Annotated in this window: 57 protein-coding genes (2 of these 57 running past the window's edge); 30 read left to right on the top strand and 27 right to left on the bottom strand. The window is 67.3% G+C overall.

Going from position 1 to position 53,713, the window contains the following annotated elements:
• From ACN9MV_RS00540 to ACN9MV_RS00500, 9 genes are all read left to right on the top strand, one after another.
• On the top strand, positions 1-266 hold the 3' portion of the coding sequence (locus tag ACN9MV_RS00540) for a DUF4863 family protein (RefSeq protein WP_093057059.1). Its footprint begins 226 nt before the window's first position; only the last 266 of its 492 coding nucleotides appear in the window; the start codon falls outside the window, past its left edge; it ends in the stop codon at positions 264-266.
• 123 nt (positions 267-389) lie between these two features.
• Positions 390-1,940, top strand: a complete 1,551-nt coding sequence (locus ACN9MV_RS00535) for a 3,4-dehydroadipyl-CoA semialdehyde dehydrogenase (protein WP_426390997.1) — start codon at positions 390-392, stop codon at positions 1,938-1,940.
• 30 nt (positions 1,941-1,970) lie between these two features.
• On the top strand, positions 1,971-3,518 hold the full coding sequence (locus ACN9MV_RS00530; protein WP_426390996.1) for a benzoate-CoA ligase family protein: 1,548 nt from the start codon (positions 1,971-1,973) through the stop codon (positions 3,516-3,518).
• Positions 3,515-4,321, top strand: a complete 807-nt coding sequence (locus ACN9MV_RS00525) for an alpha/beta fold hydrolase (RefSeq protein ID WP_426390995.1) — start codon at positions 3,515-3,517, stop codon at positions 4,319-4,321. Before ACN9MV_RS00530 ends, ACN9MV_RS00525 begins: the two co-directional genes overlap by 4 nt.
• Positions 4,318-5,502 (top strand): ABC transporter substrate-binding protein, encoded by a 1,185-nt coding sequence (locus tag ACN9MV_RS00520; protein WP_093057063.1) that lies wholly within the window; start codon positions 4,318-4,320, stop codon positions 5,500-5,502. The genes ACN9MV_RS00525 and ACN9MV_RS00520 overlap by 4 nt, the downstream gene beginning before the upstream one ends.
• Before the next feature lie 149 nt (positions 5,503-5,651).
• Positions 5,652-6,524: a branched-chain amino acid ABC transporter permease gene (locus ACN9MV_RS00515; protein ID WP_093057064.1), complete on the top strand. Its 873-nt coding sequence runs from the start codon at positions 5,652-5,654 to the stop codon at positions 6,522-6,524.
• Complete coding sequence (locus ACN9MV_RS00510) at positions 6,521-7,480, top strand: branched-chain amino acid ABC transporter permease (protein ID WP_093076544.1); 960 nt, start codon at positions 6,521-6,523, stop codon at positions 7,478-7,480. Before ACN9MV_RS00515 ends, ACN9MV_RS00510 begins: the two co-directional genes overlap by 4 nt.
• Entirely contained in the window at positions 7,477-8,226 is a 750-nt protein-coding gene (locus ACN9MV_RS00505) for an ABC transporter ATP-binding protein (protein ID WP_426390994.1), read from the top strand. Before ACN9MV_RS00510 ends, ACN9MV_RS00505 begins: the two co-directional genes overlap by 4 nt.
• Positions 8,226-8,927 (top strand): ABC transporter ATP-binding protein, encoded by a 702-nt coding sequence (locus ACN9MV_RS00500; protein WP_426390993.1) that lies wholly within the window; start codon positions 8,226-8,228, stop codon positions 8,925-8,927. Before ACN9MV_RS00505 ends, ACN9MV_RS00500 begins: the two co-directional genes overlap by 1 nt.
• 43 nt (positions 8,928-8,970) lie before the next feature.
• Here the strand turns inward: ACN9MV_RS00500 and ACN9MV_RS00495 are convergent, their stop codons facing one another.
• Genes ACN9MV_RS00495 through ACN9MV_RS00485 form a run of 3 tightly spaced genes read right to left on the bottom strand, consistent with a single transcriptional unit; the run spans position 8,971 to position 10,549 of the window.
• Positions 8,971-9,429, bottom strand: coding sequence for a hypothetical protein (locus ACN9MV_RS00495; protein ID WP_097197503.1), 459 nt, complete (start codon positions 9,427-9,429; stop codon positions 8,971-8,973).
• A 24-nt stretch (positions 9,430-9,453) separates the two neighbouring features.
• Positions 9,454-10,161, bottom strand: a complete 708-nt coding sequence (locus ACN9MV_RS00490) for a Crp/Fnr family transcriptional regulator (protein WP_093076540.1) — start codon at positions 10,159-10,161, stop codon at positions 9,454-9,456.
• A 7-nt stretch (positions 10,162-10,168) separates the two neighbouring features.
• Complete coding sequence (locus tag ACN9MV_RS00485; RefSeq protein ID WP_097197504.1) at positions 10,169-10,549, bottom strand: DUF1090 domain-containing protein; 381 nt, start codon at positions 10,547-10,549, stop codon at positions 10,169-10,171.
• Positions 10,550-10,702: 153 nt separating this feature from the next.
• Here ACN9MV_RS00485 and ACN9MV_RS00480 point away from each other — a divergent pair, with 153 nt between their 5' ends.
• The 4 genes from ACN9MV_RS00480 to ACN9MV_RS00465 all read left to right on the top strand — a co-directional run bounded on the left by ACN9MV_RS00480 (position 10,703) and on the right by ACN9MV_RS00465 (position 15,947).
• Positions 10,703-11,623, top strand: coding sequence for a 3-keto-5-aminohexanoate cleavage protein (locus ACN9MV_RS00480; protein ID WP_093057071.1), 921 nt, complete (start codon positions 10,703-10,705; stop codon positions 11,621-11,623).
• Between the two features lie 43 nt (positions 11,624-11,666).
• A complete protein-coding gene (locus ACN9MV_RS00475) occupies positions 11,667-12,875 on the top strand; it encodes an ABC transporter substrate-binding protein (protein ID WP_426390992.1) in 1,209 nt (402 codons plus the stop codon).
• Entirely contained in the window at positions 12,872-13,825 is a 954-nt protein-coding gene (locus ACN9MV_RS00470; protein ID WP_426390991.1) for a 3-hydroxyacyl-CoA dehydrogenase NAD-binding domain-containing protein, read from the top strand. Before ACN9MV_RS00475 ends, ACN9MV_RS00470 begins: the two co-directional genes overlap by 4 nt.
• A gap of 310 nt (positions 13,826-14,135) precedes the next feature.
• On the top strand, positions 14,136-15,947 hold the full coding sequence (locus ACN9MV_RS00465) for a feruloyl-CoA synthase (RefSeq protein WP_426390990.1): 1,812 nt from the start codon (positions 14,136-14,138) through the stop codon (positions 15,945-15,947).
• Between the two features lie 3 nt (positions 15,948-15,950).
• Here ACN9MV_RS00465 and ACN9MV_RS00460 read toward each other — a convergent pair whose 3' ends face one another.
• Positions 15,951-16,868: a LysR family transcriptional regulator gene (locus tag ACN9MV_RS00460; protein ID WP_093057074.1), complete on the bottom strand. Its 918-nt coding sequence runs from the start codon at positions 16,866-16,868 to the stop codon at positions 15,951-15,953.
• Positions 16,869-16,986: 118 nt separating this feature from the next.
• Between ACN9MV_RS00460 and ACN9MV_RS00455 the strand changes: the two genes are divergently transcribed.
• The 3 genes from ACN9MV_RS00455 to ACN9MV_RS00445 are packed head-to-tail and all read left to right on the top strand — an operon-like array spanning position 16,987 to position 20,132.
• A complete protein-coding gene (locus ACN9MV_RS00455) occupies positions 16,987-18,354 on the top strand; it encodes an MFS transporter (RefSeq protein ID WP_093076532.1) in 1,368 nt (455 codons plus the stop codon).
• A 12-nt stretch (positions 18,355-18,366) separates the two neighbouring features.
• The gene (locus tag ACN9MV_RS00450) at positions 18,367-18,876 is read left to right on the top strand and encodes a GAF domain-containing protein (protein WP_093076531.1); all 510 of its coding nucleotides are present in this window, start codon (positions 18,367-18,369) and stop codon (positions 18,874-18,876) included.
• Entirely contained in the window at positions 18,873-20,132 is a 1,260-nt protein-coding gene (locus tag ACN9MV_RS00445) for an amidohydrolase family protein (RefSeq protein WP_426390989.1), read from the top strand. The genes ACN9MV_RS00450 and ACN9MV_RS00445 overlap by 4 nt, the downstream gene beginning before the upstream one ends.
• Before the next feature lie 4 nt (positions 20,133-20,136).
• On the opposite strand, the gene ACN9MV_RS00440 is transcribed toward ACN9MV_RS00445, so the two are convergent.
• Positions 20,137-20,943, bottom strand: a complete 807-nt coding sequence (locus ACN9MV_RS00440) for a PaaX family transcriptional regulator (RefSeq protein ID WP_426390988.1) — start codon at positions 20,941-20,943, stop codon at positions 20,137-20,139.
• 77 nt (positions 20,944-21,020) lie between these two features.
• On the opposite strand from ACN9MV_RS00440, the gene ACN9MV_RS00435 reads away from it, so the two are divergent.
• Positions 21,021-21,803 (top strand): crotonase/enoyl-CoA hydratase family protein, encoded by a 783-nt coding sequence (locus ACN9MV_RS00435; RefSeq protein ID WP_426390987.1) that lies wholly within the window; start codon positions 21,021-21,023, stop codon positions 21,801-21,803.
• Here ACN9MV_RS00435 and ACN9MV_RS00430 read toward each other — a convergent pair.
• Positions 21,793-23,178, bottom strand: a complete 1,386-nt coding sequence (locus ACN9MV_RS00430) for a PLP-dependent aminotransferase family protein (protein ID WP_093057080.1) — start codon at positions 23,176-23,178, stop codon at positions 21,793-21,795. The genes ACN9MV_RS00435 and ACN9MV_RS00430 overlap by 11 nt on opposite strands.
• 137 nt (positions 23,179-23,315) lie before the next feature.
• Here ACN9MV_RS00430 and ACN9MV_RS00425 point away from each other — a divergent pair, with 137 nt between their 5' ends.
• From ACN9MV_RS00425 to ACN9MV_RS00415, 3 genes are all read left to right on the top strand, one after another.
• Positions 23,316-24,602: a hydroxymethylglutaryl-CoA reductase, degradative gene (locus ACN9MV_RS00425; protein ID WP_426390986.1), complete on the top strand. Its 1,287-nt coding sequence runs from the start codon at positions 23,316-23,318 to the stop codon at positions 24,600-24,602.
• A 66-nt stretch (positions 24,603-24,668) separates the two neighbouring features.
• Complete coding sequence (locus tag ACN9MV_RS00420) at positions 24,669-25,121, top strand: hypothetical protein (RefSeq protein WP_426390985.1); 453 nt, start codon at positions 24,669-24,671, stop codon at positions 25,119-25,121.
• A complete protein-coding gene (locus tag ACN9MV_RS00415; RefSeq protein ID WP_426390984.1) occupies positions 25,118-26,506 on the top strand; it encodes a tripartite tricarboxylate transporter permease in 1,389 nt (462 codons plus the stop codon). Before ACN9MV_RS00420 ends, ACN9MV_RS00415 begins: the two co-directional genes overlap by 4 nt.
• Here the strand turns inward: ACN9MV_RS00415 and ACN9MV_RS00410 are convergent.
• Positions 26,490-27,842, bottom strand: a complete 1,353-nt coding sequence (locus ACN9MV_RS00410; RefSeq protein WP_426390983.1) for a hypothetical protein — start codon at positions 27,840-27,842, stop codon at positions 26,490-26,492. The two genes, ACN9MV_RS00415 and ACN9MV_RS00410, sit on opposite strands and share 17 nt — an antisense overlap.
• A 93-nt stretch (positions 27,843-27,935) precedes the next feature.
• Here ACN9MV_RS00410 and ACN9MV_RS00405 point away from each other — a divergent pair, with 93 nt between their 5' ends.
• The 5 genes from ACN9MV_RS00405 (at position 27,936) to minE (ending at position 31,828) form a co-directional block, all read left to right on the top strand.
• Positions 27,936-28,358: a hotdog fold thioesterase gene (locus tag ACN9MV_RS00405; protein ID WP_093057085.1), complete on the top strand. Its 423-nt coding sequence runs from the start codon at positions 27,936-27,938 to the stop codon at positions 28,356-28,358.
• A gap of 112 nt (positions 28,359-28,470) precedes the next feature.
• Positions 28,471-29,754, top strand: a complete 1,284-nt coding sequence (locus tag ACN9MV_RS00400) for a solute carrier family 23 protein (RefSeq protein WP_093057086.1) — start codon at positions 28,471-28,473, stop codon at positions 29,752-29,754.
• Positions 29,755-29,884: 130 nt separating this feature from the next.
• The gene (gene minC, locus ACN9MV_RS00395; protein ID WP_097197515.1) at positions 29,885-30,658 is read left to right on the top strand and encodes a septum site-determining protein MinC; all 774 of its coding nucleotides are present in this window, start codon (positions 29,885-29,887) and stop codon (positions 30,656-30,658) included.
• 72 nt (positions 30,659-30,730) lie between these two features.
• On the top strand, positions 30,731-31,546 hold the full coding sequence (gene minD / locus ACN9MV_RS00390; protein WP_426390982.1) for a septum site-determining protein MinD: 816 nt from the start codon (positions 30,731-30,733) through the stop codon (positions 31,544-31,546).
• A 3-nt stretch (positions 31,547-31,549) separates the two neighbouring features.
• Positions 31,550-31,828, top strand: a complete 279-nt coding sequence (minE, locus tag ACN9MV_RS00385) for a cell division topological specificity factor MinE (RefSeq protein WP_093057088.1) — start codon at positions 31,550-31,552, stop codon at positions 31,826-31,828.
• On the opposite strand, the gene ACN9MV_RS00380 is transcribed toward minE, so the two are convergent.
• Positions 31,785-33,449 (bottom strand): rhodanese-like domain-containing protein, encoded by a 1,665-nt coding sequence (locus tag ACN9MV_RS00380; RefSeq protein ID WP_426390981.1) that lies wholly within the window; start codon positions 33,447-33,449, stop codon positions 31,785-31,787. The two genes, minE and ACN9MV_RS00380, sit on opposite strands and share 44 nt — an antisense overlap.
• A 211-nt stretch (positions 33,450-33,660) precedes the next feature.
• Here ACN9MV_RS00380 and ACN9MV_RS00375 point away from each other — a divergent pair, with 211 nt between their 5' ends.
• Positions 33,661-34,596: a fatty acid desaturase gene (locus ACN9MV_RS00375; RefSeq protein ID WP_097197517.1), complete on the top strand. Its 936-nt coding sequence runs from the start codon at positions 33,661-33,663 to the stop codon at positions 34,594-34,596.
• A 7-nt stretch (positions 34,597-34,603) separates the two neighbouring features.
• Here ACN9MV_RS00375 and ACN9MV_RS00370 read toward each other — a convergent pair whose 3' ends face one another.
• Together ACN9MV_RS00370 and ACN9MV_RS00365 are read right to left on the bottom strand one after the other, a co-directional pair.
• Positions 34,604-35,521, bottom strand: coding sequence for an alpha/beta fold hydrolase (locus ACN9MV_RS00370; RefSeq protein WP_426390980.1), 918 nt, complete (start codon positions 35,519-35,521; stop codon positions 34,604-34,606).
• 218 nt (positions 35,522-35,739) lie between these two features.
• Positions 35,740-36,342, bottom strand: coding sequence for a TetR/AcrR family transcriptional regulator (locus ACN9MV_RS00365; RefSeq protein WP_093057092.1), 603 nt, complete (start codon positions 36,340-36,342; stop codon positions 35,740-35,742).
• A 169-nt stretch (positions 36,343-36,511) separates the two neighbouring features.
• On the opposite strand from ACN9MV_RS00365, the gene ACN9MV_RS00360 reads away from it, so the two are divergent.
• Positions 36,512-37,456 carry a CysB family HTH-type transcriptional regulator gene (locus tag ACN9MV_RS00360; RefSeq protein ID WP_093076511.1) on the top strand — a complete coding sequence of 315 codons (945 nt, stop codon included), beginning with the start codon at positions 36,512-36,514 and terminating at the stop codon, positions 37,454-37,456.
• 125 nt (positions 37,457-37,581) lie between these two features.
• On the top strand, positions 37,582-37,845 hold the full coding sequence (locus ACN9MV_RS00355) for a hypothetical protein (RefSeq protein ID WP_093057093.1): 264 nt from the start codon (positions 37,582-37,584) through the stop codon (positions 37,843-37,845).
• Between the two features lie 86 nt (positions 37,846-37,931).
• On the opposite strand, the gene ACN9MV_RS00350 is transcribed toward ACN9MV_RS00355, so the two are convergent.
• The 8 genes from ACN9MV_RS00350 to ACN9MV_RS00315 all read right to left on the bottom strand — a co-directional run bounded on the left by ACN9MV_RS00350 (position 37,932) and on the right by ACN9MV_RS00315 (position 45,433).
• Positions 37,932-38,369, bottom strand: coding sequence for an RcnB family protein (locus ACN9MV_RS00350; protein ID WP_093076666.1), 438 nt, complete (start codon positions 38,367-38,369; stop codon positions 37,932-37,934).
• A gap of 133 nt (positions 38,370-38,502) precedes the next feature.
• Positions 38,503-39,093: a dihydrofolate reductase family protein gene (locus ACN9MV_RS00345; RefSeq protein WP_426390979.1), complete on the bottom strand. Its 591-nt coding sequence runs from the start codon at positions 39,091-39,093 to the stop codon at positions 38,503-38,505.
• Positions 39,094-39,244: 151 nt separating this feature from the next.
• Positions 39,245-40,147 (bottom strand): VOC family protein, encoded by a 903-nt coding sequence (locus tag ACN9MV_RS00340; protein ID WP_426390978.1) that lies wholly within the window; start codon positions 40,145-40,147, stop codon positions 39,245-39,247.
• A gap of 25 nt (positions 40,148-40,172) precedes the next feature.
• A complete protein-coding gene (locus ACN9MV_RS00335) occupies positions 40,173-41,018 on the bottom strand; it encodes an ABC transporter ATP-binding protein (protein ID WP_256216735.1) in 846 nt (281 codons plus the stop codon).
• Entirely contained in the window at positions 41,015-41,851 is an 837-nt protein-coding gene (locus ACN9MV_RS00330; RefSeq protein WP_426390977.1) for an ABC transporter ATP-binding protein, read from the bottom strand. The genes ACN9MV_RS00335 and ACN9MV_RS00330 overlap by 4 nt, the downstream gene beginning before the upstream one ends.
• On the bottom strand, positions 41,835-42,404 hold the full coding sequence (locus ACN9MV_RS00325; RefSeq protein WP_426390976.1) for an OsmC family protein: 570 nt from the start codon (positions 42,402-42,404) through the stop codon (positions 41,835-41,837). Before ACN9MV_RS00325 ends, ACN9MV_RS00330 begins: the two co-directional genes overlap by 17 nt.
• A gap of 14 nt (positions 42,405-42,418) precedes the next feature.
• Positions 42,419-44,248 (bottom strand): ABC transporter permease, encoded by a 1,830-nt coding sequence (locus tag ACN9MV_RS00320; protein WP_426390975.1) that lies wholly within the window; start codon positions 44,246-44,248, stop codon positions 42,419-42,421.
• 3 nt (positions 44,249-44,251) lie between these two features.
• A complete protein-coding gene (locus tag ACN9MV_RS00315) occupies positions 44,252-45,433 on the bottom strand; it encodes an ABC transporter substrate-binding protein (protein WP_093057099.1) in 1,182 nt (393 codons plus the stop codon).
• 156 nt (positions 45,434-45,589) lie between these two features.
• Between ACN9MV_RS00315 and ACN9MV_RS00310 the strand changes: the two genes are divergently transcribed.
• The gene (locus ACN9MV_RS00310) at positions 45,590-46,228 is read left to right on the top strand and encodes a GDSL-type esterase/lipase family protein (protein ID WP_097197523.1); all 639 of its coding nucleotides are present in this window, start codon (positions 45,590-45,592) and stop codon (positions 46,226-46,228) included.
• Here the strand turns inward: ACN9MV_RS00310 and ACN9MV_RS00305 are convergent, their stop codons facing one another.
• The 4 genes from ACN9MV_RS00305 to ACN9MV_RS00290 form a co-directional block, all read right to left on the bottom strand.
• A complete protein-coding gene (locus tag ACN9MV_RS00305; RefSeq protein WP_097197524.1) occupies positions 46,229-46,744 on the bottom strand; it encodes a class IV adenylate cyclase in 516 nt (171 codons plus the stop codon).
• 105 nt (positions 46,745-46,849) lie between these two features.
• The gene (locus ACN9MV_RS00300; RefSeq protein ID WP_097197525.1) at positions 46,850-47,212 is read right to left on the bottom strand and encodes a hypothetical protein; all 363 of its coding nucleotides are present in this window, start codon (positions 47,210-47,212) and stop codon (positions 46,850-46,852) included.
• Positions 47,209-47,814: a cob(I)yrinic acid a,c-diamide adenosyltransferase gene (locus tag ACN9MV_RS00295; protein WP_426390974.1), complete on the bottom strand. Its 606-nt coding sequence runs from the start codon at positions 47,812-47,814 to the stop codon at positions 47,209-47,211. The genes ACN9MV_RS00300 and ACN9MV_RS00295 overlap by 4 nt, the downstream gene beginning before the upstream one ends.
• Positions 47,815-47,828: 14 nt before the next feature.
• Entirely contained in the window at positions 47,829-48,329 is a 501-nt protein-coding gene (locus ACN9MV_RS00290; protein WP_426390973.1) for a DinB family protein, read from the bottom strand.
• 72 nt (positions 48,330-48,401) lie between these two features.
• On the opposite strand from ACN9MV_RS00290, the gene ACN9MV_RS00285 reads away from it, so the two are divergent.
• Positions 48,402-49,826: an FAD-binding oxidoreductase gene (locus ACN9MV_RS00285; RefSeq protein ID WP_426390972.1), complete on the top strand. Its 1,425-nt coding sequence runs from the start codon at positions 48,402-48,404 to the stop codon at positions 49,824-49,826.
• A gap of 88 nt (positions 49,827-49,914) precedes the next feature.
• Here ACN9MV_RS00285 and ACN9MV_RS00280 read toward each other — a convergent pair whose 3' ends face one another.
• The 5 genes from ACN9MV_RS00280 to ACN9MV_RS00260 form a co-directional block, all read right to left on the bottom strand.
• Entirely contained in the window at positions 49,915-50,820 is a 906-nt protein-coding gene (locus ACN9MV_RS00280) for a CsgG/HfaB family protein (protein ID WP_093057105.1), read from the bottom strand.
• Between the two features lie 115 nt (positions 50,821-50,935).
• Complete coding sequence (locus ACN9MV_RS00275; protein WP_093057106.1) at positions 50,936-51,898, bottom strand: ParB/RepB/Spo0J family partition protein; 963 nt, start codon at positions 51,896-51,898, stop codon at positions 50,936-50,938.
• Positions 51,898-52,443 (bottom strand): RBBP9/YdeN family alpha/beta hydrolase, encoded by a 546-nt coding sequence (locus tag ACN9MV_RS00270; RefSeq protein ID WP_426390971.1) that lies wholly within the window; start codon positions 52,441-52,443, stop codon positions 51,898-51,900. The genes ACN9MV_RS00275 and ACN9MV_RS00270 overlap by 1 nt, the downstream gene beginning before the upstream one ends.
• Positions 52,444-52,485: 42 nt before the next feature.
• The gene (locus ACN9MV_RS00265) at positions 52,486-53,400 is read right to left on the bottom strand and encodes a ParA family protein (protein ID WP_093057108.1); all 915 of its coding nucleotides are present in this window, start codon (positions 53,398-53,400) and stop codon (positions 52,486-52,488) included.
• A gap of 19 nt (positions 53,401-53,419) precedes the next feature.
• Positions 53,420-53,713: the 3' portion of a LysE family transporter gene (locus tag ACN9MV_RS00260; protein WP_426390970.1), read on the bottom strand. Its footprint extends 321 nt past the window's final position; the window shows 294 of its 615 coding nt (coding positions 322-615); its start codon lies beyond the right edge, outside the window — the gene reads right to left on this strand; the stop codon is at positions 53,420-53,422.

Raw genomic sequence — 53,713 nt, 5'->3', positions numbered from 1 at the left:
GCCGCGTCTTCAAGGCCGAAGACGCGCTGCACCGCTTCTCGGTCGACGTGGTCGACATGAAGGACATCGCCGGCCCGCACCACACGCATCCGAACGGCGAGATCGACCTGATCATGCCGCTCGACGACAGCGCCGCCACCTTCGACGGACGGCCCGCGGGCTGGTGCGTCTACGGGCCCGGCACCGCGCACCGCCCGACCGTGGCCAGTGGCCGCGCGCTCGTCCTGTATCTGCTGCCCGAAGGGCAGATCAAGTTCACCGTATGAAGCACTCCCCCAGGCTTGCCCACTTCGTGTGGCCGCCAACCCCCTCGCCGGGGGCAACACCAGCGGCCCGGCAAAGCCGGTTCCGCGGTGTTCCCCGAACCTGCCCACGTTGAGACCCATCGAATGACCGAGCTCCTTTCCAACTACGTCGCCGGCCGCTGGCAAAGCGGATCGGGCGCCGGCACGCCCCTGTTCGACCCGGTGCTGGGCACCGAACTCGCGCGCGTCGATGCCACAGGGCTCGACCTGCCCGCCGCCTTTGCCTTTGCGCGCGAACAGGGCGGCCAGGCGCTGCGCGCCCTCACCTACCGCCAGCGCGCCGCCTTGCTCGCAGCCGTCGTGAAGGTGCTGCAAGCCAACCGCGACGCGTACTACGAGATCGCCACCGCCAATTCCGGCACGGTGAAGAACGACTCGGCCGTCGACATCGACGGCGCGATCTTCACGATCGGCCAATACGCGAAATGGGGCGACGCGCTCGGCGACGTTCGCGCGTTGCGCGACGGCGAAGCCGTGAAGCTCGGCAAGGAACCGGTGTTCCAGTCGCAGCACCTGCAGGTGCCAACGCACGGCGTGGCGCTGTTCATCAACGCCTTCAACTTCCCCTCGTGGGGCTTGTGGGAAAAGGCTGCGCCCGCGCTGCTGTCGGGCGTGCCCGTGATCGTGAAGCCCGCCACGGCCACCGCCTGGCTCACGCAGCGCATGGTGCAGGACGTGGTCGATGCAGGCGTGTTGCCCGCTGGCGCGCTCTCCATCGTCTGCGGCAGCTCGGCCGGCTTGATGGATGCGCTGCAGCCCTTCGACGTGGCCTCGTTCACCGGTTCGGCCGAGACGGCCGCAGTGATCCGCTCGCACCCCGCCGTGGCCGAACGCTCGGTGCGCGTGAACATCGAGGCCGACAGCCTCAACAGCGCCCTGCTGCTGCCCGGCGCCGCACCCGGTAGCGAGGCCTTCAACCTGCTCGTGCGTGAAGTGGTGCGCGAGATGACGGTGAAGTCGGGCCAGAAATGCACGGCCATCCGCCGCATCCTGGTGCCAGCCGAGGTGTACGACGCGGCGGCCGAAGCCATCGGCGCCAAGCTCGCGGGCATCACGGTCGGCAATCCGCGCAACGAGAGCGTGCGCATGGGTTCGCTCGTGAGCCGCGCGCAGTTGAACGCAGTGCGCGAAGGCCTCGACGCACTGGCCGCGCAAACGTCCGTTCTGCACGATGGCCGCAACAAGCCGCTGATCGACGCCGACCCGAACATCGCCGCCTGCATCGGCCCCGTGCTGCTTGGCGCGCGTGACGCCGATGCGGCGCAGCGCGTGCACGACGTGGAAGTGTTCGGCCCCGTGGCCACGCTGCTGCCCTACCGCGACCTCGCGCACGGCATCGCGCTGGCGCACCGCGGCCAGGGCTCGCTCGTCACCTCTCTATATGGCAGCGACGACGCAGCTCTGGCGCAAGTCGCGCTGTCGGTCGCGCCCAGTCACGGCCGCGTGCACGTCATCACCCCCGAAGTGGCACAGGCCCATACCGGCCACGGCAACGTGATGCCGATGTCGCTGCATGGCGGCCCCGGCCGCGCGGGGGGCGGTGCAGAGCTTGGCGGGCTGCGAGCGCTCGATTTCTATCACCGCCGCAGCGCGGTGCAGGCAAGCCCCGGCGTCATCGCCGCGCTCGGCCTCTAGAACAAGAACACGGCCGAAGGAGACAAGACCATGACCCTGCCCACACGATTCAACTTCGCCGAGCATCTGTTCGCCCTCAACCGTAGCCGCGCCGAACGCACCGCCTACATCGACGACCGAGGCACGCTGAGCTACGGCCAGCTCGAAGACCGCGCGCGCCGGCTGGCCGCCGCGCTGAAGGCAGCCGGCATCCGGCGCGAAGAGCGCGTGCTGCTGCTGATGCTCGATGGCAACGACTGGCCCGTGAGCTTTCTCGGCAGCCTCTATGCCGGCGTCGTGCCGGTGGCCGTCAACACGCTGCTCACGCCCGACGACTACGCCTACATGCTCGACCACAGCCGCGCGCAGGCGGTGCTGGTGTCGGGCGCGCTGCTGCCCACGCTGCAGGAGGCGATGGCACGCGGCGGCCATGAAGTGCACACGCTGTTCGTGTCGCAGCCCACGGGCGCCCTGCCCGATGGCGCGAAGGAATTCAATGCCGCGCTCGCCGCCGTCGAGCCCCTGGCGTCGCCCGTGACAACCGCTTCCGATGACCCGGGTTTCTGGCTGTACTCCTCCGGCTCCACCGGCAAGCCCAAGGGCACGGTCCACACGCATGCCAACCTGTGGTGGACGGCCGAGCTCTACGGCAAGCCCGTGCTCGACCTCACCGAGAACGACGTGTGCTTCTCGGCCGCCAAGATGTATTTCGCGTACGGCCTGGGCAATGCGCTGACCTTCCCGCTCACCGTCGGCGCCACCGTGGTGCTGATGGCCGAGCGGCCCACGCCCGACGCCACCTTCCGCCGCTGGGTGGAGCACAAGCCCACCGTGTTCTTCGGTGCGCCCACGGGCTTCGCGGGCATGCTCGCATCGCCCAAGCTGCCTGCGCGCGAAGCGGTGGCGCTGCGCATGTGCTCATCGGCCGGTGAAGCCTTGCCGGGCGAGATTGCTCAGCGCTTCAAGGCGCACTTCGGCTGCGAGATCATCGACGGCATCGGCTCGACCGAGATGCTGCACATCTTCATCTCCAACCGCCCCGGCGACATCCGCTACGGCACCACCGGCAAGCCGGTGGACGGCTACGAGGTCGAGCTGCGCGGCGAAGACGGCCGCCCGGTGCCCGACGGCGAAGTGGGCGACCTCTACATCCGCGGCCCCAGCTCGGCCCTGATGTACTGGGCCAACCGCGAGAAGTCGCGCGAGACCTTCCAGGGCGGCTGGACCAAGAGCGGCGACAAGTACACGCGCGATGCCGACGGCTACTTCACCTACGCCGGCCGCAGCGACGACATGCTCAAGGTCAGCGGCATCTACGTGTCGCCCTTCGAGGTCGAGGCCACGCTGATGCAGCACCCGGCCGTGCTCGAAGCGGCAGTCATCGGCAAGGAAGACACCGAAGGGCTGACCAAGACCAAGGCCTTCGTGGTGCTGAAAGACGGCAGCGCGGCAACCGAGGAAGAGCTGAAGGCCTTCGTCAAGGAACGCCTCGCGCCATATAAATACCCGCGCTTCCTGGAGTTCGTGAGCGAGCTGCCGAAGACGGCGACCGGCAAGATCCAGCGCTTCAGGCTGCGCGAGCGCGAGAAGCAGGCATGAGCACGCCCGACTTCGCCGCCATCGACTGGCGCGGCCGCAGCGTGCAGATCGAGTGCCAGTGGATCGCCCCCGAGCGTACCGACGCCCCGCTCATCGTGTTCCTGCACGAAGGCCTTGGCTCGGTCGCCATGTGGAAGGATTTCCCCGCGCGAGTCTGCGAAGCCGCCAGCGCGCGAGGCCTGGTCTTCTCGCGTCCCGGCTACGGCCGCTCCACCCCGCGCGCCGACGACGAGATCTGGGACGTCGACTTCATGCACCGCCAGGCGCACGAAGTGCTGCCCGCCCTCTTCACCGCGCTGGGGCTCGGCGATGAAAAGCCCTGGCTCTTCGGCCACAGCGACGGCGGCTCGATCGCGCTGCTGTACGCCTCGCGCTTTCCCGGAAAAGTCGAAGGCCTGGTCGTGCTCGCTCCGCACATCTTCGTGGAAGACAAGACCGTCGCGAACATCGAGATCGCCCGCACCGCGTACCTGGGCACCGACCTGCCGAAGAAGCTCGGCCGCTATCACGACAGCGCCGACTCCGCCTTCTGGGGCTGGAACCGCATCTGGCTGCACCCGCCCTTTCGCGACTGGAACATCGAGACGGAGCTCGACACCATCCGCTGCCCCGTGCTTGCCGTGCAGGGCATCGACGACGAGTACGGCACGCTTGCGCAGATCCGCGGCATCGCCGCGCGCGTCAGTGGTTGCGAGCTGCTCGAAATCCCTGAATGCGGGCATTCCCCGCATCGCGATCAGCCGGATCGTGTCATCGTCGCGGCCACTTCTTTCATCACCAAAAACAGGAGACAGACACCATGACCCTTCCCACCTCCGTGCGTACAGCCCGACTGGCCCTCACGGCCATCGCCTTCGCCGCGCTGGCCTCGGCCGCCGGCGCCCAGGGCACCGGCAAGCTCAAGGTCGGCCTGATGCTGCCCTACAGCGGCACCTACACCGCCCTGGGCGTGGCCATCGAGAACGGCTTCAAGCTCTACGTCGACGAGCAAGGCGGCAAGCTCGCCGGCCGCGAGATCGAATACTTCAAGGTCGACGATGAGTCCGACCCCGCCAAGGCCACCGACAACGTCAACAAGCTCATCAAGCGCGACAACGTCGACGTGATCGTCGGCACCGTGCACTCGGGCGTCGCGATGGCCATGGCCAAGGCCGCCAAGGAAAGCGGCACCGTGCTGATCGTGCCGAATGCCGGCGCCGACGCCGTGACCGGGCCGATGTGCGCGCCCAACATCTTCCGCAGCTCGTTCAGCAACTGGCAGCCGGCCTTCGCCATGGGCGAAGTGGCGGCCAAGCAGCAGGGCAAGAAGAAGGCGATGACCATCACCTGGAAATACGCGGCCGGCGACGAGTCGGTCAACGGCTTCAAGGAAGGCTTCGAGAAGAACGGCGGCAAGGTCGACAAGCAGCTCACGCTGCCCTTCCCCAACGTGGAATTCCAGGCGCTGCTGACCGAGATCGCGGCGGCCAAGCCCGATGCGGTGTACGCCTTCTTCGCGGGCGGCGGCGCGGTGAAGTTCGTGAAGGACTACCAGGCCGCAGGCCTGAACAAGACCATTCCTCTGTACGGCCCCGGCTTCCTGACCGACGGCACGCTCGATGCACAGGGCGAATCGGCCCAAGGCATGCTGACCACGCTGCACTACGCCGACGGCTTGAACACCGCGCGCGACAACGCCTTCCGCGTCGGCTATGCCAAGGCCTTCAAGCTGCAGCCCGACGTGTACGCCGTGCAGGGTTACGACGCGGCGCAGATGCTGGGCGTGGGCCTTGCCGCCACCAAGGGCGACATCGGCAAGAAGGCCGAGTTCACGGCCGCCATCGAGAAGGCCAGGATCGACAGCCCGCGCGGCACGTTCACGATGAGCAAGTCGCACAACCCGGTGCAGGACATCTACCTGCGCAAGGTCGAGGGCAAGGAAAACAAGCTGGTGAGCACGGCCATCAAGGGACTGGCCGACCCAGCCCGCGGCTGCAGGATGTAAATAGGCTCACCCCCAGGCTTCGCTCACTTCGTGTGCTGCGCCAACCCCCTTGCAGGGGGCGACACCTGCGGCCCGGCAAAGCCGGTTCCGCGGTGTCCCGCGCAGTGCATTCCCATTGAACAACGATCCCGCCCAGAGAGAACCTCCTCGTGGATTTCGGCACCTTCCTGGTCCAGTGTCTGAACTCGGTTCAGTACGGACTCCTCCTCTTCCTGGTGGCCTCGGGGCTGACGCTGATCTTCGGGATCATGGGCGTCATCAACCTCGCCCACGGCAGCTTCTACATGATCGGCGCGTACATGGCGTTCGCGCTCGCGCCGCTGTTCGGCGACCAGTTCCTGCTGATGCTGGTGGCCGGCGTGGTGCTGGCCGCCGTGTTCGGCTACCTGCTCGAATGGGCCTTCTTCAGCTACCTCTACCAGCGCGACCATCTGCAGCAGGTGCTGATGACCTACGGCCTGATCCTGGTGTTCGAGGAACTGCGCTCCATCCTGGTGGGCAACGACGTGCACGGCGTGAAGGTGCCCGCATGGCTCGACGGCAGCTTCGCGCTGGGCAACGTCATGAGCTACCCGTGGTATCGCCTCTTCGCCTCGGCCGCCTGCATCGTGCTGGCCGTGGGGCTGTACTGGGTGGTCAACCGCACGCGGCTGGGCATGATGATCCGCGCCGGCGCAAGCAACCGCGACATGGTGCGTGGCCTGGGCATCGACGTGAAGCGGCTCTACCGCATCGTGTTCGCGGCCGGCGTGGCGCTGGCGGCGCTGGCCGGCATGATCGCCGCGCCGATGTCCTCGGTGTACCCGAACATGGGTGCGAGCGTGCTCATCATCTGCTTCGTGCTGGTGGTGATCGGCGGTATCGGCTCGATCACCGGGGCGCTGGTGGCCTCGCTGCTGGTGGGCTTCGTCGACACCTTCGGCAAGGTGTTCTTCGCGGACCTGAGCGGCATCGGCATCTATCTTCTGATGGCCATCGTGCTCATATGGAAGCCCGAGGGGCTGATGGGGAGGCGGCCATGACAGCCATGAAAAAAAACGCCTTCCTCCTGCCCGTAGCCTGCGCGGTGGCCATCGGCATCGCCGGTCCGTTGCTGGGCAACTATGCGTCGGACTTCATCGTGAAGGTGATGATCCTGTCGATCTTCGCGCTGAGCCTGGAGCTGCTGGTGGGCATGACGGGCCTCGTGAGCCTGGGCCACGCGGCGTTCTACGGCATCGGTGCGTACATGACCGTGCTCGCCTCGGGCAGCGAGGGCGGCAACTTCGCGCTGCTGCTGCCGCTGGCCATGGGCGCGGCTGCGCTCTATGCGCTGTTCGTCGGTGCCTTGAGCCTGCGCACGCGCGGCGTGTACTTCATCATGGTGACGCTGGCCTTCGCGCAGATGGCCTTCTTCGTGTTCCACGACACCAAGGTCGGCGGCGGCAGCGACGGCATCTACATGTATGTACGCCCTGCCATCGGCGCGCTCGACATGGAGAACCGCACGGTGCTGTTCTACGTGGTGCTGGCGTCGCTGGTGTTCACCTACGGGCTGCTGGCACTCATTCGCCGCTCGCGCTTCGGCGCAGCGCTGGCCGGCATCCGCGTGAACGAGCAGCGCATGCGCGCGGCAGGGTTCGCAGTGTATGGCTACAAGCTCGCGGCCTTCGTGCTGGCCGGTGCGCTGGCCGGGCTCGCGGGCTTCCTGCTGGCCTCGCGCGACGGCGTGGTCAACCCGGAGCTGATGGCATGGCACAACTCGGGCGAAGTGCTGCTGATGGTGATCCTCGGCGGCCTCGGCCATCTGCGCGGCGCGGTGATCGGCGCCATCGCGTTCACGCTGCTGAAGGAAATCTTCTCGACGCATGCGGTGATGGGCCCGCTGGCGGACCACTGGCAGCTGACGCTGGGGCTGACGATCATCGTGTTCGTGGCGCTGCTGCCCAAGGGGCTGATCGGCCTGGTCCAACGCCTGTCGCCGAAGGGGGCCGCATGACGACCGCACTGCTTTCCGTCGAAGGCCTCACGCGCCGCTTCGGCGGCCTCACGGCCGTCAATGCCGTCACGCTCGACCTGCACGTCGGCGAAGTCCATGCGGTGATCGGCACCAATGGCGCGGGCAAATCGACGTTGATCAACATGCTCTCGGGCGAGATCGAAGCCTCCGAAGGCCGCATCGCGCTCGACGGCGTGGACATCACCAGCCGCGCCCAGTCGAAGCGTGCGCGCGACGGCGTGGGCCGCAGCTACCAGCGCACGACCATCTTCCCGGAGTTCAGCGTGCACGAGAACTGCCGCCTCGCCGCGCAAGCCGCCACGCCCAAGCCCTGGGCGTTCTGGCAATCGTCGAAAGATTGCGCCACCAGCAACGCATCGGCCGACGCGGCACTGGAAGCCGCCGGCCTCGCCCATGAAGCGGGCCGCATCGCCGGCACCATGAGCCACGGCGCGCAACGCCAGCTCGAAGTGGCCATGTGCCTGGCGACCAACCCGCGCGTGCTGCTGCTCGACGAGCCGCTCGCCGGCATGGGCGCGGAGGAAACCGACCGCATGCTCACGCTGCTCGCGCGGCTGAAGGCCACGCATGCCATCCTGCTGGTGGAGCACGACATGGACGCGGTCTTCCGCATTGCCGACCGCATCACGGTGATGGTGAACGGCACCGTCATCGCCACAGGCAACCCCAAAGAGATTCGCGAGAACCCCGAAGTGCGCACCGCCTACCTCGGAGAAGACCACTGATGCTCATCGTCCGCGACCTCAACACCTACTACGGCAACAGCCACATCCTGCGCGGCGTGCACGCCGGCATTCCGGCGGCCACATCGGTCGGCCTGCTCGGGCGCAACGGCATGGGCAAGACCACGCTGATCCGCACGATGATGGGCTACGTGCGCCCCGCCTCGGGCGAAGTGCAGGTCGACGGCTGCACCGTCACCGGCCTGCCGCCCGAGAAGATGGCGCGGCTGGGCATCGGCTACGTGCCCGAGGGCCGCGGCATCTTCCCGAACCTGTCGGTGCGCGAGAACCTCGTGATGAGCGAACGCGCCGGCATCGACGGCCGGCGCGAGTGGACCTTCGACCGCGTGATGGCCACCTTTCCGCGACTTGCCGAGCGGCTGTCGCACGGCGGCCAGCAGCTGTCGGGCGGCGAGCAGCAGATGCTGTCGATCGGCCGCGCACTCATGACCAACCCGCGCCTGCTGATCCTCGACGAGGCCACCGAGGGCTTGGCGCCGCTGATCGTGGCCGAGATCTGGCGCGTGATCGGCGAGATCCGCGCGACCGGCATCGCGACGCTGATCGTGGACCGCGACTACCGCAAGGTGTTGGCGCACACCGATCTTGCGGTGGTGATGGAGAAGGGACAGATCGTGCGGCACGGGGCTTCGGCCGATCTGCTGGCCGAGCCGCAGGCGCTGGAAGAACTGCTGGGCGTGTAGAAGGGGTGCGCCCGCATGCGGTTGCGGCTGACGCAGTGAGCAATCAGGCCACGCGCTGCTTGAGAACAGTCGGTTCGATGGCCGGCGCCGGCCAGAGCTGCAGGTGGTAGCGGTCGTTGCCTTCCAGCCCGTCTTCGGAAAGCGTGTTGAGGCCCGCATAGCAGGCACGCAGCCTGTAGGTTCCGGGCGCAACGGGAATGCGCGCCGCATCGGGAAAGTAGTCGGTACAACCGGCGATGACCAGGTTGGCGCTCTGCGTCACCAGGGTGCATTCGACGACATGCTCCCACTGGTCGAGATCGAGCGGGCTTTCCGTATCGAGGATCTCGACGGTGACGGGCACGTCCATGTTGCGAACGGTGCCGATGCCGACGACGCCGGCTTCGGTCGCAAGCATGCGTTCCACGGCTTCGTCTGTCCACGCATCGGAGAGATCGCCATCCGCGGCCTCGTCCTGGATGTAGAACTGGAAGTAGTCGGCAAAGATGCTGAATTCATGCATGGGGCGTACTCCGATTCCCTTTTGCTATTCGATGAAGCGCCGCAGCCCTTCAAGATCGATCACGGTGATGCCACCGTACTCGATGCGCAGGAAGCCCGCTTCCTTCAGCCGGTTCAGCGCCGCATTGCACCGCTGACGCGACACGCCCGAGAGGTTGGCAATCTCCTCCTGCGAGGTCTGCAGGTGCGGCTCGCTCCCCGGATGCAGCCACGGGTGGAACAGCCCCGCCAGCGCGCGCGCCACCTGGCTGTCGGCATCGAGCAGCCGGTGCGCCGCGTAGTTGCCCATGAACCAGTGCAGCCGCTCGTTGATCTGCTGCAGCAGGAAGTGGTCGAAGCCGCGCTGCGTGCGGTGCAGCCACTCGAAGGTCTCCAGCGGCAGCTGCGCCACGCGGCTCGGGCGCAGCGCGATGATGTCGGCCGAACGCGGCAGCGCTCGCAGCAACGTGCCCTCGCCGAACCAGCTGCCGACCGAGAGCCCGCCGAAGGTCACGGAGCGTCCGTCGCTCGAGGTGATCGACCATTTGAGCAGCCCTTCGAGCGTGCCGTACCAGTGCAGCGGCGTGTCGCCGCGCCGGCACAGCGCGGCACCCGCGGCCACGTCGACCTCGCGTATCTCGTCGAGCACGCGCTCGCCCGCCGCCACGTCGAGCAGCGGGAACCAGGCCGAGCCCTGGAGCAACTGGGGAATCGTGAGCGATGCCGCCTGGATGGCGGGCCTGGTCGTGGGCATCTTCTTTTTACTGAGCGCCCTTGAGCTGTTGCAGCTCGGCCTGCGCTTCACGCAATTTTTCTTCGCGGTCTGCGATCTTGTCGGCACGGCCCTTGTGCTGGGCCTCGCGCAGGTCACTCTCGCGTTCTGCCACTTTGCGTTCCTGGCTGCGAATGCGCCGCTGGTGCTCTGCCGCCAGCTTCGCGTCGCTGCAGGTGCGGCGCACTTCGCCCAGCGCCTTTTCGAGCCCGCGCACGCGCTGCTTCTGGCCCTTGGCCTTGGCCGCCTCGATGTCGCGGCCAATGGCCTCGCGCTTGGCTTCGCAAGTGGCGGGGCCTGCCGGTTGCGCGAGCGTCCAGGTCGAGGTCAGCGCGGCCGCGGCGGCCAGGAGGATGGGCAGTAGTCTCATTGGTTCTCCTTGATGCGCGCAATGGCGCTGGGGCGACTTTAGCGTTTGGCGCAGCGTAAACCCTGCCCCCAAATGTCGTCGCGATGACTGAGTGCGAATGCGCTCCAAAAAATAATGACGCGCCCCCATGAAAGACACCAGGAGTCCCCGAGCATGTCGAAGCGCAAAGTGATCGTGACCATCGCCCCCACCGGCGGCATGGCGCACAAGTCGCAGAACCCCCACCTCCCCACGCAGCCCGCCGAAATCGCCGCCGACGTGCTGCGCTGCTGGAATGCCGGCGCCAGCGTGGTGGCCATCCACGCGCGCCGCCCGGACGACGGCGCCACCTGCAACGCCGATGTGTACCGCGACATCAACAGCCGCATCCGCGCGGGCGGCAGCGATATCGTCATCAACAACTCCACTGGTGGCGGCGTGCACGGCGACATGGTCAAGCCGCTGGCCGGCGAGCGCTGGGAGATCGCGTGGGAAGAGCGCATCAAGGGCATGGACGCCGGCGCCGAGATGTGCACGCTCGACGCGACCACGCTCAACCTGAGCTTCGAGGGCAGGCAGATCCTGATGGACACGCCCATCACCCGCGGCCGCGAACTGGCCGCCGGCATGAAGGCGCGCGGCATCAAGCCCGAGTGGGAGGTGTTCAGCCCCACGCACATCCTGCAGGACACGACCACGCTGATCCAGGAAGGCCACGACGACGAGCCCTACTTCATCAACCTGGTGATGAACGTGCACCGCAACTTCCAGAACGCGATGCCCTACTCGCCGCGCTTCCTGCAGATGATGGTCGACACCCTGCCCAAGGGCAGCATCTTCTGCGTGAGCGGCATCGGCCCCTCGCAGCTCGAAGCCAACGTGGCGGCGCTGCTGCTGGGCGGCCATGCGCGCGTGGGCCTGGAAGACAACCTCTACTTCCGCCAGGGCGAACTGGCCACCAACGTACAGCTCACCGAGCGCATCGTGCGGGTGATACGCGAGCTCGACATGGAGGTGGCCACGCCGGCCGAGGCGCGACAGATGATGGGCCTGCCGCGCGTGGGCACGCCACGGCCCGAGTTCGCGCTGGGCTGACGACGAAGAAGAACCAGAACAACGAACGAACGGAGACAAGCACATGAACATTTCCCGCACCGCCCTGGCCCTCGCCCTGGGCACGGCTTTCGCAGCAAGCGCCTCGGCCCAGGTGTCCGACGACGTGATCCGCATCGGCTTCATCAGCGACATGTCGGGCATCTACCGCGACTACGACGGCCCGGCCGGCGCAGAGGCCATCCGCATGGCCATTGCCGACATGGGCGGCGCCATCGGCGGCAAGAAGATCGAGCTGGTCACGGCCGACCACCAGAACAAGCCCGACATCGCCGCCGCGAAAGCACGCGAGTGGTTCGACGTGCAGAAGGTCGACATGCTGATCGCGGGCGTCAACTCGGGCGCGGCCATTGCGATGGCTGGCGTGGCAGCCGACAAGAAGAAGCCGTACTTCGTGGTGGGCTCGGGCGCGTCGAGCCTCACCAACGAGTACTGCTCGCCTTACACGGTGCACTACGCCTACGACACGGTGGCCATGGCGCGCGGCACTGCGAGCGCGGTGGTCAAGGCTGGCGGCAAGAGCTGGTACTTCGTGACGGCCGACTACGCCTTCGGCGCGGCGCTGCAAAACGACGCGGCCAAGATCGTGCAGGCCAGTGGCGGCACGGTGGCGGGCTCGGTGAAGCATCCGCTGGGCGCGAGCGATTTCTCGTCGTTCATGCTGCAGGCGCAGGGTTCGAAAGCGCAGGTGCTGGCGCTGGCCAATGCGGGCGGCGACACGGTCAATGCCATCAAGTCGGCGGCAGAGTTCGGCATCAGCAAGAACATGAAGCTGGCCGGCATGATCATCACCATCAACGACGTTCATGCGCTGGGCCTGAAGAGTTCGCAGGGCATGTACCTCACCGACAGCTGGTACTGGAACCAGAGCCCCGAGGCGCGCGAGTGGGCGCGCCGCTTCTTCGACAAGCACAAGCGCATGCCCTCCTCCTTCCATGCCGGCGACTACTCGGCCGCGCTGCAGTACCTGCAGGCCGTGAAGGCCGCGGGCAGCGACGATGCCGACAAGGTGATGGCGCAATTGCGCAAGACGAAGTTCAATGACATGTTCGTCAAGGGCGGCTGGCTGCGCGACGACGGGCTGATGGTGCACGACATGCACCTGATGCAGGTGAAGACGCCGGCCGAGTCGAAAGAACCATGGGACTATTACAAGGTGGTCGAGCCGATCCGCGGCGAGGCCGCATGGACCACGAAGGCGGAGAGCCGCTGCGCGCGGTGGAAATCAGCATGAGCACATCTTCTGTTTCGAGCGTGAAGCGCGTGGCGGTGGTCGGCACCGGGGTAATCGGTGCGAGCTGGGTCACGTACTTTCTCGCGCACGGGCTCGACGTGAACGCGACCGATCCGTCACCCGGCGCCGAAGACCGGCTGCGCGCTGCGGTGGCGCAGCACTGGCCGACGCTGGAGCGCTTCGGCCTGGTGCCGGGTGCGTCGGTAGACCGGCTGCGCTTTCACGACAGCCTGGAAGACGCCGTTTCGGTGGCCGACTTCGTGCAGGAGAACGGCCCCGAGCGCATGGACTTCAAGATCGACCTGTTCCGCCGCATGGATGCCGCCGCGCCGCCGGACACGATCCTCGCGTCGAGTTCGTCGGGCCTTGCGATCAGCGGCGTGCAGTCAGGCTGCGCGCATCCACAGCGCGTCGTTCTGGGGCATCCGTTCAACCCGCCGCACCTGATTCCGCTGGTGGAGGTGATCGGTGGCGAGCAGACCTCGGCCGAGGCCATCGAGCGCACGATGGCGTTCTACGCCGCCATCGGTAAGCGGCCGATCCACGTGAAGCGCGAGGTGAAAGGCCACATCGCGAACCGGCTGCAGGCGGCGCTGTGGCGCGAAGCCTTCCACCTCGTCAACGAAGGCGTGGCGAGCGTGGCCGACATCGACACGGCCATCGCGCACGGACCCGGCCTGCGCTGGGCGGTGATGGGGCCGTTCATGAACCTGCATCTCTCGGGCGGTGCGGGCGGTATCGAGCACGTGCTCGCGCACCTGGGTGGACCGATCGAAGACTGGTGGAAGGACCTGGGCACGCCGTCGATGACTGCAGATCTCAGGCAGAAGGTGACGGACGGCGTGGCCGAGGAACTGGGCACTCGACGCACGGCAGACCTCGAGGCTGCGCGCGACACCCTGCTGTTAAACCTGATTCGCGCGAAGGCAGACACCGGCAAGCTCGACTAGATGAAAGCTTGCTTTTCGATTTGTCGCGTTGTTCGTTCGGGGCGCGATCCCGCCGACGGGGTACCTTGCTCCGCGAATGTCCCCCGGCCTTCGGCCTCCTCCTTTATTTCGCTGCGCAAGGCACCCCATCGACGTGATCGATGGACGCAACGCTCGTGCGGCCGGCAATACGGCTGCGCCCATGTGCGAATGGCACCGGGTACTCCCCGCAGCGAAATAAAGGAGGAGGGGCGCAGCCCCGGGGGACATTCGCGGAGGGGAGTACCCGGTGTCATTCGCACACGCCCTGAACAAACCCCGGAACACTGAAATGACCGACTTCCTCAATGACGAAAGCCTGATCGCCCCACCCCGCACGGTGCGCATCGACTTCGACGACGGCTCGTTCGCATTGCGCTCGCCGATGGCGCTGAAGCCCTACGCACGCTGCATCGGCGAATGGCTGGAACGGTGGGCCACGGAAACGCCCGACGCGCTGGCCTTCGCCGAGCGCGACGAAACAGGCGAAGGCTGGCGCAAGCTCGACTACCGTGCGCTGCGGCAAGCCGTCGGCTCCGTGGCGCAAGGCCTGCTCGACCTGAACCTGCCGGCAGACCAGCCGGTCGTGATCCTCTCGGACAACGCCATAGACCACGCCGTGCTGATGCTCGCGACCATGCACATCGGCCGCACCGCGTGCTCGCTCTCAAGCGCCTATTCGCGCATGGCCAAGGACCCTTCGCGGCTGCACGGCATGCTGCAGGCGCTGAAGCCCGCGTTGATCTATGCATCCGACGCCAAGGTATACGGCGCATCGCTCGCAGGCCGTGGCGTGGAAGCGGTCACGGTGTTCAGCCGCAACGCCGATGCGCATCCCGGTGCGATCGGGTTTGAACGATTGCTCGCAGCGAAGGAAACACCCGCCGTCATGCAGGCCTTCGCCGACGTGCTGCCCGACACGCACGCCAAGTACCTGCTGACCTCTGGCTCCACCGGCAAGCCCAAGGTGGTCGTCAACACGCACCGCATGCTTTGCGCCAACCAGCAGATGATGGCGCAGACCTGGCGCTTCCTCGCGCAGGAAAAGCCGGTGCTGGTCGACTGGCTGCCCTGGAGCCACACCTTCGGTGCGAACCACAACCTGCACATGGTGCTGTGCCACGGCGGCGCGCTCTACATCGACGAGGGCCGGCCCGCGCCGGGGCTGATCGAGAAGACGGTGCGCAACCTGCGCGAGGTGAAGCCCACGCTGCTGTTCAACGTGCCGCGCGGCTTCGACATGCTGCTGCCCTTTCTCGAAGCCGACGATGCGCTGGCCGCCGAAGTCTTCTCGCGGCTAAGGCTTGCCTTCTATGCGGCGGCGGCGCTGGCGCCCTCCACCTGGCAGCGGCTCGAAGCGGTGGCAAAGCGCGTGCGGCCCACGCGGCCGCTGTGGCTCACCACCTCGTGGGGCGCGACAGAGACCTCGCCCGCCATCACCTCCGCGCACTGGAAGCTTGACGGCGCCGGCTGCATCGGCGCGCCGCTGCCGGGGCTGGAGCTGAAGTTCGTGCCCAACGGCGAGAAGCTGGAGATGCGCGTCAAGGGCGTCTCGGTGTTCCCCGGCTACCGCGATGCACCGCGCGAAACGGCGCAGGCTTTCGACGAAGAAGGCTACTACCGCATCGGCGACGCCGGCTTTCTCGCGAACCCGGCGCAGCCCGCGCATGGCGTGATCTTCAACGGCCGCGTGGCGGAAGACTTCAAGCTCTCGACCGGCACCTGGGTGTCGGTGGGCACGCTGCGCGTGAAGCTGGTGTCGATGCTCGCGCCGCATGCGCAGGACGTGGTGCTCACCGGCCACGACCGCGACGAGATCGGCATGCTGGTGTTTGCGAGCCCGCAAGGCGCGGCGCTGCCGCCGGAGGCCATGGGTGAGCGCATCGCCGGCGTGCTGCGTTCGCTGCGCGACGAAGGCGCGGGTTCCTCGCAATGCCCGGCCTGTGCACTGGTGTTGGCCGAGCCGCCGAGCCTCGATGCGGGCGAGATCACCGACAAGGGCTACATCAACCAGCGCGCGGTGCTCACGCGACGCGCGGCGGACGTGGCGCGCCTGCACGCCCTTGCCGATGACGACCTGCAGGTGGTGCGGCTGCGCGCCTGATCATCACGAAGGCTGCTCGAACAGCGCCAGCAGCGTGTTCTTCAGCCACTGGTGCAGCGCGGAGGTCTCGTGCCGCTGGTGCCAGAACAGTTCGATGACGCGTGCCGGCGCCTCCAGCGGTACGGGCATGCGGCGCAGACCGGCCAGGCGCGCGGGCTCGAACTTCTCGGACCACGGCAGCACCGCGATCAGGTCGGAGCGGCGCACCACTTCGTACGCCGCTCCGTAGTGGTTCACCGTCGCGACCAGGTTGCGCTGCAGCCCTCGGCTGTGCAGGAACAGGTCGTAAGTCGGCGTGGTCTTGCCGACCAGGCTCACGTCCACATGGCGGGCCGCGAGGAATTTCTTCAGCGGAATCCTGTCGGCGCGCGCCAGCGGATGCCCGGTGCGCATGACGCATACGAAGTCAGGCGACCACAGCGCCCTCGACTTGAGAAACGCCGGCCTCTGCACTTCCTCGTTGTAGACGCTGATCGCGAAGTCGGCCTTGTTGTCGGCCAGCACCTTGTCGAAATCCACCAGCGTGTTGGGAATGGCGTGGATCAACATCGACGGCGCCGCCTTGCTGAGCTTGCTGGCGAGCCGCGGCACCACGATGCCCGAGACGTAATCAGACATCGCGATGCTGAGGCTGGCGGTGCTGCGCAGCGCATCGAAGCGCTCCAGGTCGAGCGTGCCGCGAATCGCATGCAGCGATTGCGACAGCGGCTCCCACAGGTCGATGGCCCGCCGCGTCGGGTTGACGCCAGCCCCGCTGCGCACGAACAGCGCGTCGTCGAAGGTCTCGCGCAGCCGGCGCAGCGCATTGCTGACCGCAGGCTGCGTCAGCGACAGCTTGCTGGCGGCACGCGTGACGTTGCCCTCGGTCATGAGGGCCTCGAACACCTTCAGCAGGTTGAGATCGGCGGAGCGGTAGTTCATCGTGCGGCCTGACCATTCACTGAATCAATAAACACAATCACACGTATAAATTTGTCGTGATATCCCCGCGATCCTACGATCTGCCGCTTCTCTGCACCACCGAAGTCGAGGGATTCACATGACCATGCTGTCGGCCCGCATCGAGCGCCTGCCGTTCTCCGGTTTCCATCGGCGCCTGCTCCTCATGGGAGGACTGGGCTACACCTTCGACGCGATGGACGCCGCGGTGATCGCCTTCGTGCTGCCGGTGCTGCGCACCGAATGGGGGCTCAGCAGCGTGCAGATCGGTGTGCTGGCCAGCGCGAACTTCATCGGCTTTTTCTTCGGCGCCCTCGCGTCCGGCACCTGCGGCGACCTGTTCGGGCGGCGCGTGGTGATGATGTCGGCACTGGCGATCTACTGCGTGGCGTCGCTCTTCAGCGGCATGGTCGACAGCTGGACGGTGTTTCTCGGGCTGCGCATCGTGGCCGGCTTCGGCGCCGGCGCCGAGAGCGCGATCATCGCGCCCTACCTGTCGGAGTTCGTGGCGCGCCGCTACCGGGGCACCTTCACCGGCGCACTGGCGGGCTTCTTCTCGTTCGGCTTCGTGGCGGCGGCGCTGCTGGGCTACTTCATCGTGCCTGCGCATCCGCAGGGCTGGCGCATCGTCATCTTCATCACCGCGATGCCGGTGGTGCTGCTGCTGTGGTGGCGGCGCGCGCTGCCCGAGTCGCCGCGCTGGCTGGAAAGCCAGGGGCGGCAGGCCGAGGCCGGGACCATCGTGGACGCGATGGAGTCCGAGACCGTGCAGCGCGGCCTTGCGCTGCCCGCGCTCAACGCAGAGGACGTGGCCGCCCCGCCGCCCAGCAACAGCCGCGGCAGCCTGCTGAAGAACTACGCCACGCTGGTCTCCAGCAAGCTCATCCGCATCAGCACCATGACCTGGCTGATGTGGCTGGCGATCACCTTCAGCTACTACTCGTTCTTCACCTGGATTCCGAGCCTGCTGATCCAGAACGGCATGACGATCACCAAGAGCTTCGGCTACTCGCTGGTGATCTACCTCGCGCAGATTCCGGGCTACTTCTCGGCCGCGTGGCTCAACGAGAAGATCGGCCGGCAGGCCACCATCGTGAGCTACATGCTGCTGGGCGGGCTCTCGGCGCTGGGGCTGGCCTTCACGCACAGCGACGGGCAGATCATGGCGGCGGGCGTGCTGCTGTCCTTCTTCATGAACGGCACCTATGCGGGCGTCTATGCCTACACGCCGGAGGTTTTTCCGACACAGGTACGTGCGACCGGCTCCGGCCTGGCGTCGGCCATCGGGCGCATCGGCGGCATCACGGCGCCTATCCTGGTGGGCTTCATCTATCCGGCGCTGGGCTTCGCGGGGGTGTTCGGCATGACGACGGCAGTGCTGCTGCTGGGCGCGGCGGCCGTCACCTTCATGGGCATCCCGACGCGCGGCCGTTCGCTGGAAGACATTGCGGCCGCCGAACTTTCCTGACTCAGGGCATCCATGCAACCCAAGCTTCTCGATGAATCGCTGTCGGCCGTCGCGCGCGCGCATGCCGACACGCAACAACCCCAGGCCACCTTCGACGCGCTCGAGAAGGCGGTGGCCGCGACCATCGGCCACCGGCTCTTCACCATCCTGGTGCACCACCGCGAGGCGCGCGAGTCGGAACGCATCTACACCAACATGCGCGAGGCCTACCCGGTGGGCGGGCGCAAGCCGATCACCGATTCGCCGTGGATGCAGCAGGTGATGCAGCGCGGCCTGCCCTACATCGGCCGCAACGCCGACGACCTGCGCGACGTGTTCTACGACCACGAGCTCATCGTGTCGCTGGGTTGCCACAGCGTGCTGAACATTCCGCTGCGCTGGCGCGGCGAGACGCTGGGCACGCTCAACATGCTGCACGAGGAAAACTGGTACGACACCGGGCACGTCGAGCCCGCGCGCGTGTTCGCGCAGCTGGCGCTGCCCGCCGTGATGGCACAACAGACCAAGGAGTCCATGGCATGACGAACACCGTGCTTTTCAAGAACGCCAACCTGCTCGACCCGCAGCGCCCCGAGCTGCTGGAAGACCACCACATCCTGGTCGAAGGCGGCGTGGTCCGCGAGGTTTCCGACAAGCCTATCCACAGCCCCTCGGCGCGCACGATCGACGTGAAGGGCAAGACGGTGATGCCCGGCCTCATCGACCTGCACGTGCACGTGATCGCGGTGGAGCTCAATCTCTCGCGGCAGGTGCATATGCCCAACGTGCTCATCACGCTGCGCAGCGTGCCCATGCTGCGCGGCATGCTGCGCCGTGGCTTCACCACGGTGCGCGACGCGGGCGGTGCGGGCTTCGCGTTCAAGCAGGCGGTGGAATCGGGGCTGGCGCAGGGTCCTCGCCTGTTCGTCTCCGGCCGCGCTCTGAGCCAGACCGGCGGGCACGGCGACATGCGCGCGCGCTCCGACTACCTGATAAGCAACGACGGGGCGTGCGCCACCTGCGTACGCGTCGGTGCGCTGGCGCGCGTGGTCGACGGCGTGGACGCGGTGCGCCGTGCCGTCCGCGAGGAGCTGCAGATGGGCGCTGACCAGATCAAGATCATGGCCTCCGGCGGCGTGGCCTCCCCGACCGACCCGGTGGGCGCCTTCGGCTACAGCGAGGACGAGATCCGCGCCATCGTCGAAGAGGCCCGCGGGCGCGGCACCTATGTGATGGCACACGCCTACACCGCCGAGGCCATCGCGCGGGCCGTGCGCTGCGGCGTGCGCACCATCGAGCACGGCAACCTTGTCGATGCGCCCACGGCCGAACTCATGGCGCAGCTCGGCGCGTATGTGGTGCCAACGCTGGTCACCTACGACGCATTGGCCAACGAGGGCGAGAGCTTCGGGCTGCCGAAGGAAAGCGTGGCCAAGGTGGCCAGCGTGCGCGAGGCCGGCCTGCGCTCGCTTGAGATCTACAAGGCAGCGGGCGTGAAGATGGGCTACGGCTCCGACCTGCTGGGCGAATCGCAGCGCCTGCAGAGCGACGAGTTCCGCCTGCGCGCTGAAGTGCTGTCACCCGCCGAGGCCATTGCCAGCGCAACGACGGTCGCGGCCGAGGTGCTGGGCATGAGCGACCGCCTGGGCCGGCTGGTGCCCGGCGCGCTGGCCGACCTGCTGGTGGTGGACGGCAATCCGCTGCGCGACGTCGGCTGCCTGCTCGGCCAGGGCGAGCGCATTCCGCTGGTCATGAAGGAAGGCGTGGTGCAGTTCGACGAGCTGGGCACCGTCCACTGAAGGGCTACGGCAGCGCCAGCCACTTGCGCCAGAGAACCAGCGCCTTGTCCTGGTAGCGACGGGTGGCAGCGAGCAGCGCGGCGCGCGGTTCGGGCGACATGAGTTCGGCCGGCAGCAGCGGATCGCGGATGAGGTGCGCGATCACGGCACGCCCCAGCAGCAGCGACTCGCGCGTGGCCACTTCGAGCCGCTGGGTGCGCAGCCGCTTCTCGCTGCGTTCCAGGCCCGCCTGCAGGCGGCTGCAATCGGCCGTCAGCGCACGCACATTCCAAAGCTTGCGTGCGGCGGCCTGCGCGGCATCGTCCAGATCGGCCAGCCGGAACACCAGGGCGATGCGCGACAGGCCCAGATCGGCCAGCTGCACGCGCTCGCCTTCCAGCCCACCCGCGAGGTTGTCGGGCCGGATGTTCAGCCCCGGCCGCAGCGCCGCAAAGCCGCGCAGCGACAGCGCAAGAGCGTGATGGCGCCACGCTGTCTTGTCGGCGCGCGGCACGCCGGCGTCGTGCACGGCGAGCCAGTCGCCGTGCCATGCGACGGCCTGCGCCTGCTTGTGCCGCCAGTCGTCGACCGCGCGCGACAGTGCCGGGCCCTTGCGGTTGAGTGCGTAGCTGCCTCGCTCGCCGCGCGCGATCTTGCCCTCGGCCGCGAGCCGCGTCAGGCCCACGCGCAGCGTCGATTCACCGATGCCCATGAGCTCGCCCGCGCGGCACAGCGCCTGCGAACTCAGCGTGCCGCCGTCAGCCACCAGCAGGTCGAGGATCAGCTCCGGCGCGCTGGGGATGGCGACCGGCACATTACATACTTTGTCCATAATTGCGAAACAGAGAAATATTTCCTACGATGCAACCGAGCGACCGCTAATGTAATTTAGCCCGAAAGGATGCACGCATGGCCATGCAGTACGTGGCGTACGACGTGGACCGCACGGTCTGCACCATCACGCTGAACCGCCCGGAAAAGCGCAATGCGGTCGATGGCGTGGTGGCCGCCGAACTGCGCGAGGCTTTCGAGCGCTTCGAGGCCGACGACGCGCTGCGCGTCGCGGTGCTGGCCGGCGCGGGCGGCAACTTCTGCGCGGGCGCCGACCTCTCGGCCGTAGGTGACCCGGCCCGACGCAACGAGCTCGACCCCGAAGGCGGTGGCAGCGGCCCGATGGGGCCGACGCGCATGGGGCTGTCGAAGCCGTTGATCGCGGCAGTGAACGGCTATGCGGTGGCGGGTGGCCTCGAGCTCGCGCTGCTGGCCGACCTGCGCGTGGCCGACGACGACGCGGTGTTCGGCGTGTTCTGCCGCCGCTGGGGCGTGCCGCTGATCGACGGCGGCACGGTGCGGCTGCCGCGCATCGTGGGCATGGGGCGCGCGCTCGACATGATTCTTTCGGGCCGTCCGGTGGGCGCGCCCGAGGCGCTGGCGATGGGTTTGGTCAACCGCGTAACGCCGCCCGGCGGTGCGCTGGCCGCCGCGCAGGAGCTGGCTCACCAGCTCTCTGCATTCCCGCAGCAATGCATGCTGGCCGACCGCCGCTCCGCCTACGCGCAGTGGGACATGCCGCTGGCCGAGGCGCTGCGCCGCGAGGGTGCGCAGGGCGTGCCGATGGTTTTCGCCGAAGGCGAAGCCGGCGCGGCGCGCTTCGCCGGTGGCGCCGGTCGCCACGGGGAGTTCAAGCGCTGAAGAAGCGCAGCGTGGTACGCAGCGCCTTGGCGAAGCGCGGGTCGGCCATGGCGCCCACGTTGAAGCGCGACCAGCGCGACACCTGCGTCGAATCGACGCTGAAGATGCGCCCCGGCGCCATCACGATCTTGCGTGGCAGCAGCTCCTTCGCAAAGGCCAGCGAGTCGGCCACGCCGGGCAGCGCGGCCCACACGTAGAGCGACTGCGGGGTGCGCGCGAACACCTCTGCGTCGACCGAGTCGAACAGCTTGATCGCGTTGCGCGTGGCCTCGCCGAGCCGCGCCTGCAGGCGATTGAGGTGCCGCTGGTAGTGGCCCTCGCTCAGGATGACGTCGACCGTGCGCTCGCAATACTCCGAACTGCTCACGTGGATCAGCGCCTTCAGGTCCGCGAGGTCGCTCGCCAGGTCGGCGCCGCAGGCGATGAAGCCCACGCGCAGCGCTGCGGAGAACGACTTGGAGAAGCTGCCGATGTAGATCGTGCGCTCCAGCTGGTCGAGCGCGGCCAGGCGCGGCAGCGAAGTGGGCTTGAAGTCGGCCAGCGGATCGTTCTCGACGATCAGCAGGTCGTGCTTCTGCGCGAGCTGCAGCACACGGAAGGCCTTGGCGGGCGAGATGTCGGAGCCCGTGGGATTGTGCGCGATCGACTGCGTGAAGAACAGGCGCGGGCGCTCGGCAACGAGCAGGCGCTCCAGCGCCTCGAGGTCGGGCCCGTCGGCCAGACGCGGCACGCCCAGCACCTGCGCGCCCGCGAGCTTGAGCTTGCCGAAGAGGGGGTAGTAGCCAGGGTCGTCCACCAGCACCTTGCCACCGGGTGGCACGAAGTAGCGGATGACGATGTCCATCGCCTCGTTGGCGCCGTGCGTCAGCACGATCTGCCGCGGCTCGGCGCCGATGCCGAAGTCGGCCAGCTTGCGCACGAGATGGTCGCGCAGCGGCGCATAGCCGAAGCGGCTGCCGTAGCGGAACAGCGCGCCGAGCCCCGTGCGGACCACCTTCGGGTGGTACTTGTCGAGCCGCACATCGGCCAGCCATTCGACCGGTGGAAAGCCATCGCCCACCGCAATGGCGTCGGGCTGGGTCTTGAGTTGCTCGCGCATGAGCCACACGATGTCCATGGCGCGGCCGAGACTGCCGGCGTCTTCTTCCACCGGCTTGACCACCTGCTGCGGCAGCACGAAGTAGCCCGAACCGCGGCGCGGCTCGACCAACCCGCGCGACACCAGCAGCTCGAAGGCGGCCACGACGGTGTTCTTTGCGTAGCGGTGAAGCTGCGCAAGCTCGCGCAGAGAAGGAAGCTTGTCGCCGGCCTTGTAGGCGCCGCTGGCGATCTGGCGCGCAAGAGTCTCTGCGAGCGAATCGGCAATGGTGGTCATGGGCGCCGACTGTGACACAGCGGCCCGCTTTCGCGCACCACTGTCCGCACTGTCCCGCCAAACTGTGCCTTCCAGCGGCGGTACAGCCGACCTAAATTGCCTGCTCCCGAATTCATCTTCCGAAGAGACAAGCAACGATGGTCGCCGATTCCCGCATTCCCAACTTCCGCGCACTCACGCCCGCGCAGCGCCTGGCCCACATCGCGCAGGCCGCGTCCCTGGGCGACGAAGAGGTGGCGCTGCTCGCCCAGCCTGGCGCACTGGGCCTGGACCGCGCCAACGGCATGGTCGAGAACGTGATCGGCACCTTCGAGCTGCCGCTGGGCGTGGCCGGCAACTTCACCGTCAACGGGCGCGACTACCTCGTGCCCATGGCGGTGGAGGAGCCCTCGGTGGTGGCCGCCGCCTCCTTCATGGCCAAGCTGGCGCGCGAGGGCGGCGGTTTCGAGGCTTCGAGCACTGGCCCGCTGATGCGCGCACAGGTGCAGGTGATCGGCATCACTGACCCGTACGGCGCGCGACTGGCGCTGCTGCGCGCGCGCGACGAAATCCTTGCCGTGGCGAACAGCCGCGACAAGGTACTGATCGGCCTGGGCGGCGGCTGCCGCGACATCGAGGTGCATGTGTTCGGCGACACGCCGCGCGGCGCGATGGTGGTGATGCACCTGATCGTCGACGTGCGTGACGCGATGGGCGCGAACACGGTCAACACCATGGCCGAGGCGGTTTCGCCGCTGGTCGAGAAGCTCACGGGCGGCACGGTGCGGCTGCGCATCCTGTCGAACCTGGCCGATCTGCGGCTGGCGCGCGCCCGCGTGCGGCTGGCACCCTCGGTGCTGGCCACGCGCGAGCGCAGCGGCGAAGAGGTGGTCGAGGGCGTGATCGACGCATACACCTTCGCGGCCATCGACCCCTACCGCGCGGCGACGCACAACAAGGGAATCATGAACGGCGTCGATCCGGTGATCGTCGCGACCGGCAACGACTGGCGCGCAGTGGAAGCCGGCGCGCATGCCTATGCCTGCCGCAGCGGGCGCTACACCTCGCTGACCACCTGGGAGAAGGACACCGCGGGCGCGCTGGTCGGCACCATCGAGATGCCGATGCCGGTGGGCCTGGTCGGCGGTGCGACCAAGACACACCCGCTCGCACGGCTCGCACTGAAGATCCTCGACGTGAAGTCGGCACAGGAGCTGGGCGAAGTCGCGGTGGCCGTGGGCCTCGCGCAGAACCTCGGCGCGCTGCGCGCGCTCGCCACCGAAGGCATCCAGCGCGGCCACATGGCGCTGCATGCCCGCAACATCGCGCTGGTCGCGGGCGCCACCGGAGACGAGGTCGACAGCATCGCAAAGCAGATGGCGGCCGAGCACGACGTGCGCACCGACCGCGCGGTCGCACTGCTCGAAGCGCTGCGCAAGAAGTAAGCAGACGAGCACCGCGGCGGCCACGCAAGACGGCCGTCAGATAACCACAGACGGAGACATCGAAAAATGAGTGCAGACAGTGCAACGCCCGCCCGCTGGCGGCTGGTGGAGATATGGGGCGACACGGCCGACCTGGGCCACCTCGCGTGGTCGATCGTCATCGGCATCGCGGTGAGCCTCACGGGCTACCTCGTGGCCAGCCGCGTGCTCATGAGCACTGTCGGCACGCCCGAGCTGGCACGGGCCTACGCCATGCTCGCCGGCCTGGGCGGCTGCGTGGTGTCGGGCCTGATCTGCGCAAAGCTCTTCACGCCGAAGCGCGAAGTCGTCGAAGGAGCAGCGGCCGATCCGCGCTGGCGCGAGGAGGTGCTGGCCGAACTGGCCGGCGAGCAAGGCGACCTCGGCTCGGTGGACGACCTGCCGCCTGCCGTGGTGCGCGAGATGAAGGAGCTCGAAATCCACGACCTGTTCGCGTCGTACAAGCCCCGCGCTCGCCGTACCGAAGGAGCCGCGCCATGATCGATGCCTCACTCCTGAACCAGATTCTCGTGGCCACCGGCATGGGCCTGGTCGGCGCCGTCGTGTTCGCGGCCATCGGCCTCGTCTCGGGCACCGACGAGACCACCACGCTCGCGCCGCTCACCCTGCTGGTGGTGCTGCTCGGCGTGCCGCCCGAAGGCGTGTTCACCTTCTTCCTGGCGGCGGCCGTGGCCAAGCACATGACGCATGCGGTGCCCACCGCGCTGCTGGGCATTCCGGGCGACACCATGGCCACGCCGCTGCTGCAGGATGCGAACGTGCTGCGCAACCTCGGCGTGCCGCACATCGCGCTGCGCAAGATGGTGTCGGGCGCGATCATCGCGGCCTTCATCGCGGTGCCGCTGGCCGTGCTGTTCGCGGTGCTGCTGGCGCCCTACGGCGCGGCCATCACCAAGGCGGCTCCGTGGATCTTCGTGGTGGCGGCCGTGGCCATCGCGTACTTCTCCAGCGGGCGCTGGGCCTCGGTGGCCACGCTGGTGCCGTTCGTGATGGTGATCGTGGCGCTGCAGGCGCTCACCGGCAAGTACGGCGTGAAGCTCGGCATCAGCTACTTCCTGGGCATCGCCATCGGGCCGCTGGTGGCCGACCTGTTCTCGGTGATCTCGCCGGCGGCGCGCGCACGCATGAAACGCGACAAGGTCCGCACCTTCTCGCTCGCCCCCGACGTGAAGGGCTGGTCGGGCTACTTCCCGAATCCGTTCAAGGTGCTGGACCGCACGCAGGTGAAGTGGACCTTCGCGACGGCCGCGATCTCCAGCGCCACCTTCGTGTTCAGCCCGGTCGCGATGACCGTGGTGCTGGGCGAACTGGTGGGCTCGCGCATCAAGCATGCGTACCACCGGCTCACCACCACGCTGGCCGCGCGCAACGGCGTGACCGAGGCCACCTACATCGCCGAGGCGCTGATCCCGCTGATCGCCATCGGCCTGCCGCTGAGCCCTGTGGCGGCCGGCCCGGCCGCTCCGCTGTTCAACGCGCCGCCGGTGTTCACCATCGATGCGGCCACCGGCCAGACGCACAACCTGCACAACCTGCTGAACCACTGGGAGTTCCTGGGCTACGGCATGCTGGCGGTGGTGCTCGCTGCCCTGGTGGCCTATCCGTTCACGATGAACTTCGCGCGCCGCGCGGCGCTGTTCGTGTCGCGCAAGGTGAGCCACGAGGCGATCATCGCGACCTTCGTCGGGCTGATCGTGGTCATCAGCGTATGGGAAGGCCAGCTGCTCGGGCTGCTGGTGATCCTGACGATGGGGCTGCTGGGCGGGCTGCTGTCGCGCGCGATCGGGTTCAACACCGGCGTGCAGTTCATGGGGTACTACACGGCGGTGCTGACGGTGCCGGCGGCGATCAAGGCGTTTGCCTAGGGCCGGTGCGCGGCCTGGGTGCCGGCTTGGGCTTGGGCTTCGGCTTGCTCCCGCCGAACATCTTCTCCACCTGCTGCCCCACGCGCGCCCCGATGGCCGTGCCCACGCCCGGCAGCACCGCGCTGCCGATGGCCGCGCCGGTGAGCGCGGCGCCGGTCAGCGAGAGCTCGGGGTCGCTCGCGGTGCCGCCGATCTTCAGCGGCACGCCGATCACGCCGTCGACAAGGTCCACCGCGATCTCGCCGTCGAGCTTGCGGTTGAAGAGCTTCAGGTTGCCGCTTGCCGTGAGCACGCCCGAGCGGGCCTTGAGGTTGGTGTACTGGATCACCACGCCGTCTTCCGTGCCCTGGGTGTCGACTGTGCCGGTGAGCTCGTCCAGCTGCGTCGTGCCACCGCGGCTGACGCCTGCAGTGGCAACGGCCTTGGCCACGTCCAGCTTGGTGAGCGTGGCGGGCTGTACCGAGAAGGTGGTGCGGGTGTGCAGGCTGCGGATCAGCGCGCCCAGTTCCTCGGAGCTCCCGGCCTCGGCCACGAGCGTGGTGTTGCCCGAGAACTTGCCCGCCACCGAGGTGCGGCGGTCGAAGGCCTGCACCAGGCTCTCGATGTCGATCTGGCGCGGCTCCAGTTCGGCGGAAAACTGCAGCTTGCCGTCGGGCAGTGTCTCCAAGCGGGAGACGCCGTTCCAGGTGCCTCCGCCCGCGTCGATGCGGGTGCGCCAGCGGTCCTGTCCGGCCTGGCGGTCCAGGCGCAGGCGCACGGGTGGCGTGACACTGGCGCGCTCGAGCCGGGCCTGACGCGGGCGCCAGCCGGGGTCGAAGCGGACGTCGCCGTCGTAGGCCAGCGAGATGTCGCGCCGGTCGATCCAGACCACGTCGCGCCAGCGCAGCAGTTCCACGGGCACGGGCGCGAGCGTCCATGGCGCGGGCAGCGCGACGACGTTGCCGCTGCCCTCCTGCGGCTTGGGCCCCTTGCCGCGGAACGCCCGCACCGAGGCGCGCGGCAGCACCAGGCTTTCGATTTCGATCTCGTCCACGGCAATGACGCGCTGCAGCAGCGGCGCGAGCTGCAGCCGCAGGGTGGCGCGGCGCAGGGTGATGGGGCGCGGCTGGTCGGTGGCGATGTCGGACAGCACCAGCACGGGCACCGGCAACAGCGACCAGTGGGCGCCGCCTACCTTCAGGGCAACGCCGAAGCGCTTCTCGAAGCCTTCGGCGATCTTCGCGGCCACCTCGTCGTCGGTCGGCAGGCGCGCGCTCACCACCCACACCAGCACGCCCACGCCCAGCAGCAGTGCGACGGCAATGCCAATGAGCCAGCGGCGGACGGGGTGCTTCATCGATTCAAGGTAACACGCAAAGGCGACTCGGTTTGTCAGTCGCAATCGCTATAGTTTTGGCCACTGTTACAGGCACAAAGAAAGAAGCACGCCATGCGTATCTGGAAAAAAGAAATCTCCGTCGAGGCGCTGACACGCAACCACGTGGGCACCGTCGTATCGGCACTGGGCATGGAATTCCTGGAGGTGGGCGACGACTTCATCCGTGCCCGCTGCCCGGTGGACGAACGCACCCGCCAGCCCTACGGCATCCTGCACGGCGGCGTGTCGGTGGTGCTGGCCGAGACGCTGGGCTCCTGCGGCGCCCACTACTCGGCCCCCGAAGGCGACCGCGCCGTGGGCCTGGACATCAACGCCAACCACATCCGCTCCGTCACCAGCGGCTGGGTGATCGGCACGGCGCGGCCGGTGCACCGCGGACGCACCACGCAGGTCTGGCAGATCGACCTGACGAACGAGGCGGGCGAACTGACCTGCGTGTCGCGCATCACGATGGCGGTGCTGCAGCCGCGCTGACCGGCGGGAGCGCCTGCCGCTCCTTCCTTCTTCTCCTGTGGGTGCGGTGTTCAGCGCGGGGTTCATCGACCACAATCACGCCCCACCAACAACCAACAAGAGGAGACAAGAAATGTTCAACTGGACTGAACGGCCCGCGTCCTCGCTGGCCAACGGCGCGGTCATCGCGCCCGACGAGCGGCTGCCCTGGCTGCAGACCGGCGCCATGGGCGTGCAGCACGTCATCGCGATGTTCGGCGCCACGGTGCTGGCGCCGATCCTGATGGGGTTCAGCCCCAACATCGCGATCCTGATGAGCGGCATCGGCACGCTGATCTTCTATTTCGTCACCGGCGGCAAGGTGCCCAGCTACCTGGGCTCGAGCTTCGCCTTCATCGGCGTGGTGATCGCGGCCAGCGGCTATGCGGGCAAGGGGCCCAACGCCAACATCGCGGTGGCTCTGGGGGGCATCGTGGCCTGCGGGGTGGTGTACATCCTGATCGGGGCCATCGTGCAGGCCGTCGGCACGGGGTGGATCGAGCGCTTCATGCCGCCGGTGGTCACGGGCGCGGTGGTGGCGGTGATCGGCCTCAACCTGGCGAGCGTACCGATCAAGAACATGGCGGCCAGCAACTTCGACTCGTGGATGCAGGCCGTGACCTTCCTCTGCGTGGGCCTGGTGGCGGTGTTCGCGCGCGGCATGCTGCAGCGCCTGCTGATCCTGGTGGGGCTGATCCTGGCCACTGTGGTCTATGCGGTGCTGACCAACGTCATGGGCATGGGCAAGCCGGTCGATCTGAGCGGCATTGCCAACGCGGCGTGGTTCGGCCTGCCGACCTTCACGACGCCGGTGTTCACGGCCAACGCGATGCTGCTGATCGCGCCCGTGGCGATCATCCTGGTGGCGGAAAACCTCGGCCACCTGAAGGCGGTGACGGCCATGACGGGCCGCAACCTCGACCCGTACATGGGCCGCGCTTTCATCGGCGACGGCATTGCCACGGTGGTGAGCGGCGCCGCGGGCGGTACGGGCGTGACCACCTACGCCGAGAACATCGGCGTGATGGCGGCTACGCGCATCTACTCGACGGCGGTGTTCGTGGTAGCGGCCGTCATCGCGCTGGTGCTGGGCTTCAGCCCCAAGTTCGGCGCGCTGATCCAGGCGATTCCGCTGCCGGTGATGGGCGGGGTGAGCATCGTGGTGTTCGGCCTGATCGCCATTGCCGGCGCCAAGATCTGGGTCGACAACAAGGTCGACTTCTCGCAGAACAAGAACCTGATCGTGGCGGCCATCACGCTGATCATCGGCACGGGCGACTTCACGCTGAAGTTCGGCGACTTCGCTCTTGGCGGCATCGGTACCGCGACCTTCGGCGCGATCATTCTTTACGCCCTGCTGGGCCGTTCGAAGAACTGAAGCGAAGCCCCCCGGAAAAGTGCAACCTCATGAAAGAAGTGTTCTCCGAGGGGCCTGAAGCGGGGGGCGGTTCACCGGGGTTTGGCCCGCGCCCGTTAGACTCCAACGCTTTTCGCACCGACGTTTTCCAATGGCCGATGTCTCCGCCGCGCGCACCAAGGCGGTTTTCGAATTCAAGAGCGCCACGCTGCCGCTGATCGCAGTGATCCTCAAGACGTCCGACCTGGACGTGCTGGCCGAGGCACTCGACGCCCAGCTGGCCGATTCGCCCGACTTCTTCGAGCAGGAGCCGGTGGTGATCGACCTCTCGCTGCTGCAGGAAGCACAGGGCGAGGGTGGCGAAGCCGTCGGCGACATCGACTTTGCCGCCCTGCGCAGCCTGCTGGCGCGCCACCAGACCCAACCCATCGCGGTGCGCGGCGGCAATGCCGGGCAGAACGCCGCGGCCCGGGCTGCCGGCCTTTCGGTGGCGGCCATGCCTGCAGCCCCCGCACCCCGCGCCCCGGCGCCGCCGGCCGAGGCCCCCGCCTCGGAAGCCCCGCAGATCGTGCGCGAGGTGCCGGTGCCGGCCAACGGCACGCTCTTGATCGACAAGCCACTGCGCTCGGGCCAGCAGGTGTACGCCCGGGGCGGCGACGTGGTGGTGACGGCGGTGGTGAGCTTCGGCGCCGAGGTCATCGCAGACGGCAACGTGCATGTGTACGCACCGCTGCGCGGCAAGGCCATTGCCGGTGCACGGGGCAACACCGAGGCGCGGATCTTCTCGACCTGCATGGAAGCGCAGCTGGTGGCCATTGCGGGCATCTACCGGACCAATGAAGTGCCGCTGCCCGATACGGTGCTGGGCAAGTCGGCCCAGGTGCGGCTGGACGGCAAGAAAATTGCGATCGACGCTATTCCATGACCCGGATCACCGGCTCACGGAACGCGGCGACCCTGACAAGCAACAACTGAATCGAAACAAGAAGGAATGGCCATGGCCAAAATTGTGGTGGTGACTTCGGGCAAGGGCGGCGTCGGCAAGACGACGACGAGCGCCAGCTTCGCGTCGGGCCTCGCGCTCGCGGGCAAGAAGACGGCGGTGATCGACTTCGACGTGGGCCTGCGCAACCTCGACCTGATCATGGGCTGCGAACGCCGCGTGGTGTACGACCTGATCAACGTCATCCAGGCAGAAGCCAACCTGAGCCAGGCACTCATCAAGGACAAGCAGTGCGACAACCTGTTCGTGCTGGCCGCATCGCAGACGCGCGACAAGGAAGCGCTCACGCAGGAAGGCGTGGAGAAGGTGCTGACCGACCTCGCCGCGATGGACTTCGAATACATCGTCTGCGACTCGCCCGCGGGTATCGAGACCGGCGCCATGATGGCCATGCACTTCGCCGACGAGGCGCTGGTGGTGACCAACCCCGAGGTTTCTTCGGTGCGCGACTCGGACCGCATCCTGGGCATGCTCAGCAGCAAGACCAAGCGCGCCAAGGACGGCAGCGAGCCCATCAAGGAGCACCTGCTCATCACCCGCTACAACCCGAACCGGGTGGCGGGCGGGCAGATGCTGTCGCTCGAAGACATCCAGGACATCCTGCGCATCAAGCTGATCGGCGTGATCCCCGAGTCGGAAAGCGTGCTGCACGCTTCCAACCAGGGCGTGCCCGCGATCCACGACAAGGAAACCGACGTGGCGCAGGCCTACAGCGACGTGGTGGCGCGCTTTCTCGGCGAAGACAAGCCGATGCGCTTCGTCGACGCCGAGAAGCCGGGCTTCTTCAAGCGGATTTTCGGAGGCAAGTAGTCCATGTCCTTTCTCTCGTTCCTGCTGGGCGAAAAGAAGAAGACTGCCAGCGTCGCGAAGGAGCGGCTGCAGATCATCCTCGCCCACGAGCGGTCCAGCCTCAGCGGCAAGAAGCGGCCCGACTATCTGCCCGAACTCCAGCGCGAGCTGGTGGCGGTGATTTCCAAGTACGTGTCCATCAACGCGGAAGACATCAAGGTGCACCTGGAGACCCAGGACAACCTCGAAGTGCTCGACATCAAGATCGAGCTACCCGACCCGACTCCTGCGCCGGCGCGCTGAGCGGAAAGAAGCGAAAGCGCACGGACGGGTCCTGCAGGACCCGTTCTGCCAATGCGCGTTCCCACGCGAGGTAGTCGGCCCAGGCCGCATCGCGGCGCGGACCGAACACGCGCATTACCGAGCCCCAGTCGTCGTCGAAGGGGGTCAGCAGCTGGGCCGCCACGAAAGCGGTCGCGAGCGGCCTGCCGGAAGCCTTCCAGCCCTGTGTTCCGCCCTGGAGCCAGGTGAACACCGCCCCCGAACCTGGCCAGCGCTGGTGCGCATCGCGCGCCACGCGGGCGGCGGCCGTGCCGTCGGGCGAGGTGAAGACCAGTGTGCGACCAGCCACGGCGTGCGAAGCCAGTGGCGCCAGCGAGGCCGGCAGCATGTAGAGCGCGCCCGGCAGGTGGCCGCGCTCGTAGTCGAGGCTGGGGCCGACGTCGATCACCGTGACGGCGCCGTTCCTGCGCAGCTGGGCCAGCGCGTCGGGGGCGAGAGGCGAAGGGGCATCGTTCACCGTCGCTGCGGTGGCGGGCGGTGCCTGGTCCGGTGCCAGCTCGCCTTCGTAGACGTAGATCTCGGCCTGGTTGAGCTGCGTGAGCCAGAAGCTCGTGATGGCGGCGCGCAGCCGATGCGCCGGGTCGTCGATCAGCACGATGCGCGCGCCACGCGTGCCGACGAGGTTCTCGAAATGCATCAGCAGCTGGCCACCCGATACCTGCTGCACGCCTGTGCCCGCGAAGGCCGGGTCGGCGGTAGGCCGCACGTCGAAGACGTAAAGAGTGCGTTCGTTGTCGTCGTCGCGCCAGCGGGCGAGCTGTGCGGCGTCGGCCACGGGCAAGGCGAAGCGTTCGAACAGGTCGTCGGCGATGCGGCGCAGCACTTCGGGGGATTCGGGCGGCAGTTCGTCGCTGGGGGCTGCGTTCTGCACGGTCGGTGCGCCCTGCAGGCCCCAGGCCATGACGCCGTCCTCGACGAACACTGCATCGGGCGCGCGGCCCAGCAGCCGCAGCGTGGTCGCACCGATGATGCCGCGGGTGCGGCTGAAGCAGTTGATGGCCCAGAGATGGTCGTCGGCCCCGTGCGGCTCGAAGCGGCGCAGCGCCAGCTCGGTGCCTGCGTGATTGCGCGCGCCGGGCAGCGAGAGAAATTCGAACTCGGCGCGCGGCCGCGCATCGACCAGCGTGGTCGGCCGGCCTTCGCGCTGGCGTGCGCGCAGCGCCTCGATGGGCAGTGCCGGCGTGCCGTAGTGCAGCCGCACGCGGTCGCCGAAGGCCTTGACCAGGGTACCGTAGCCGTCGATGGCGGGCAGGCCTTCGGTCACCCAGCGCTGCAGGCCGCCGTCGAGCGTGCGCACGTCGGTGTAGCCCAGGCGCGCGAGTACGGCCACGGCGGCTTGTGCAACGCCGTCGGGCGCGTTGTAGTCGTCGTAGAGCACGACGGGCGTGGAGCGGCGCGGCACCAGCGTGCCGGCCTGCAGCTCGAGCCCGCTGAAGGGTGCGTTGCGCGCGAGGTTGGGGTGGCGCTGGACGAACCACCGGGTTTCGCGCACGTCGAGCAGCGCCAGCTCGGCTGCGGGCTCTTGCAGCAGCAGAGCCTGCAGGTCTGCGGGGGTGACGGTTTTTGCCCTGGTCGGATTCATGTGTACTTGCTTTCGGGGTGCGTGCGAATGACACCGGGTACTCCCCTCCGCGAATGTCCCCCATCGGCGTGATCGCACCCTGAACAACGGCAACAAAACCAAGCGTAGACCGCATAGCGCCAATGCGGGAAAGAAGTTTCACGCCGATGCTTATGCGAAATGCGCGCATGCAGACAGGTTCTTCATGCCTAGCATCGCAGTCCTTCGCACCATGACAACGACTGCCGATCCGTCCATCGCCCTGGCACGCACACGCCGGCACTGGTGGTGGCACTACGAAGTGCCCACGCTGCTGCTGGCCACCGTGCTCTATGCCGCATGGGCCGCGCTGCTGTGGTGGCACGCGGCGCTGCCGGGCTGGGCGCTGTTCCTTGCCGGCGGCTTTCTCGCGCAACTGCACTTCTCTTTGCAGCACGAGAGCATCCATGCGATGCGCCACCTGCCGAAGTGGCTGCGCCACGCGGTGGTGTGGCCGCCGCTGAACCTGTGGCTGCCGTATCCGTTCTACAACCGCGGCCACAGCTCGCACCACGTCAACTTCCACCTCACGCACCCGGAGCGCGACAACGAAAGCGCCTACCACTCGGCACCCGCATGGGCGGGCTACGGCCCGGTGTGGCGATGGATCTACATGGCCAACCAGACGATCGCGTTCCGCGTGGTGCTGGGGCCGTTCCTGCGGCTGTGGAAGCTGGTGCGCTTCGAAACCGCCCAGGTGCTGTCGGGCAATTTCTCGCGCCTGCCGACGTGGCTCTGGCATGCGCTGAGCGTGGCGCCGGTGCTGTATTACGTGACCGCCGTCTGCGGCATGGGCTTCGGCGAGTACCTGCTGTACTTCGTGTACCCGGGGATGATGCTGGGGTCGCTGCGCACCTTCACCGAGCATCGCTGGGCCGATACGCCGCACGAGCGCGTGGCCATCGTCGAATCGAATCTCGTGTTCGGGCTGCTGTACCTCTTCAACAACCTGCACCACGTGCACCACCGCGCGCCCACCATGCCCTGGTACGAGATACCGGTGTACTTCCGCAAGCATCGCGCGGCGGTGCTCGCGGCGAACGGCAATTTCTATTACCGGGGGTATGGGGAGATCGTGCGGCGGCACCTGTTCAGGCCGGTGTTCACCCCTGTCCACCCCACCTGGTAGCGCGGGTTCAGTCCGCCGCCACGAAGCGCGTGACCTGCGCCAGTACCTCGGCCTCCTTGAGGATGCGGCGATGCCCCCAGCCCTGCGTAGCCACGAGCCGGGCGCCCGCTATCGCGTCACGATACGCCTCGGCGTCGGCAAAGCGGTTCACGCGATCGTCGCGGTCATGGACGATCAACGTGGGCTGCGCGATGCGCGGGCCCACCGCCGCTGGCTCCAGTTGCGGCATCAGCACGCCTTCGCGCGATTCGAACAGCCGCTGCATCGACAGGCGCGTGGCTTCGTTGAGACCGAAGGTGTGCGCGAAGTAGCGCGTGTATTCGCGCGGCGAAGCGGGCGGCGCGAGCAGCACGAGGCGCTCTGCCGGCAGGCCACGCGCCGCAGCGAGCGCAAGCCCGTTGGCGCCAAGCGAGTGCGCGACTGCGGCACGCAACGCGTGGCCATCTGCCACGAGCCGGGCCGTGACGTAGGCAATGGCGCGCGCGAACTGCGGCGAGTTGCTCATCGTGCCCGCGCTGCGGCCATGCGCCGGCAGCTCGAGCAGCACGGGCCGCAGGCCCGCAGCCGCCACGGCCTGCGCGAGCGGCAGCATCTGCCCCGCGTGCCCGCCCCAGCCATGCACCAGCAGCACCACCGGCGCGGACTCGGCACCCGAGTCCTGCGCGGCCAGGTGGTAGATGCCGACGCTCGCGTCTTCGAAGGCCCAGCCCTCGCGCCGCCATTCCGCGCCAGGGCCCTGGCCGCGGTAGAGCCACTTGGGCGGCAGCGGCGTGCCGAACAGGCGGTAGGCGGCGCGCACGCCGAGCGCGGGCCAGAGCCGCTGCGACGTGGTCAGGCCGAAGCGCAGCGCGCGCATCGTGCGGCTAGGCTTGTAGTAGTTCGACTGCGCGGCATGGCCGGCGGCCGGCGTGGAAGTGCTCGTCATGACGTGGCGTTCCTTCCGGGCGTTCAGTACCAGACCCAGTCCTGGTTGCTTCGGGGCAGGCTGCGCAAGGTGTCGCGAAGGCCCTTGGCACCAACGACGAGCGCGTAGGCGGCAAGAAAGAGGGCAATGATCAGCATGGTGCTTCTCCTATTTATCGCACGACTGTGCGAAATTCTGGCAAATGGAAACGTGAGAGATCCGCCTGCTTCGTGAACAGGTCAGGCGAGGTAGCTGGAAAGAAGCCGCTGCCAGGTCTGCATGGCGCGGTCGGCCGCCTGCGGATCGCGCAGGAAGCGCGCGTCGTGCAGCTGGGTCATGGTCAGGCCGTTGAGTTCGCTTACGAGCTGCGCGGGGTCGGTGTCGGCCTTGAGCTCGCCGGTCTCGATGGCTTGCAGCACGGTGCGGCGCAGCGCAGCGCGCCAGCGGGTGATCTCGCCCAGCAGCATGTCGCGCAACTCGCCTTCGCGGTCGTCGAACTCGAAGGCGCCGGCTGTGTAGAGGCAACCGGTGTGCATTTCGACGTCGCGCGTGCGGGCGATCCAGCGCGCGACGATCTCGTTGAGCCGGGGCAGGCCCTTGGGCTTTTGCATGGCGGGCACGAACACCTCGGCCAGGAAGCCGCGGCCGTACTCTTCGATGACAGCCTTCTGCAGCGCCTCGCGCGAACCCACGCGCGAGAACACGCCGCTCTTGGACAGGCCCAGCCGGCTGGCCACGGCCTGCAGCGTGATCGCTTCCAGGCCTTCGGCCAGCGCAAGATTCATCGCAGCGCCGACGATGGCGGCACGGGTGAGTTCGCTTTTCTGGGTCTTGGCGTCCATGCGGCAAACTTTAGCACAGTCGTGCGAAATTTCAAACAACCACTCCTGGAGCGCCTTAAAGATGTTTTACTCATGTGAAACCAACAAACGCATCGTTCCCCGAATAAGCACTTCTGCCGAGAATCGCCGGTCGGCCCCAACCGGGGCCCTGATGACTCTTCCGCGCCAGATGAACTTCCAACAACTGCGCTCGGTACGCGAGGCCGTTCGTTGCGGCTTCAACCTGACCGAAGTCGCCCACACCCTTCACACCTCCCAGCCCGGCGTGAGCCGGCAGATCCGCGAGCTCGAGGAGGAACTCGGCATCGAGCTCTTCGTGCGCGCCGGCAAGCGGCTCACGGGGCTCACCGAGCCCGGCGGGCACGTGCTGCCGATCATCGAGCGCATGCTGATGGAGAGCAGCAACCTGCGCCATGCGGGCCAGGAATTCGTCGCGCAGCAGAGCGGCCTGCTCTCGGTGGCCGCCACGCACTCGCAGGCGCGCTATGCAATGCCGGTGGCGGTGCAGGAGTTTCGCGCGCAGTTTCCGAACGTGAAGCTGCACCTGCACCAGGGCTCGCCCAAGCAGATCGCGCAGATGCTGCTCGACGGCGAAGCCGACGTGGGCATCGCCACAGAGGCTCTGGGCGACTATCCGCAGCTGGTTGCCCTGCCCTGCTATCGCTGGACGCATTCGGTGATCGTGCCGCCGGAGCATCCATTGCTCGACGCGCCGCTGACGCTAGAAGCGCTCACGCGCTATCCGCTGATCACCTACGACACGGGCTTCACGGGCCGTTCGCGCATCGACGAAGCCTTCGAGCAGCGCGGGCTGCAACCCAACATCGTGCTGGCCGCGATGGACGCTGACGTGATCAAGACCTACGTGCAGTTGGGCCTGGGCATTGGCATCGTCGCCGGCGTGGCCTACGAAGCCGAGCGCGATACGCAACTTCGCGCGCTCGATGCGGGTCGGCTGTTCGGCATCAACCTCACCAAGCTCGCGGTGCGGCGCGGCACCTATTTGCGCAAGTACGTCTATGCCTTCATCGAGTCGTTCGCGCCGACGCTGACGCGCGCGGTCGTCGAGAAGGCTCTGGGCGACGAGGCCAGGGCCTCTCACTACGAAATCTAGAGCCTGTCCAGAGGCTGCGGCGTGGTGTGTACTGCGGACGACAGAATGGTTAAAAAAGAAGAATGCAGCTTCACACAAGGGGCGTACATTCGGGTTAATTCCCTGGCTTCCTGGACGGATCAGCAATGGCATCGACCCCGCAGCAGCAGCAACAGCAAACAAGGGCCGCCCTCAAGGCGGCCAATGCAGCCGAGCGGCGTGAGAGATTGAGACGAGCCTTGCCCGCAACGGTAGAGCTGCTGCAAAGCCGCCAGGCAGACCGCATCGACGACGCCGACATCGACGCGTATGTGAGCCTCAACTGGCTCGAGTGGCATGGTGGCGGCCTGCGGTTGACCATCACCGGGCGCAATGTGTGTGCCCAATCGGCGCCCACCGCGCTGGTCTGAAGACCGGCTCCGGCGTTCCATCAAAAGAAAAACCGCCACAGTTGCCTGTGGCGGTTTTTGTGCTGTCTGCCCGACTGGCCGTCTGGTTACTGGCCAGCGATGATGTTTGCGATCACACCGGTGGCGATTGCCGCGAGCACGAAGTCTCCGCCCACGCCAACCCATTGATAGCCACGGGGCGGCTGCTGGAGGCGGTAGGCACGCCAGTCTTGCACCACGTAGTTGCGGCCACGGTACTCGGGCGGCACGCGGCCACCACGGCGCCATTCGGCATGCGGCTGCGGGAAGCCACGGCGATCGAACTGGCGGCCGTCGCGGAAGTCCTGGTTGCCGCGGTAGTAACCGCCTTGCGGACCACCTCGGCGGTCGAAATTGCGGTCGCGCTGTTCATAGCGTCCGTCGCCTGGACGGCCATCGCCCGGGCGGCCATCGCCATGACGGTCTTGCGCAAAGGCGCTCCCTGCGGCCATGCACATCGCGAGCGCTGCTGCGGCGACTGCCATGCTCTTTGAATTGCTGATCATCTGGAACTCCTTCATGCGTTGATGACGAGTCCATTGTGGGCCGCACTTGTGTCCGCTTCGGGCACTTCAGGTCGCGGTCAGGTGAAATCAGGTAAGTGCTGGTATCCGCGCGGCGCCTTGTCCTTCAAGCCGCTCAACCCGGCGTGTAGCAGTTGACCACCATGCCGCATTCGTACGCCGTCGAACGCAGCAGCCGCAGCTTGTGGCCCTTGCGCTGGTCGTGGAACACAGAACGCCCCGCGCCCACCGCCATGGGGTTCACGAAGAACTGGAACTCGTCGACCAGCCCCGCTGCAACCAGCGCGGATGCGAAGCCGACACCGCCGATGGTGATGATGTCCTTGCCCGGTTCACGCTTCAGCACATTAACCTCCTCGGCCATGCCGCCGCGCGCGATGACCGTGCGCTCCCAGCGCGAGCCCGCGAGCTTGTCGGTGAGCACCACCTTGCGTGCGTCGACGATCTTCTGCGCAAAGGCGTAGTGCGGGTTCGCAGGAAAGTTCTTCGCCGCGCGACCCCAGTGATCAAGGTAGCCCTCTTCCGCGATCAGCCGGCTCAGCAGGATGGTGTCGATGCCTTCGAAGACGGCGTTGAAGTCTTGCTTCAGCTTGTCGTCCCAGCCCCAGCGATCACCCCAGCCCCACAGTTGCCAGTCGAGGTTGCCATTGGCTGGCGAGACATAGCCGTCGACCGACATCTGCATCTGGAGGATGAGCTTTCTCATACCGGTTCTCCTTCATGAGGACTGAAACAACCGCTTGTTGAATGCAAGCAGTGCCAGTATGCAGAAGAAGATGCAGGCCGAGCTGCGCAAGGCACATCTCGGCGGGCACTAACGTCGATACAAGATGCTCAAGGGTGCGGCAACGGCCAGCTCATCCGCCGACCAGGCTGTTGACCTGGTCGCTGCGCGAGCTGCTGCCGTGCTTCACGTGACGGTCCAGCGGTGGCAGGTCGAGTTCGATCAGTGCGCCATGCGCACGTGCAAGGTCGAAGGTGCCGGTAGATTGCGGCCTGTCGGTATGCAGCACCAGCGCATACGGGCCCTCACCGCGCGCCGCAATGCGTTGCGCGAGGATGCCGCTGCCCTCCTCCGCATCCGGCACATTGTTGTTCTCGCGCGGCGATGAAAGCACGAGCACGCTGCCTCCCAACGCGATGATCGCCACGCGCACATTGCTGCCGGGCACCGCCACGGGCTCGCCGATGTGCGCGTCGGCATCGTCGGGCACGGTGCCGAGCAAGGCGCGGTAGCGCGCCAGCGTGGCGTCGAGATCGCGCACCGCAATGGCCAGGCTCGCCACGCCGAGCGCGCCGTTGGCATGCACGCGCACATCGCCTTCGGGCACGCGCAATGCGCGCGGCGTGAGGTCGCCGCACAGGAAGGGCAAGTCAGCCGAAGGCGCGCGCGCCGTCTGCCAGCGCAGGCGCTCGCCATCGGGGCGCACGCGGCCGCCGTCGAGCGGGCCATCGAGTGCGAGCCCCCGCGCCTTCGCGTCGGCCACGGTGGCGGCGGTGTCGCGCGGCAGCAGCGCGAAGTCGACGATGCCTTCGCCGTGGCGTTGCAGCAGCTGCCACCAGCGTTCGGTGGGCGACGGTTCGCGCCATGCGATCAGCTCGAAGTAGCTGCCGTCGCCGAACACCACCAGCGCGTTGTGCGTGGCACGGCCCGGATGGTCGCCGCCGCGCAGCACATGGAAGCCCAGCGTGCCGTAGTCGGCAATGGTGCGTTCGAGGTCGTGCACCGCGATGACGATGTGGTCGAGTTTCAATGACATGTGTTTTCTCCCGTGGATGGCCGGATCAGGAAGCAGTGCGCGCCGCGCCATCACCGCCAAGGTAGGCATCGCGAATGCGCGCATCGGCCAGCAGCTCGCGCGCCGGACCCGAGAGCACGATGCGCCCCGTCTGCAGCACATAGCCGTGATGTGCAATCTGCAGCGCGAGGCTCGCGTTCTGCTCGACCATGAACACCGACACGCCCTGGCTGTTGATACGCGCGATGAGCTCCAGCACCTTGTCGACGTACAGCGGCGACAGGCCCATGGTCGGCTCGTCCATGCAGATGAGCTGCGGGCGGCCCATGAGCGCGCGCGCCATCGCCACCATCTGCTGCTCGCCACCCGAGAGCGTGCCGGCCTGGAACTCGATACGCTCGGCCACGCGCGGAAACAGCTCCAGCATGCGTTCGAGGTCTTCGGCCACGGCCTTGCGGTCGCTGCGCGCGTAGGCGCCCATCAGCAGGTTCTCGCGCACGGTCATTGCGGGAAACAGGCGACGCGCTTCGGGCACCGAGCCTATGCCGCGGCGGATGATCTGCGGAGTGCTCAGCCCAAGCATCGATTCGCCGTTGAAATTGACTTCGCCCGAGCGCGGCTTGAGCAGGCCGAGCACGATCTTCATTGTTGTCGACTTGCCGCTCGCGTTGCCGCCGAGCAGGCTGACGATCTGGCCCTTGCGCACTTCGATGTCGAGATCGAAGTGGGCCTGGACGGGGCCGTAGAAGCTGTTGATCTTCCTGAGCTGGAGCAGGGGCTGCAGCGACCCGCTGGAAGCAGGTGCAGCGGCGCGTTCGGGCAGCCCCTCGTCCCTGCCCTCTCCCCAGAGGGGCGAAGGAGAAAGACCGGTGCGCGCGACGGTGGCGATCATGCGGGCACCGCCTCTCCGACATGGCGATGGCCCAGGTACGCCTCGATCACCGCCGGGTCGTTGCGCACTTCGTCGGGCAGGCCTTCGGCGATCTTGCGGCCGTCGTCGAGCACGGCTACGCGGTCGGACAGCTGCATCACCAGGTCGAGCTTGTGCTCGATCAGCAGGATGGTCTGGCCGCGCGCCTTCAGGCCGCGGATGATCGCCAGCATCTCCGCCGTCTCGCTCTCGTTCATGCCGGCAGTGGGCTCGTCGAGCAGCAGCAGGCGCGGCTTGAGCGCCAGCGCCCGTGCGATCTCCACGCGGCGGCGGTTGGCGTACGAGAGGCTGTACGCGGGGTGATTGATGCGCGGTGCGAGGCGTTCGCCGAAGAGCGCGATGATTTCTCGTGCCTCCTCACGCAGCGCCTGTTCTTCGCGGCGCACGGCACCGGGCTGCACCAGCGCGAGCGCGAGTTCGGCCAACGCACCCAACCCTGGCACACCACCGATGCGAGGTTTCACGGCGCGCAGCCGCGTGTGTGCGCCGACCAGCACGTTGTCGAGCACCGAGAGGTTCGCGAACACACGCCCATGCTGGAAGGTGCGCGCCAGCCCGCGCTGCGCGAGCTGCTCTGCCGGCAGTCCGGTGATGTCCTGTCCGTCGAACAGCACCTGCCCCGCGTCGGGCTTGTCGAGACCGGTGACGAGGTTGAACAGCGTGGTCTTGCCCGCGCCGTTCGGCCCGATCACGCTCAGCAGTTCGCCCTCGCCCACGTGCAGGTCGACGGCATCGACGGCCGTGAGCCCGCCGAAGCGGCGCACGAGGCCGCGTATCTCAAGCAGCGATGGCATCGGCTTCCTTCTTCGCCGCTTGCGCCTTCGAGTTGACCAGCTTCACCTCGGCGCGAATGGTCTGCGGATTGCGCAGCAGGTTGAGGATCGGGCAGTTGCGCTCCACCGCCTCGAACAGCGCGTCGATGTCTTCGCGGCTTGCGGGCGAATCGATGTGCACCGTGTAGCCGATCTCGTGCGGCCAGATCGGCGTCTTCTCGTGGCCCGGCTTGCCGCCTCGCGGATCGATGATGCCGGTCACTTCCACTTCGAGGCTTTCGAGCGGCACCTGCCGTTCGGCCGCCTGGATCAGGAAGATGTGCGTGACGCAGGTGCCGAGCACGCCCAGCTGCAGCTCGGGCGAGCTGGGGCCGAGGTTGTAGCCCGCGAAGTCCGGCGGGCTGTCGCTGATGATCTGGTGCTCGCGGATGCGCAGGCGGCGCACGCCGCTGCGGCCTTCTGCCTTCACGCTGGCCTTCAGTTGCACGGGCTGTGCGGTGCCTGCTTCGACGGCGGCATTGCGTGCCAGCACGGCGGCGCGTTTCTCGGCGAGGTAGTCGTTGAGGTGGCTCATGGTGTGGTGTTCTTTCAGACGGTGCCCAGCAGGCCTTGCGGGCGGAAGCGGATCAAGAGAAGCAGCGCGACGCCGTAGATCAGCATGCGGTACTCGGCCGTCACGCGGAACAACTCTGGCAGGCTCACGAGCGCGACCGCGCCGAGCAGAGCGCCGCTGATGTTCCCGAGCCCGCCGAGGATCACCATCGTCAGCGCGAGGATCGAGATCTGCGAGCCGAAGGTCTCGTGGTTGATGTACGAGTACATGTGCGCAGTGAAGGCACCGCTCACGCCGGCCGCGAAACCGCCGAAGCCGAAGGCCAGCGCCTTGTAGCGGTCGGGGCTCACGCCGTAGGCGCGCGCGGCCACTTCGTCTTCGCGCACCGCGCGGAAGGTGCGGCCCAGGTGCGAGCGCAGCAGGCGCCATTGCAGCAAGGCCAGCAGCACCATCGCGCCGAAAGACGCCCAGTAGACGGCCTCGTTCGACGATGCATCGCGCCCGAACAGCGAGAGCGGCAGAATGCCCGAGACGCCGATGGGCCCGTGCGTGAGGCTTTCCCAGTTGAGGATGGTGAGCGCCACGATCTCGCCGATGCCGAGCGTGGCAATCGATACATAGTGGCCACGCAGCCTGAAGGCAGGGAAGATCAGCGCAGTACCGATCAGAGAGGTGAGGATGCCCGCGAGCACGATGCCCGTGCCGACCGGCAGGTGCAGGTCGAGCACCAGCAGCGACGATGCATACGCGCCGATGGCCAGCAGCCCCGCATGACCCAGCGAGATCTGTCCGATGGTGCCGGCAACGAGCGTGAGGCTCAACGCGAGCGCACCGTAGAGCCACGCATTGGTGAGCGTCTGCAGCAGGTACGGCGATGGATCGAAGAGCGGCAACGCCACCGCCGCTACAAACAACGCAAGGAGCAGACGCCGCGGCACATGCCACGGCTTGCTCGGTGCAATGAAGGTGCCCGTCAGCGGCTCCGGCGGCAACGCGCGCTTGCGTCCGAACAACCCGTTGGGCTTCCACACCAGGATGACCAGCAGCAGCGCGAAGGCGAAGAGATTTCGATACGGCGTGCCGAGGATCGCCACGCCATAGCTTTCGATCAGCCCCAGCAGCAGGCTGCCGACGATGGCGCCCGGCACGTTGCCCACGCCGCCGACCACGGTGGCCACCACGCCCTTGAGCGTGGCCTGGAAGCTCATCGCCGGGCTGATGTTGTTGTAGTACATGCCCACCAGCAGGCCCGAGAGACCGCCAAGCGCGGCGGCGATGGCGAACACGGTCTGGTTCACGCGGTCGACGTCCACGCCCATCTGCTGGGCCGCGTCGCGGTCTTGCGCGGTGGCGCGCACGGCCCAGCCGAGCTTCGTGAAACGCAGGAAGACGAACAGCACGGCCGCGCTCGCGATGCCGATGCCCGCGATCAGGATGTCGAGCGCGCCGATGGTGCCGGTGCCGATCTGCAGGCGCCAGTCGGGCAGCTGCGTGGGCAGCGAGCGCGGGTCTGGGCTGAACACCAGCTGCACGACGATGTCGAGCACGAAACTGATGCCGATGGTCGCCAGCAGCGGCGCGATGCGTGCCGCGCCCTGCAGCGGGCGCAGGCCCACGCGCTCGATCAGCATGCCGAGCGCGCCCGAGCCGAGCACCACCAGCAGGATGGTCACCGGCAGCGGCGTGTGCAGGAAGGTGATCGACGCCCAGCCGATGTACGCGCCCACCGTGTACACCGAGCCGTGCGCGAAGTTGATGAGGTGCGAGACGCCGAAGATCAATGCGAGGCCGACCGCCAGCAACGCATAGATGTTGCCGATGATCAGGCCGTTGACGGTGTAGTCGAAAAAGGAGGTGAAGCTCATCGACTACCTGGCCACTGCCACGGCCGCCTTCTCGTCGACCTGCGCCCACTTGCCGTCCTTCACGACGAGGTTGACGCTCTTCACGCCGATCACGCGGCGCGTCTGCGGGTCGAAGCTCGCCTTGCCGAAGATCACGCTGGGCACGTCCTTGATCTTGTAGAACGCATCGCGCACGGCCTTGCGGTCGGCCTTGGGGCCCGCCTGGCGCAGCGCTGCCGCCGCGTACACCACTGCGTCGTAGGCATAGGCGTTGAAGGCATCGGGCTCCTTGCCGTACTTCGCGCGGAAGCTCTTCACGAAGTCCTGCACCTCGGCGCGCGGCTCCTCTGGATAGAAGGCGGTGTTGGTGTAGATGCCGTTCACCGCCGCGCCACCGAGCTCGATGAACTTCGGCGAATACACCGAGCCTACGGCGGCGATCGGCTGCTTGAGGCCCACGCTGCGCACCTGGCCCGCGATGAGCGCGCCGTCGGGATAGTAGGAGATGAGCACCAGCCCGTCGGGGTTGGCGTCGCGCACGCGTACCAGCGTCGAGCGGAAGTCTTTCTCGTCGGCCTGGTAGCCCTCGGCAATCGCGAGCTGCGCGCCGCGTTCCTGCGCGGCCTTCACCAGCACGTCCTTGCTGGTGCGGCCCCAGTCGGTGTTGAGGTACAGCACGGCGATGCGCTTGAAGCCCAGTGTCTTCACCGCGAGTTCGGCGAGCAGCGGCTGCGCGTCGGCCTGGCTGATCGAAGGGCTCCAGATGTAGTCGCCGCCCTTGGTGAAGTCGGGGTGCGAGTTGGTGAAGCCCAGCTGCACCAGGCCCGCGCGCTGGTAGATGGGCGAGGCGGCCATCGAGGCCGGGCTGGAGAAGTCGCCGAGCTCGATGAGCACGCGCTTGTCGTTCACCAGCTTCTGCGCAATGGCCACCGACTGGCGCGGATCGCTCTGGCTGTCCTCGAAGTTGTAGGCCAGCGGCCGGCCGTGGATGCCGCCCTGCGCGTTGATGTGTTCGAGGGCAAGGTCGAAGCCCGCCTTCCACTGCGCACCGTACTGCGCGTTCTGCCCGGTGAGCGGACCGCTCACGCCGAACCACACGGGCTCGCCGGTGGCGGGCGCGGCCCAGGCGACGACGGGCGCGGCCAGCAAGGCCATGGAGAGAGCGGCCACATGACGCAGGAAGCGGTGGCGAGTGAGCAGCGGCATGGTGTCGAACCCCGGAGATGAATGAAGGTGCAGGGCAACGATTCTTCGCCTGCGCCCACCGGCCGGGAACGAACAAAAACGGGGAGGCTTATGCGCTTTCCGAGCAAAGGGACAAGCGCCCGTGCGCCCTCAGGCTGCGTTTAAGCTGCGCGCCACATGAAGCGACGACACCTCCTCCACCTGCTGGCCGGCGTGCCTGCCATCACCCTTCTGTCGGCCTGCGGCAAGCGCAAGGCCTCGGCCACCGCGCTGAAATCCGATGCTCACGTGCTGGCCCTGGGCGACAGCCTGACCCATGGCTATGGCGCACCGCCCGACGCAGCCTGGCCCGTGAAACTGGGCGAGCTCACGGGTTGGAAGGTCGAGAACGCGGGCGTCAACGGCGACACCTCTGAAGGCGCGCTGCAGCGCTTGCCGGGCCTGCTGAGTGCCCAGAGCTACGACGCGATCCTGATCGGCATCGGCGGCAACGACATGCTGCGCGGCGTGTCGGCCACGGCCACGCGCGACAACCTCGTCGAGCTGATCACCCAGGCGCGTGCGCACACGCCCTACGTCGCAGTGCTGGCCACGCCGGCGCCCGACGCCATGCGCGCGGCCGTCGGCTCCCTCAGCGATGCGCCGTTCTATGAAGAGGTGGCGAAGTCGCAGCAGGCGCTGCTGGTCGCCAATGTGTATTCGAGCGTCCTGTCGGATTCGTCGCTGCGCTCCGACCGCATCCATGCCAATGCACGAGGCTATGAAAAGGTCGCGCAGCTTCTGGCGGATCAGCTCAAGGCTGCTGGCTGGCGCTGATCAACCGTTGATCAGATCGACGTAGGCGCCCTGCACCAGCTGGTCGGCGCCCACGCCTAGTTTCGCCATGAGCGCATGCGCCTCGGCCACACCGGCTTTGGCTGGCTCGCCTTCTTGCAGCACCACTTCGAGTTCGAGGAATTCTCCGAGGCCTTCGACACGGTCGAGATGCACACGCGTGCGGCCCACGATGAATAACCGGCGCTGCTTGCGAACCCGGCCGGCCTGTCCCCATGCGAGCGTGAGCGATTCGCGCAGCACGTCGGGCGTGCTGCAGGGCGTGATCAGGTAGAACGACTCCTTCGGTCCGGTGCTGTTCGCGCGGCGATAGAAGATCAGCTCGGCACGGTCGGGCGCGAAGGTGCGCAGCTTGAGGCGGTCGGCGCTGTCGTTGCAGCGGAAGAAGGTGTCGTCCTGCGCGATCTCGATGGGGCCCTGGTCGGCCAGCGTTAGGGCGATGCTTGCGACGCGGTCTACGCTGTCGATACGGGCCTTGATCTCGATGTTTCTTGCCATTTGTGCCTTGGAGGTTTTGTTCGGGGTGCGTGCGAATGACACCGGGTACTCCCCTCTGCGAATGTCCCCGTCGGCGTGATCGCGCCCCGAACTGACCCGCGAGGATCAAGGCGCGTTGCCCTGCGGACCGACAGGCGGCGGCGCAGCGCGACCGCTGGAACCGGGTGACAACTTGCGGCCAAAGGCCTCGCCCACGTTGCGCACCGGTCGGCTGGCCTTCTCCGACACGTTGTTCACGCCACGTCGCGTGGCAGCGTCTGCGCGGTTGACTCCGCGGCCCGCGGCGTTGGTGCCGCGCTGCACGCTGCCCACGACCTTGCCGCTGCGGGAGGGCGACTTGATGGTGTGGGCACGTTGCGCCTGGGGCGGGTTGTCCGCGCTCTGGGCTTGTGCACCGGCTGGCAGCCACAGCGCGGCAGCCATCGTCACGGCGAGCGAGGTGCGAAGGGTGTCGATCGGGAATTTCATGAGGCCTCCTTGGTGTCGGTGTCGTCTGCTTCGGCTTCTGCAGCGGCTGCGCGTGCCATGCGCTCGCTCTTCCAGTAGACGTCGTCGCCGCCGTTCATTCGGTTGAGCACGCGTGCAAGCACGAAGAGCAGGTCGCTAAGCCGGTTGAGATACTGGCGCAAGGCGTCGTTGAGTTCGGCGGTGGCGCCGAGCGCAACCACCGCACGCTCCGCGCGCCGCGCCACCGTGCGGCACACATGCGCGAGCGAGGCCGCGCGCGTGCCAGCCGGCAAGATGAATTCGGCCAGGCGCGGCAACGCGGCGTTGTGCTCGGCCAGTGCGTTGTCGAGCTGCAGCAGCGCATCGGCCTTCAGCAACGTGAAACCCGGCATCGACAGCTCACCGCCGAGGTTGAAGAGCTGGTGCTGCACGTCGACCAGCAGCTCGCGCACGGGCTCTGGCATGGGCTCGCACAGCAGCACGCCGATCTGCGAGTTGAGTTCGTCCACGTCGCCCATCGCGTGCACGCGCAAGTGGTCTTTGGGCACGCGCGTGTTGTCGCCGAGGCCGGTGGTGCCGTCGTCGCCGGTGCGGGTGGCGATCTGGGAAAGTCGGTTGCCCATGGAGGCTCCTGTTCTTACTGATCGACGGTCGATGCGTCGATCTTGCCTGCCAGCCATTGCAGGCCTGCAAGATGCTGCTGGTCATGGCTGCAGAGGTAGTGGACGAGGCTGCGCATCGTGAGCGGGCCGTAGCCTTCGAACACCGCGGTGCGCGCGAGCTGCGCGTCGCTCAGGCTGGAGATGATTTCCATCGTCTGCACGCGCGCCATGCGGAATTCAGCCAGCACCTTCGCCGCATCGGCGGTGCCGTACGCGCGCTCGATGGCCAGCGGTTCGCTGTCGATGGAGGCGAGCGTCGGGTGCGTCTCCTGCAGCGTGCGGCGAAAGCGCACGTGGTAGCCCTCGATCTCGATGTCGCGCACATGGCAGAGCTGCTCGATGGCGGTGAAGGCCTCGCTGGGCACGCCCTCCCACGAGGGCGGCGCCCAATGCCTGTAGGCGTTGGGAATGGCCGCGTAGTGGGCCTCCAGTTGCGACGGGAAGGCCGCGAGAGCGCTGAGGGTCGTGGGGTTCATGTTTTTTCCGAAGCGCATTATGGTGCTCGCTCCGTAAAATGGCCGATCACCTCACCCGCCAGGAGACTCCCGATGAACGCCCCGACCCAAACCTCGCACCTGATGCCGGAGCTTCATCTGCGCGACGTCCCGGCCAGCCTGATCGACGGACTGAAGGCCCGCTTCGGCGCCAACTGCTCCACCGCCATGGCAGTGCGCACGCAGCACGGGCGCGACGAGTCTTCCTTCGACGCACCACCCCCCTCCGCCGTGGTGTTCGCCGAAAGCACGCAGGACGTGGCCGATGCGGTGAAGCTCGCGAGCGAGCACAGCGTGCCCGTCATTCCCTTCGGTGTGGGCTCCTCGCTCGAAGGCCACCTGCTGGCGGTGCAGGGCGGCATCAGCATCGACGTGTCGCGCATGAGCAAGGTGCTGTCGATCAACGCCGACGACCTCACGGTAACGGTGCAGCCCGGCGTCACGCGCAAGCAGCTCAACGAAGAGATCAAGAGCACGGGCCTGTTCTTCCCCATCGACCCGGGCGCCGACGCCTCCATCGGCGGCATGACGGCCACGCGCGCCAGCGGCACGAACGCGGTGCGCTACGGCACGATGCGCGAGAACGTACTGGCGCTCGAAGTGGTCACTGCTGCCGGCGAGGTCATCCGCACCGGCACGCGCGCGAAGAAGTCGTCGGCCGGCTATGACCTCACGCGCCTCATGGTGGGCAGCGAAGGCACGCTGGGCGTGGTCACCGAGATCACGCTGCGCGTCTACCCGCTGCCCGAGGCGGTGTCGGCGGCGATCTGCTCGTTCCCGAGCATCGAGGCCGCGGTGCGCACGACCATCGAGACCATCCAGCTGGGCGTGCCAATCGCGCGCGTCGAGCTGATCGACGTGAACACGGTGCGCATGGTCAATGCCTACGCCAAGCTGAACCTGCGCGAAGAGCCGATGCTGCTGATGGAATTCCACGGCTCGCCCGCCGGCGTGAAGGAACAGGCTGAGACGGTGCAGGAGCTCGCGAGCGGCCATGGCGGCAACGCATTCGAATGGGCCAGCACACCCGAAGAGCGCACGCGCCTGTGGACCGCGCGGCACAACAGCTACTTCGCGGCGGTGCAGTCGCGCCCCGGCTGCCGCGTGATCTCGACCGACACCTGCGTGCCGATCTCGCGCCTGGCCGATTGCCTGCTCGATTCGGTGGCCGAGGCCGATGCGAGCGGCATTCCGTACTTCCTCGTCGGCCATGTGGGCGACGGCAATTTCCACTTCGGCTATCTGCTCGACCCGAACATTCCCGAAGAGCGCGTGAAGGCCGAAGAGCTGAACCACGCGCTGGTGAGCCGCGCGCTGGCGCTCGAAGGCACCTGCACCGGCGAGCATGGCGTGGGGCTGCACAAGATGGACTTCCTGGTCACCGAAGCGGGCGTGGGTGCGATCGACATGATGCGCACGATCAAGCGCGCGCTCGACCCGAAGAACATCATGAACCCGGGCAAGATCTTCAGCCTCTGACCCGTTCGTTCAGGCGTTCAATGAAAAAGCCCGGCGGCTCGCAAGAGCGCCGGGCTTCTTTGATTTGCTTGCGGCAGCTGCCGCGCGATCAGTTGGTGCTGTTGCTGCGGCGGCGTGCCGGTGCCTTCTCCGCGGGCACATAGGTCTGCGACGGCGCAGCGCCGCCATCCACGCCCAGACGCCCACCACCACCAAGGCCCTGGCCACGCACCGTCTGCGCCTTGTAGTTGCGCAGCGAACGAACCATCTGGTTGAAGGCGTCCATGAAGGCTGCGGCAATCACCTTGCCCTGCGCCGTGTTGGTGTAGCCACCCACGCCGCCGCCACCGCTGCGACCGGCCAGCGCACCGAAAGCGCCGAAGTCGGTCTTGGAGGCGCTGCCTTCTGCGGCTGCAACCTGCACGCCCGAACGGTTGTCGATGAGGGTCAGCAGCGCGCTGGCTTCCTTGGTCTGCATGCTGCCGCCGAGGGCCGCGAGGGCTCGGCCACGGCCGCCACCCACCAGGCCGCCGAGCGCGCCGCCGACGCCGCCGGCATCGCTGTTGCTGAAGACGATTTCGGGCGACAGGCCGTAGTCGGACGCCACCATCTGGCCGCGACCGAAGTTGCTGCCGCCGCGCATTTCACCCGACTGCTGCAGCGCGCGTTCGCGCGTCATGGCGTTCATGCCGGCCGCGCCGCGCTCGACCACGATGAAGCAGTTCGATTGCTGCACCAGCAGGCGCAGCAGGTTGGCCGTGGGCGGCAGCTTGTATTCGCCTGTGAGGATGGTGTACCAGCCAGCGCTCTGGTTCTCGATCAGAGAGACCGTGCCGAGCGGCGATTCGCAACGCTCGAGCTGGCTGCTCGCGTTGTCGGTGGCGCCGCCTGCGGCGCTGCCGGTGGCCATGGTCTTGGCCGACTGGCTGCCCATTTGCATGTCGGTCGTGGCGCAACCGGTGAGGAGAACTGCGCCGACGGCAATGGCCGCGAGCGGGAACTTGGTGAGCTGCATGGTGGACTCCCTCTGTTTGTTCAGAGATCTGGGATTGAAAAAACCAGCGGTCGAGGATACGCGCAAAGGATTGCAGGAATCAATCAAACGAACGCCAGCCCCCGAGTTCACAACACTAGGCCGTTCGGCGGATGCGCTCGATCAATCCGTTGAGTGCTTCGATGGAGCCGAAGTGGATGGCGAGCTCGCCGCTTTCCTCGATGCGGCCGCCGCGCTTGCTGCGCTTCTTGATGCGCACCTCGACCTCGGCGGTGAGCAGGTCGGCCAGTTCTTCTTCCACGCGCTGCAGGTCGCGCGACTTTTCGCCGTCGTTGCCGCGGCGCGAGGGCGTGAGCGTGAACTCGGCCGCGAGCTTCTTTACCAGCGCCTCGGCTTCACGCACCGACATCTTCTTGGCCGCAATCTGGTTGGCCGCCGTGATCTGCGTGCCACGGTCCAGCGACAGCAGGGCGCGGGCGTGGCCCATGTCGATGTCGCCGGCCATCAGCATCTGCTGTGCGGGCTCGGCCAGATTCAACAGGCGCAGCAGGTTGCTCGCCGCGCTGCGCGAACGACCCACGGCCTGTGCGGCCTGCTCGTGAGTGAGCCCAAACTCGTTCACCAGGCGTTGCAGGCCTTGGGCCTCTTCCAGCGGGTTGAGGTCTTCACGCTGGATGTTCTCGATGAGCGACATCGCCGCGGCGGCTTCGTTGGGCACGTCGCGCACCAGCACTGGAACGCTGTCGAGGCCAGCGAGCCTGGCGGCGCGAAAGCGGCGTTCGCCCGCGATGATTTCGTACTCGGCGTTCTTGGCGGCTGCCGATTCGGCGTCGAGCCGGCGCACCAGGATCGGCTGCATGATGCCCTGCGCCTTGATGCTCTCGGCCAGCTCGTAGAGCGCGCCTTCGTCCATGCGTGTGCGCGGCTGGTAGACGCCGGCCACCATCTGGTCGAGCATCAGCGTCGTCGGGTTCCTCTGTGCGCCGCCCTCTTCCGAGCCCGAATTGCCGCCATTGCCGTTGTCAGCGGAAGGCGCGGCCGTCGGGCCGAGCAGCGCTTCGAGGCCGCGGCCCAGGCCCTTGGGTTTCTTGGTCGCCATCAGTTCTTTTCTTTCGAGATTTCGTTCAGGAGTTTCCGGCCCTCGGGCCAGTCGCCCAGGCCGGATTCGGCATTCAGGTGGCCGCCCGGGCCGGCATCGATGAAGCGTGCGCCCCAGTCTTTGGCAAGCTGCTGCGAGCGCGAGGCTTCGCAGTACGGGTCGTCGTTGGCGGCGATCAGCACCGCCGGGAACGGCAGCGGCTTGCGCACGATCGGCGCCCAGCCGGGAATCAGCTGGCGCAGGTTGTCGCTCTCGACGTCGCCCGGCGCGACCAGCAGCGCGCCGCGCACTTTGTGCGTGTTGCGCGAGTGCGCAGCCCACGCGGCAACGAGGATGCAGCCGAGGCTGTGCGCCGCAAAAGCCACAGGGCCGGGCGAGGCCAGCACTTCTTCTTCGAGCCGCGCGGACCAGTCGCCGCGCAGCGGGCGCATCCACTCGTGCTGATCGACGCGGCGGTCGCCGTACACCGACTCCCAGCGGGTTTGCCAATGGCCGGGGCCGCTGTTCTGCCAACCGGGCAGCAGCAGGATGCGCGGAGTTGTCATTTGCTACGAACTTGATAGCACCTTGCCGAGCAGCGGCAAGCGTCAGGCATTGTTTTCACTGGTGGAGTCGGATGCGGGCGCGGGTGCCATCACGTCATCGGGAATGGGCAGATCCGGTGCGATGCGCGTGACCGGCGCAATCGGCGGCGCCACCGCACCCGAAGCAAAGGCGCTCGCGGGCGGCATCTTGTCGACCAGCTCCTGAGCGAAGGCGATGAAAGCCTGGCTACCGCGGGCGGCCGGGTCGAACACCACGCCCGGCAGTCCGTAGCTGGGCGCCTCGGCCAGCCGCACATTGCGCGGGATCACCGTGTCGAACACCTTGTCGCCGAAGTGGGACTTGAGCTGCTCGCTCACCTGCTGCTGCAGCGTGATGCGCGGATCGAACATCACGCGAAGCAGGCCGATGATCTGCAGGTTCTTGTTGAGGTTGGCGTGTACCTGCTTGATGGTGTTGACCAGGTCGGTCAGGCCTTCGAGCGCAAAGTACTCGCACTGCATCGGCACGATCACGCCGTGGGCGGCGCACAGGCCGTTGAGGGTCAGCAGGCTCAAGCTCGGCGGGCAATCGATCAGCACGAAGTCGTACTCGGCGCCGACCGCGGCCAGCGCGGTGCGCAGGCGCTTTTCGCGACGGTCGAGCGCAACCATTTCGACTTCGGCACCCGCCAGTTCGCGGTTGGCGCCCAGCACGTCGTAGCCGCAACCGCCCTCCACCAACTTGTCGGCCTTGACCCGGGCTTCGGCCACCGAGGCCGATTCGAGCAGCACGTCGTACACCGTCAGCTCCAGCTGGCGCTTGTCGATGCCCGAGCCCATGGTGGCATTGCCCTGCGGGTCGAGGTCGATCATCAGCACGCGCTGGCCGACCTTGGCCAGGCCGGCCGCGAGGTTGACGGTGGTGGTGGTCTTGCCGACGCCGCCCTTTTGGTTGGCAATACAGAAAATCTTGGCCATGTCAGTACCGGAGGATCGATCAGCGCGAGATTGCGAGCTTGACGCCGAAGGCGATCAAAAAGGTGCCGGCAAGCTTCTCGAGCGTGGCGGAAATGCGGGGATTCGCACGGATGCGCTCGGCCAGGAAGTGCGTGAGCAGTGTCGAGGTCAGGCCGTACAGGAAGGTCAGCGCAGCAATCGTCACCGCCATCGCGCCGAAAGTGATCAGGCCTTGGTGGCGGGCCGGGTCGACGAACAGCGGGAAGAAGGCCATGTAGAACACGATCGCCTTGGGATTCAGCAGGGTGATGGTGAAGGCTTGGCGCAGGAAATG

The organism is Variovorax sp. R-27 (assembly GCF_049913215.1).
Lineage (GTDB): Bacteria > Pseudomonadota > Gammaproteobacteria > Burkholderiales > Burkholderiaceae_C > Variovorax.
Note: the sequence above shows the minus strand (reverse complement) of the source record. Positions and strands in the feature narration are given on the sequence as shown.

What these genes read in the sequence shown, in the direction of transcription:
- minE (WP_093057088.1), top strand. Translation starts at nt 31,550, where the DNA reads ATGTCCTTTCTCTCGTTCCTGCTGGGCGAAAAGAAGAAGACTGCCAGC.
- ACN9MV_RS00280 (WP_093057105.1), bottom strand. Translation starts at nt 50,820, where the DNA reads ATGCAGCTCACCAAGTTCCCGCTCGCGGCCATTGCCGTCGGCGCAGTT.
- ACN9MV_RS00275 (WP_093057106.1), bottom strand. Translation starts at nt 51,898, where the DNA reads ATGGCGACCAAGAAACCCAAGGGCCTGGGCCGCGGCCTCGAAGCGCTG.
- ACN9MV_RS00355 (WP_093057093.1), top strand. Translation starts at nt 37,582, where the DNA reads ATGGCATCGACCCCGCAGCAGCAGCAACAGCAAACAAGGGCCGCCCTC.
- ACN9MV_RS00345 (WP_426390979.1), bottom strand. Translation starts at nt 39,093, where the DNA reads ATGAGAAAGCTCATCCTCCAGATGCAGATGTCGGTCGACGGCTATGTC.
- ACN9MV_RS00465 (WP_426390990.1), top strand. Translation starts at nt 14,136, where the DNA reads ATGACCGACTTCCTCAATGACGAAAGCCTGATCGCCCCACCCCGCACG.
- ACN9MV_RS00360 (WP_093076511.1), top strand. Translation starts at nt 36,512, where the DNA reads ATGAACTTCCAACAACTGCGCTCGGTACGCGAGGCCGTTCGTTGCGGC.
- ACN9MV_RS00330 (WP_426390977.1), bottom strand. Translation starts at nt 41,851, where the DNA reads ATGCCATCGCTGCTTGAGATACGCGGCCTCGTGCGCCGCTTCGGCGGG.
- ACN9MV_RS00270 (WP_426390971.1), bottom strand. Translation starts at nt 52,443, where the DNA reads ATGACAACTCCGCGCATCCTGCTGCTGCCCGGTTGGCAGAACAGCGGC.
- ACN9MV_RS00525 (WP_426390995.1), top strand. Translation starts at nt 3,515, where the DNA reads ATGAGCACGCCCGACTTCGCCGCCATCGACTGGCGCGGCCGCAGCGTG.
- ACN9MV_RS00415 (WP_426390984.1), top strand. Translation starts at nt 25,118, where the DNA reads ATGATCGATGCCTCACTCCTGAACCAGATTCTCGTGGCCACCGGCATG.
- ACN9MV_RS00520 (WP_093057063.1), top strand. Translation starts at nt 4,318, where the DNA reads ATGACCCTTCCCACCTCCGTGCGTACAGCCCGACTGGCCCTCACGGCC.
- ACN9MV_RS00435 (WP_426390987.1), top strand. Translation starts at nt 21,021, where the DNA reads ATGGCCATGCAGTACGTGGCGTACGACGTGGACCGCACGGTCTGCACC.
- ACN9MV_RS00445 (WP_426390989.1), top strand. Translation starts at nt 18,873, where the DNA reads ATGACGAACACCGTGCTTTTCAAGAACGCCAACCTGCTCGACCCGCAG.
- ACN9MV_RS00285 (WP_426390972.1), top strand. Translation starts at nt 48,402, where the DNA reads ATGAACGCCCCGACCCAAACCTCGCACCTGATGCCGGAGCTTCATCTG.
- ACN9MV_RS00505 (WP_426390994.1), top strand. Translation starts at nt 7,477, where the DNA reads ATGACGACCGCACTGCTTTCCGTCGAAGGCCTCACGCGCCGCTTCGGC.
- ACN9MV_RS00325 (WP_426390976.1), bottom strand. Translation starts at nt 42,404, where the DNA reads ATGAGCCACCTCAACGACTACCTCGCCGAGAAACGCGCCGCCGTGCTG.
- ACN9MV_RS00490 (WP_093076540.1), bottom strand. Translation starts at nt 10,161, where the DNA reads ATGCCCACGACCAGGCCCGCCATCCAGGCGGCATCGCTCACGATTCCC.
- ACN9MV_RS00460 (WP_093057074.1), bottom strand. Translation starts at nt 16,868, where the DNA reads ATGAACTACCGCTCCGCCGATCTCAACCTGCTGAAGGTGTTCGAGGCC.
- ACN9MV_RS00350 (WP_093076666.1), bottom strand. Translation starts at nt 38,369, where the DNA reads ATGATCAGCAATTCAAAGAGCATGGCAGTCGCCGCAGCAGCGCTCGCG.
- ACN9MV_RS00365 (WP_093057092.1), bottom strand. Translation starts at nt 36,342, where the DNA reads ATGGACGCCAAGACCCAGAAAAGCGAACTCACCCGTGCCGCCATCGTC.
- ACN9MV_RS00530 (WP_426390996.1), top strand. Translation starts at nt 1,971, where the DNA reads ATGACCCTGCCCACACGATTCAACTTCGCCGAGCATCTGTTCGCCCTC.
- ACN9MV_RS00410 (WP_426390983.1), bottom strand. Translation starts at nt 27,842, where the DNA reads ATGAAGCACCCCGTCCGCCGCTGGCTCATTGGCATTGCCGTCGCACTG.
- minD (WP_426390982.1), top strand. Translation starts at nt 30,731, where the DNA reads ATGGCCAAAATTGTGGTGGTGACTTCGGGCAAGGGCGGCGTCGGCAAG.
- minC (WP_097197515.1), top strand. Translation starts at nt 29,885, where the DNA reads ATGGCCGATGTCTCCGCCGCGCGCACCAAGGCGGTTTTCGAATTCAAG.
- ACN9MV_RS00315 (WP_093057099.1), bottom strand. Translation starts at nt 45,433, where the DNA reads ATGCCGCTGCTCACTCGCCACCGCTTCCTGCGTCATGTGGCCGCTCTC.
- ACN9MV_RS00450 (WP_093076531.1), top strand. Translation starts at nt 18,367, where the DNA reads ATGCAACCCAAGCTTCTCGATGAATCGCTGTCGGCCGTCGCGCGCGCG.
- ACN9MV_RS00400 (WP_093057086.1), top strand. Translation starts at nt 28,471, where the DNA reads ATGTTCAACTGGACTGAACGGCCCGCGTCCTCGCTGGCCAACGGCGCG.
- ACN9MV_RS00495 (WP_097197503.1), bottom strand. Translation starts at nt 9,429, where the DNA reads ATGCATGAATTCAGCATCTTTGCCGACTACTTCCAGTTCTACATCCAG.
- ACN9MV_RS00500 (WP_426390993.1), top strand. Translation starts at nt 8,226, where the DNA reads ATGCTCATCGTCCGCGACCTCAACACCTACTACGGCAACAGCCACATC.
- ACN9MV_RS00485 (WP_097197504.1), bottom strand. Translation starts at nt 10,549, where the DNA reads ATGAGACTACTGCCCATCCTCCTGGCCGCCGCGGCCGCGCTGACCTCG.
- ACN9MV_RS00425 (WP_426390986.1), top strand. Translation starts at nt 23,316, where the DNA reads ATGGTCGCCGATTCCCGCATTCCCAACTTCCGCGCACTCACGCCCGCG.
- ACN9MV_RS00405 (WP_093057085.1), top strand. Translation starts at nt 27,936, where the DNA reads ATGCGTATCTGGAAAAAAGAAATCTCCGTCGAGGCGCTGACACGCAAC.
- ACN9MV_RS00455 (WP_093076532.1), top strand. Translation starts at nt 16,987, where the DNA reads ATGACCATGCTGTCGGCCCGCATCGAGCGCCTGCCGTTCTCCGGTTTC.
- ACN9MV_RS00430 (WP_093057080.1), bottom strand. Translation starts at nt 23,178, where the DNA reads ATGACCACCATTGCCGATTCGCTCGCAGAGACTCTTGCGCGCCAGATC.
- ACN9MV_RS00335 (WP_256216735.1), bottom strand. Translation starts at nt 41,018, where the DNA reads ATGATCGCCACCGTCGCGCGCACCGGTCTTTCTCCTTCGCCCCTCTGG.
- ACN9MV_RS00290 (WP_426390973.1), bottom strand. Translation starts at nt 48,329, where the DNA reads ATGAACCCCACGACCCTCAGCGCTCTCGCGGCCTTCCCGTCGCAACTG.
- ACN9MV_RS00305 (WP_097197524.1), bottom strand. Translation starts at nt 46,744, where the DNA reads ATGGCAAGAAACATCGAGATCAAGGCCCGTATCGACAGCGTAGACCGC.
- ACN9MV_RS00265 (WP_093057108.1), bottom strand. Translation starts at nt 53,400, where the DNA reads ATGGCCAAGATTTTCTGTATTGCCAACCAAAAGGGCGGCGTCGGCAAG.
- ACN9MV_RS00320 (WP_426390975.1), bottom strand. Translation starts at nt 44,248, where the DNA reads ATGAGCTTCACCTCCTTTTTCGACTACACCGTCAACGGCCTGATCATC.
- ACN9MV_RS00310 (WP_097197523.1), top strand. Translation starts at nt 45,590, where the DNA reads ATGAAGCGACGACACCTCCTCCACCTGCTGGCCGGCGTGCCTGCCATC.
- ACN9MV_RS00340 (WP_426390978.1), bottom strand. Translation starts at nt 40,147, where the DNA reads ATGTCATTGAAACTCGACCACATCGTCATCGCGGTGCACGACCTCGAA.
- ACN9MV_RS00295 (WP_426390974.1), bottom strand. Translation starts at nt 47,814, where the DNA reads ATGGGCAACCGACTTTCCCAGATCGCCACCCGCACCGGCGACGACGGC.
- ACN9MV_RS00420 (WP_426390985.1), top strand. Translation starts at nt 24,669, where the DNA reads ATGAGTGCAGACAGTGCAACGCCCGCCCGCTGGCGGCTGGTGGAGATA.
- ACN9MV_RS00510 (WP_093076544.1), top strand. Translation starts at nt 6,521, where the DNA reads ATGACAGCCATGAAAAAAAACGCCTTCCTCCTGCCCGTAGCCTGCGCG.
- ACN9MV_RS00370 (WP_426390980.1), bottom strand. Translation starts at nt 35,521, where the DNA reads ATGACGAGCACTTCCACGCCGGCCGCCGGCCATGCCGCGCAGTCGAAC.
- ACN9MV_RS00300 (WP_097197525.1), bottom strand. Translation starts at nt 47,212, where the DNA reads ATGAAATTCCCGATCGACACCCTTCGCACCTCGCTCGCCGTGACGATG.
- ACN9MV_RS00475 (WP_426390992.1), top strand. Translation starts at nt 11,667, where the DNA reads ATGAACATTTCCCGCACCGCCCTGGCCCTCGCCCTGGGCACGGCTTTC.
- ACN9MV_RS00440 (WP_426390988.1), bottom strand. Translation starts at nt 20,943, where the DNA reads ATGGACAAAGTATGTAATGTGCCGGTCGCCATCCCCAGCGCGCCGGAG.
- ACN9MV_RS00375 (WP_097197517.1), top strand. Translation starts at nt 33,661, where the DNA reads ATGACAACGACTGCCGATCCGTCCATCGCCCTGGCACGCACACGCCGG.
- ACN9MV_RS00480 (WP_093057071.1), top strand. Translation starts at nt 10,703, where the DNA reads ATGTCGAAGCGCAAAGTGATCGTGACCATCGCCCCCACCGGCGGCATG.
- ACN9MV_RS00380 (WP_426390981.1), bottom strand. Translation starts at nt 33,449, where the DNA reads ATGAATCCGACCAGGGCAAAAACCGTCACCCCCGCAGACCTGCAGGCT.
- ACN9MV_RS00470 (WP_426390991.1), top strand. Translation starts at nt 12,872, where the DNA reads ATGAGCACATCTTCTGTTTCGAGCGTGAAGCGCGTGGCGGTGGTCGGC.
- ACN9MV_RS00535 (WP_426390997.1), top strand. Translation starts at nt 390, where the DNA reads ATGACCGAGCTCCTTTCCAACTACGTCGCCGGCCGCTGGCAAAGCGGA.